General features: G+C 62.9%; 53 protein-coding genes, 1 other RNA gene and 3 pseudogenes (1 of these 57 cut by a window edge). 25 read left to right on the forward strand and 32 right to left on the reverse strand.

What is annotated here, in order from left to right:
- Together rsmH and mraZ are read right to left on the reverse strand one after the other, a co-directional pair.
- Positions 1–784: the 5' portion of a 16S rRNA (cytosine(1402)-N(4))-methyltransferase RsmH gene (gene rsmH / locus NKG95_RS04155; RefSeq protein ID WP_353040020.1), read on the reverse strand. The gene continues 248 nt to the left of window position 1, outside the view; only the first 784 of its 1,032 coding nucleotides appear in the window; the start codon lies at positions 782–784; its stop codon lies off the left edge, out of view.
- On the reverse strand, positions 781–1,239 hold the full coding sequence (mraZ, locus tag NKG95_RS04160; protein ID WP_353021050.1) for a division/cell wall cluster transcriptional repressor MraZ: 459 nt from the start codon (positions 1,237–1,239) through the stop codon (positions 781–783). The genes rsmH and mraZ overlap by 4 nt, the downstream gene beginning before the upstream one ends.
- A 406-nt stretch (positions 1,240–1,645) precedes the next feature.
- Between mraZ and NKG95_RS04165 the strand changes: the two genes are divergently transcribed.
- On the forward strand, positions 1,646–2,761 hold the full coding sequence (locus NKG95_RS04165) for a cystathionine gamma-lyase (RefSeq protein ID WP_353040021.1): 1,116 nt from the start codon (positions 1,646–1,648) through the stop codon (positions 2,759–2,761).
- Between the two features lie 9 nt (positions 2,762–2,770).
- Here the strand turns inward: NKG95_RS04165 and NKG95_RS04170 are convergent.
- The 7 genes and pseudogenes from NKG95_RS04170 to NKG95_RS04200 form a co-directional block, all read right to left on the reverse strand.
- Positions 2,771–3,063 (reverse strand): annotated as a pseudogene (locus tag NKG95_RS04170) (type II toxin-antitoxin system RelE/ParE family toxin).
- Positions 3,060–3,344, reverse strand: a complete 285-nt coding sequence (locus NKG95_RS04175; RefSeq protein WP_352481543.1) for a type II toxin-antitoxin system ParD family antitoxin — start codon at positions 3,342–3,344, stop codon at positions 3,060–3,062. The pseudogene NKG95_RS04170 and the gene NKG95_RS04175 overlap by 4 nt, the downstream one beginning before the upstream one ends.
- Before the next feature lie 151 nt (positions 3,345–3,495).
- Positions 3,496–3,894: RNase P RNA component class A (gene rnpB / locus NKG95_RS04180), an RNA gene on the reverse strand.
- A 59-nt stretch (positions 3,895–3,953) separates the two neighbouring features.
- On the reverse strand, positions 3,954–4,703 hold the full coding sequence (locus NKG95_RS04185; protein WP_353040022.1) for a lytic transglycosylase domain-containing protein: 750 nt from the start codon (positions 4,701–4,703) through the stop codon (positions 3,954–3,956).
- Positions 4,704–4,888: 185 nt separating this feature from the next.
- Positions 4,889–5,656, reverse strand: coding sequence for an N-acetylmuramoyl-L-alanine amidase (locus NKG95_RS04190; RefSeq protein ID WP_352844526.1), 768 nt, complete (start codon positions 5,654–5,656; stop codon positions 4,889–4,891).
- Complete coding sequence (locus NKG95_RS04195) at positions 5,653–6,372, reverse strand: J domain-containing protein (protein ID WP_023721214.1); 720 nt, start codon at positions 6,370–6,372, stop codon at positions 5,653–5,655. The genes NKG95_RS04190 and NKG95_RS04195 overlap by 4 nt, the downstream gene beginning before the upstream one ends.
- A 281-nt stretch (positions 6,373–6,653) precedes the next feature.
- Entirely contained in the window at positions 6,654–6,860 is a 207-nt protein-coding gene (locus NKG95_RS04200) for a hypothetical protein (protein WP_023721215.1), read from the reverse strand.
- 172 nt (positions 6,861–7,032) lie between these two features.
- Between NKG95_RS04200 and NKG95_RS04205 the strand changes: the two genes are divergently transcribed.
- Genes NKG95_RS04205 through NKG95_RS04215 form a run of 3 tightly spaced genes read left to right on the forward strand, consistent with a single transcriptional unit; the run spans position 7,033 to position 12,891 of the window.
- On the forward strand, positions 7,033–10,899 hold the full coding sequence (locus tag NKG95_RS04205; RefSeq protein WP_353040023.1) for a hydantoinase B/oxoprolinase family protein: 3,867 nt from the start codon (positions 7,033–7,035) through the stop codon (positions 10,897–10,899).
- A gap of 31 nt (positions 10,900–10,930) precedes the next feature.
- Positions 10,931–12,229 carry a BtaA family protein gene (locus NKG95_RS04210; RefSeq protein ID WP_353040024.1) on the forward strand — a complete coding sequence of 433 codons (1,299 nt, stop codon included), beginning with the start codon at positions 10,931–10,933 and terminating at the stop codon, positions 12,227–12,229.
- On the forward strand, positions 12,226–12,891 hold the full coding sequence (locus NKG95_RS04215; protein WP_353040025.1) for a class I SAM-dependent methyltransferase: 666 nt from the start codon (positions 12,226–12,228) through the stop codon (positions 12,889–12,891). The genes NKG95_RS04210 and NKG95_RS04215 overlap by 4 nt, the downstream gene beginning before the upstream one ends.
- Positions 12,892–13,098: 207 nt before the next feature.
- Here the strand turns inward: NKG95_RS04215 and NKG95_RS04220 are convergent, their stop codons facing one another.
- Complete coding sequence (locus NKG95_RS04220; protein ID WP_353040026.1) at positions 13,099–14,472, reverse strand: serine hydrolase domain-containing protein; 1,374 nt, start codon at positions 14,470–14,472, stop codon at positions 13,099–13,101.
- A 318-nt stretch (positions 14,473–14,790) separates the two neighbouring features.
- On the opposite strand from NKG95_RS04220, the gene NKG95_RS04225 reads away from it, so the two are divergent.
- A complete protein-coding gene (locus tag NKG95_RS04225) occupies positions 14,791–15,588 on the forward strand; it encodes a glycoside hydrolase family 25 protein (protein WP_352815712.1) in 798 nt (265 codons plus the stop codon).
- Between the two features lie 80 nt (positions 15,589–15,668).
- The gene (locus NKG95_RS04230; protein ID WP_353040027.1) at positions 15,669–16,841 is read left to right on the forward strand and encodes a lytic murein transglycosylase; all 1,173 of its coding nucleotides are present in this window, start codon (positions 15,669–15,671) and stop codon (positions 16,839–16,841) included.
- Between the two features lie 94 nt (positions 16,842–16,935).
- Here NKG95_RS04230 and NKG95_RS04235 read toward each other — a convergent pair whose 3' ends face one another.
- The gene (locus NKG95_RS04235) at positions 16,936–17,829 is read right to left on the reverse strand and encodes a LysR family transcriptional regulator (protein ID WP_352481552.1); all 894 of its coding nucleotides are present in this window, start codon (positions 17,827–17,829) and stop codon (positions 16,936–16,938) included.
- A 123-nt stretch (positions 17,830–17,952) separates the two neighbouring features.
- Here NKG95_RS04235 and NKG95_RS04240 point away from each other — a divergent pair, with 123 nt between their 5' ends.
- Positions 17,953–18,684 (forward strand): SDR family oxidoreductase, encoded by a 732-nt coding sequence (locus NKG95_RS04240; protein ID WP_353040028.1) that lies wholly within the window; start codon positions 17,953–17,955, stop codon positions 18,682–18,684.
- Positions 18,685–18,799: 115 nt separating this feature from the next.
- On the opposite strand, the gene NKG95_RS04245 is transcribed toward NKG95_RS04240, so the two are convergent.
- Positions 18,800–20,020 carry an alanine racemase gene (locus NKG95_RS04245; protein ID WP_023721223.1) on the reverse strand — a complete coding sequence of 407 codons (1,221 nt, stop codon included), beginning with the start codon at positions 20,018–20,020 and terminating at the stop codon, positions 18,800–18,802.
- A gap of 224 nt (positions 20,021–20,244) precedes the next feature.
- Here NKG95_RS04245 and NKG95_RS04250 point away from each other — a divergent pair.
- Positions 20,245–21,163: pseudogene (locus tag NKG95_RS04250) on the forward strand (DMT family transporter).
- Positions 21,164–21,171: 8 nt separating this feature from the next.
- Here NKG95_RS04250 and NKG95_RS04255 read toward each other — a convergent pair.
- The 4 genes from NKG95_RS04255 to NKG95_RS04270 form a co-directional block, all read right to left on the reverse strand.
- Positions 21,172–21,777 (reverse strand): RES family NAD+ phosphorylase, encoded by a 606-nt coding sequence (locus tag NKG95_RS04255; RefSeq protein WP_353040029.1) that lies wholly within the window; start codon positions 21,775–21,777, stop codon positions 21,172–21,174.
- A gap of 84 nt (positions 21,778–21,861) precedes the next feature.
- Positions 21,862–22,299 (reverse strand): MbcA/ParS/Xre antitoxin family protein, encoded by a 438-nt coding sequence (locus tag NKG95_RS04260; protein WP_023676794.1) that lies wholly within the window; start codon positions 22,297–22,299, stop codon positions 21,862–21,864.
- Between the two features lie 590 nt (positions 22,300–22,889).
- Entirely contained in the window at positions 22,890–23,807 is a 918-nt protein-coding gene (gene metF, locus NKG95_RS04265; RefSeq protein WP_023676795.1) for a methylenetetrahydrofolate reductase [NAD(P)H], read from the reverse strand.
- A complete protein-coding gene (locus NKG95_RS04270) occupies positions 23,807–24,829 on the reverse strand; it encodes an ArsR/SmtB family transcription factor (protein ID WP_352917621.1) in 1,023 nt (340 codons plus the stop codon). Before NKG95_RS04270 ends, metF begins: the two co-directional genes overlap by 1 nt.
- A gap of 140 nt (positions 24,830–24,969) precedes the next feature.
- On the opposite strand from NKG95_RS04270, the gene tsaA reads away from it, so the two are divergent.
- Together tsaA and NKG95_RS04280 are read left to right on the forward strand one after the other, a co-directional pair.
- The gene (gene tsaA / locus NKG95_RS04275) at positions 24,970–25,494 is read left to right on the forward strand and encodes a tRNA (N6-threonylcarbamoyladenosine(37)-N6)-methyltransferase TrmO (protein WP_352998764.1); all 525 of its coding nucleotides are present in this window, start codon (positions 24,970–24,972) and stop codon (positions 25,492–25,494) included.
- Positions 25,491–25,802: a DUF2293 domain-containing protein gene (locus tag NKG95_RS04280; protein WP_352481556.1), complete on the forward strand. Its 312-nt coding sequence runs from the start codon at positions 25,491–25,493 to the stop codon at positions 25,800–25,802. Before tsaA ends, NKG95_RS04280 begins: the two co-directional genes overlap by 4 nt.
- 108 nt (positions 25,803–25,910) lie before the next feature.
- Here the strand turns inward: NKG95_RS04280 and NKG95_RS04285 are convergent, their stop codons facing one another.
- The 7 genes from NKG95_RS04285 to NKG95_RS04315 form a co-directional block, all read right to left on the reverse strand.
- Entirely contained in the window at positions 25,911–26,456 is a 546-nt protein-coding gene (locus NKG95_RS04285) for a gluconokinase (protein ID WP_353040030.1), read from the reverse strand.
- 5 nt (positions 26,457–26,461) lie between these two features.
- Positions 26,462–27,448 (reverse strand): ABC transporter permease, encoded by a 987-nt coding sequence (locus NKG95_RS04290; protein WP_023721231.1) that lies wholly within the window; start codon positions 27,446–27,448, stop codon positions 26,462–26,464.
- Entirely contained in the window at positions 27,445–28,425 is a 981-nt protein-coding gene (locus tag NKG95_RS04295) for an ABC transporter permease (RefSeq protein ID WP_023721232.1), read from the reverse strand. Before NKG95_RS04295 ends, NKG95_RS04290 begins: the two co-directional genes overlap by 4 nt.
- Positions 28,422–29,963, reverse strand: coding sequence for a sugar ABC transporter ATP-binding protein (locus NKG95_RS04300; RefSeq protein ID WP_352481559.1), 1,542 nt, complete (start codon positions 29,961–29,963; stop codon positions 28,422–28,424). The genes NKG95_RS04295 and NKG95_RS04300 overlap by 4 nt, the downstream gene beginning before the upstream one ends.
- An 80-nt stretch (positions 29,964–30,043) precedes the next feature.
- Positions 30,044–31,168, reverse strand: a complete 1,125-nt coding sequence (locus NKG95_RS04305; protein ID WP_352481560.1) for a sugar ABC transporter substrate-binding protein — start codon at positions 31,166–31,168, stop codon at positions 30,044–30,046.
- Between the two features lie 301 nt (positions 31,169–31,469).
- Positions 31,470–32,498, reverse strand: coding sequence for an HTH-type transcriptional regulator GntR (gene gntR, locus NKG95_RS04310; protein WP_352481561.1), 1,029 nt, complete (start codon positions 32,496–32,498; stop codon positions 31,470–31,472).
- Between the two features lie 168 nt (positions 32,499–32,666).
- The gene (locus NKG95_RS04315; RefSeq protein WP_353021075.1) at positions 32,667–33,899 is read right to left on the reverse strand and encodes an MFS transporter; all 1,233 of its coding nucleotides are present in this window, start codon (positions 33,897–33,899) and stop codon (positions 32,667–32,669) included.
- Between the two features lie 176 nt (positions 33,900–34,075).
- Between NKG95_RS04315 and NKG95_RS04320 the strand changes: the two genes are divergently transcribed.
- The 4 genes from NKG95_RS04320 to mocR all read left to right on the forward strand — a co-directional run bounded on the left by NKG95_RS04320 (position 34,076) and on the right by mocR (position 37,271).
- The gene (locus NKG95_RS04320) at positions 34,076–34,363 is read left to right on the forward strand and encodes a DUF3175 domain-containing protein (protein WP_023721237.1); all 288 of its coding nucleotides are present in this window, start codon (positions 34,076–34,078) and stop codon (positions 34,361–34,363) included.
- Between the two features lie 118 nt (positions 34,364–34,481).
- Positions 34,482–35,393 carry a myo-inosose-2 dehydratase gene (iolE, locus tag NKG95_RS04325; RefSeq protein WP_353040031.1) on the forward strand — a complete coding sequence of 304 codons (912 nt, stop codon included), beginning with the start codon at positions 34,482–34,484 and terminating at the stop codon, positions 35,391–35,393.
- A gap of 200 nt (positions 35,394–35,593) precedes the next feature.
- Positions 35,594–35,800, forward strand: coding sequence for a LacI family DNA-binding transcriptional regulator (locus NKG95_RS04330; RefSeq protein WP_023721239.1), 207 nt, complete (start codon positions 35,594–35,596; stop codon positions 35,798–35,800).
- Between the two features lie 4 nt (positions 35,801–35,804).
- A complete protein-coding gene (gene mocR / locus NKG95_RS04335; RefSeq protein WP_245274662.1) occupies positions 35,805–37,271 on the forward strand; it encodes a rhizopine catabolism transcriptional regulator MocR in 1,467 nt (488 codons plus the stop codon).
- Between the two features lie 166 nt (positions 37,272–37,437).
- Here the strand turns inward: mocR and NKG95_RS04340 are convergent, their stop codons facing one another.
- Both NKG95_RS04340 and NKG95_RS04345 read right to left on the reverse strand, forming a co-directional pair.
- Positions 37,438–37,881, reverse strand: coding sequence for an SRPBCC family protein (locus NKG95_RS04340; RefSeq protein WP_352481566.1), 444 nt, complete (start codon positions 37,879–37,881; stop codon positions 37,438–37,440).
- Between the two features lie 170 nt (positions 37,882–38,051).
- Entirely contained in the window at positions 38,052–39,296 is a 1,245-nt protein-coding gene (locus tag NKG95_RS04345) for a DegT/DnrJ/EryC1/StrS family aminotransferase (RefSeq protein ID WP_023721241.1), read from the reverse strand.
- A gap of 364 nt (positions 39,297–39,660) precedes the next feature.
- Between NKG95_RS04345 and NKG95_RS04350 the strand changes: the two genes are divergently transcribed.
- From NKG95_RS04350 to NKG95_RS04370, 5 genes are all read left to right on the forward strand, one after another.
- Positions 39,661–40,635 carry a polysaccharide deacetylase family protein gene (locus tag NKG95_RS04350; protein WP_353040032.1) on the forward strand — a complete coding sequence of 325 codons (975 nt, stop codon included), beginning with the start codon at positions 39,661–39,663 and terminating at the stop codon, positions 40,633–40,635.
- A 67-nt stretch (positions 40,636–40,702) separates the two neighbouring features.
- Entirely contained in the window at positions 40,703–41,671 is a 969-nt protein-coding gene (locus NKG95_RS04355; RefSeq protein WP_023721243.1) for a rhizopine catabolism ABC transporter substrate-binding protein, read from the forward strand.
- Between the two features lie 148 nt (positions 41,672–41,819).
- Positions 41,820–42,935 carry an ABC transporter permease gene (locus tag NKG95_RS04360; protein WP_352547088.1) on the forward strand — a complete coding sequence of 372 codons (1,116 nt, stop codon included), beginning with the start codon at positions 41,820–41,822 and terminating at the stop codon, positions 42,933–42,935.
- Between the two features lie 14 nt (positions 42,936–42,949).
- Positions 42,950–43,762: an ATP-binding cassette domain-containing protein gene (locus NKG95_RS04365; protein WP_353021083.1), complete on the forward strand. Its 813-nt coding sequence runs from the start codon at positions 42,950–42,952 to the stop codon at positions 43,760–43,762.
- A gap of 32 nt (positions 43,763–43,794) precedes the next feature.
- Positions 43,795–44,901: a Gfo/Idh/MocA family protein gene (locus NKG95_RS04370; RefSeq protein WP_353040033.1), complete on the forward strand. Its 1,107-nt coding sequence runs from the start codon at positions 43,795–43,797 to the stop codon at positions 44,899–44,901.
- A 27-nt stretch (positions 44,902–44,928) separates the two neighbouring features.
- Here the strand turns inward: NKG95_RS04370 and NKG95_RS04375 are convergent, their stop codons facing one another.
- Both NKG95_RS04375 and NKG95_RS04380 read right to left on the reverse strand, forming a co-directional pair.
- Entirely contained in the window at positions 44,929–45,702 is a 774-nt protein-coding gene (locus NKG95_RS04375; protein WP_353040034.1) for a FadR/GntR family transcriptional regulator, read from the reverse strand.
- A 30-nt stretch (positions 45,703–45,732) separates the two neighbouring features.
- Positions 45,733–46,734: a LysR family transcriptional regulator gene (locus NKG95_RS04380; protein ID WP_352481571.1), complete on the reverse strand. Its 1,002-nt coding sequence runs from the start codon at positions 46,732–46,734 to the stop codon at positions 45,733–45,735.
- Positions 46,735–46,844: 110 nt separating this feature from the next.
- Here NKG95_RS04380 and NKG95_RS04385 point away from each other — a divergent pair, with 110 nt between their 5' ends.
- From NKG95_RS04385 to NKG95_RS04395, 3 genes are all read left to right on the forward strand, one after another.
- Positions 46,845–47,459, forward strand: a complete 615-nt coding sequence (locus NKG95_RS04385; protein WP_352788592.1) for a nitroreductase family protein — start codon at positions 46,845–46,847, stop codon at positions 47,457–47,459.
- The gene (locus NKG95_RS04390) at positions 47,456–48,313 is read left to right on the forward strand and encodes an EamA family transporter (RefSeq protein WP_353040035.1); all 858 of its coding nucleotides are present in this window, start codon (positions 47,456–47,458) and stop codon (positions 48,311–48,313) included. The genes NKG95_RS04385 and NKG95_RS04390 overlap by 4 nt, the downstream gene beginning before the upstream one ends.
- Positions 48,314–48,482: 169 nt before the next feature.
- Positions 48,483–48,971: a nucleoside deaminase gene (locus NKG95_RS04395; protein WP_353040036.1), complete on the forward strand. Its 489-nt coding sequence runs from the start codon at positions 48,483–48,485 to the stop codon at positions 48,969–48,971.
- Positions 48,972–49,045: 74 nt separating this feature from the next.
- Here NKG95_RS04395 and NKG95_RS04400 read toward each other — a convergent pair.
- Positions 49,046–49,150: pseudogene (locus tag NKG95_RS04400) on the reverse strand (IS5/IS1182 family transposase); the annotation flags it as partial.
- A gap of 133 nt (positions 49,151–49,283) precedes the next feature.
- Here NKG95_RS04400 and NKG95_RS04405 point away from each other — a divergent pair.
- Positions 49,284–49,580 (forward strand): hypothetical protein, encoded by a 297-nt coding sequence (locus NKG95_RS04405; RefSeq protein ID WP_353040037.1) that lies wholly within the window; start codon positions 49,284–49,286, stop codon positions 49,578–49,580.
- Positions 49,581–49,641: 61 nt separating this feature from the next.
- Here the strand turns inward: NKG95_RS04405 and NKG95_RS04410 are convergent, their stop codons facing one another.
- Positions 49,642–50,124: a MarR family winged helix-turn-helix transcriptional regulator gene (locus tag NKG95_RS04410; protein ID WP_352815686.1), complete on the reverse strand. Its 483-nt coding sequence runs from the start codon at positions 50,122–50,124 to the stop codon at positions 49,642–49,644.
- 108 nt (positions 50,125–50,232) lie between these two features.
- On the opposite strand from NKG95_RS04410, the gene NKG95_RS04415 reads away from it, so the two are divergent.
- The gene (locus NKG95_RS04415; RefSeq protein WP_352815684.1) at positions 50,233–50,637 is read left to right on the forward strand and encodes a VOC family protein; all 405 of its coding nucleotides are present in this window, start codon (positions 50,233–50,235) and stop codon (positions 50,635–50,637) included.
- A gap of 101 nt (positions 50,638–50,738) precedes the next feature.
- Here NKG95_RS04415 and NKG95_RS04420 read toward each other — a convergent pair whose 3' ends face one another.
- Positions 50,739–51,635: an NAD-dependent epimerase/dehydratase family protein gene (locus tag NKG95_RS04420; RefSeq protein ID WP_352815682.1), complete on the reverse strand. Its 897-nt coding sequence runs from the start codon at positions 51,633–51,635 to the stop codon at positions 50,739–50,741.
- Positions 51,636–51,781: 146 nt separating this feature from the next.
- Between NKG95_RS04420 and NKG95_RS04425 the strand changes: the two genes are divergently transcribed.
- Positions 51,782–52,720, forward strand: coding sequence for an NAD(P)-dependent oxidoreductase (locus NKG95_RS04425; RefSeq protein WP_353040038.1), 939 nt, complete (start codon positions 51,782–51,784; stop codon positions 52,718–52,720).
- A gap of 485 nt (positions 52,721–53,205) precedes the next feature.
- On the opposite strand, the gene NKG95_RS04430 is transcribed toward NKG95_RS04425, so the two are convergent.
- Positions 53,206–53,985, reverse strand: coding sequence for a FadR/GntR family transcriptional regulator (locus NKG95_RS04430; RefSeq protein WP_023721256.1), 780 nt, complete (start codon positions 53,983–53,985; stop codon positions 53,206–53,208).
- Between the two features lie 147 nt (positions 53,986–54,132).
- A complete protein-coding gene (locus tag NKG95_RS04435) occupies positions 54,133–55,122 on the reverse strand; it encodes a sugar-binding protein (protein WP_353040039.1) in 990 nt (329 codons plus the stop codon).
- Positions 55,123–55,452: the final 330 nt, after the last annotated feature.

A 55,452-nucleotide genomic window follows, 5' to 3' on the forward strand; every position in this document is an offset into this window, starting at 1 on the left:
CTCTGTCGGCGATGAAGCGCTTGACAATGCGGTCCTCCAGGGAATGGAAGGTCACCACGGCAAGCCGCCCGCCCGGTTTCAGCACGCGCTCGGCGGCAAACAGTGCCTTGGCCAGTTCTCCGAGTTCGTCATTGACGAAGATGCGCAGCGCCTGGAAAACGCGGGTGGCCGGATGGATCTTGTCTTTTGGCGCGCGACCGATATGCGTCTCGATGGCATCGGCAAGGTCGAGCGTGCGCTCGAAGGGGCGTTTTTCGCGACGGCTCTCGATCATGCGGGCGATGCGCCCGGCATGGCGTTCCTCGCCGAGAAAACCGAAGATGCGGGCAAGATCGCCCACCTTGAAGGTGTTGACGACGTCGGCGGCGCTCAGGCCCGCCTGCGCCATGCGCATGTCGAGCGGTCCATCGGCCCGGAACGAAAAGCCGCGCTCCGGCTGGTCGATCTGCATGGAGGAGATGCCGATGTCGAGCACGACGCCATCGGCACTTTCAACCTGCTCGTCGAGCGTCGAGAACGGTGCCTGGACAAGCCTGAGCTTGCCGCCGGACTGCTGTTCAAGGGCCCGCCCCGCCGCGATCGCATCCGGATCGCGGTCGATGGCGACGACCGAGGCTCCGCTTGTCAGAATGGCCTTGGTGTAGCCGCCGGCACCGAACGTGCCGTCGACGATCACCTCGCCTTTTGTCGGGGCCAGCGCCTCCAGAACTTCGGCAAGGAGGACCGGAATGTGGCGGGCTGGTCCGCCAGCGGCATGAACTTCATCGCCGTCGCCCGCCATCATTCCGGCCGCTCCCCGGCCTTCGTCCCCTGCCGAAGCTGCAAAAGCCGGGCGCGTGCCTCCGTCCCATAGGCACTGAGCCGTCCGGGCTCCCAGATCTGAAAGAAATTGCCGCGGCCAACGAAGGCCACTTCCGCTGAAATGCCGGTATGCTCGCGAATGAAATCGCTCATCGTGATACGGCCGTCCTGGTCGAGCTTCAGAAACGTTCCATCGCCATGGCAGAAGAACGACATGTCGTCCGCCGTCTGCAGGAACGGGTCTTCCTGGGCGATGCGCTGCTCGTAGCGATCGAGCAGGTCGAGCCCACCGACATCCATCGCCGGGCGATCCAGGCAGCGTAGCGCATAAAGTTCCGAATAGCCGCGTTTCTGCACAACGGCACGGAAATGCGCCGGCACGGACACCCGTCCCTTCGCATCGATCCTGTTCACCGCGCTCGACAGAAACCGGTCCATTACGCGTTACGACCGCTTGCGCCGCCGCACCCCTCTGCATCTTCCTGTCCGCGCCGCCCCAGCCCGGTCGGCGTCCAAAACCCACTTCGTTATGACGGGCGAACGCAGGCAAACGCGCAGCCGCCGCGGCTGCCCGATTGGCGTACGCTTCACCCTGACACGGAACGAAGGCTTGAGTATCGGAATGGGATATCATGGGGTGTTATGGGCGTCAACGGGAACAGTCTTCAAAACGCGCCTGCCACGACTGGGGAGAGCAGCTTTGACGGCACTCCCGTCTTTATCGTCTATTAAGCCTAACGAAGCGTTTAGAGCCGTGTGGCCCAACCGGAGCCGACTTGCTGCGGATCGCTGCCGCGCATAGCCTCGGCATCTCCTTTTCCGGTCAGTAACGAGGTTTGAAGCCATGTCTGAAACAGCCAAGTCGCGCGCCGCGGCACTTCCTCATCTGCGTCGCGCCGGGCTGGCCAAGGGCGACCCAATTCCCTTGCCCTTGACCATGGCCGCCATTTTCCACGCGCCGGGTGACGCCACCGGCTACGATCAATATGGCCGCTTCAGCAATCCGACCTGGGATGCAGTCGAGCACATGCTGGCGCATCTGGAAGACGCCCCATGCGTCGCCTTTCCCTCGGGAATGGCTGCCATCTCGGCGGTGTTTTTCGGCCTGCTCAAAGCCGGCGACCGTATCCTGCTGCCGTCCGACGGCTACCATACGACGAGAGCGCTGGCAGACCGTTTCCTGAAGTCCTTCGGCGTCGCGTACGATGTCCGGCCGACATCGAGCTTCCTCGACGGCGGCTTTGACGGATACCGGCTTGCCTTCGTCGAAACGCCCGCCAATCCAGGACTGGAAATATGCGACATCGCAGCCGTCGCCGAAGCCGTGCACAAAGCGGGTGCGATGCTTGTGGTCGACAACACGACGATGACGCCTTTCGGCCAGCGCCCGCTCGATCTCGGCGCCGATATCGTCATTGCTGCCGACACCAAGGCGCCGAACGGCCATTCCGATGTGCTGTTCGGCCATGTCGCCAGCCGCAACGCAGATATTATCTCGAGGGTGACCGACTGGCGCGAGACGTCGGGCGCCATCCCCGGGCCGTTCGAGGCATGGCTGGTACATCGCGGCCTCGAAACGCTGGACGTGCGCTTCGACCGCATGTGCGCTTCCGCCGAAATGATAGCGCGACGGCTGAAAGACCATCGCGCAATCAGCGGCTTGCGCTTTCCGGGACTGGAGAGCGACCCATCACACAATCTTGCCCGCGCCCAGATGGAGCGCTTCGGATTTCTCATCTCGTTCGTGCTCGCCTCGGAGGACAAGGCCGAGGATTTCATCAACAACTGCGCGTTGATGCAGGCAGCGACATCGTTCGGCGGCGTACACACTTCGGCCGAACGGCGATCAAAAAGGGGAGATGCCGTTCCGCCCGGCTTCGTTCGCTTGTCGATCGGCTGCGAGCCGGTGGAAGAGCTTTGGCAGGCGATCGAGGCGTCGCTAGACCGCATCGGCACCTGAGCAGCGCGACTACGAATTCAGATCGCCGGCGTCGATCTTGCGCCGGCCGTGGAGAACGCGAACGATTTCGATCGCCTCTTCGCGGACACGATACAAAGTGAGGTATTCGCCGACGATCAGGTGACGGATGCCGGGCGCAATGTCTTCGCGCGGTGCACCTGAGAAGGGATGCAGGGTCAGCAAATCCACCGCCTTTGCAAGAGATCCACGAGGCGAACCGCCGCATTTGGATTCTGTTCGGCAATGTAGTCGACGATGGCTTCGAGGTCGATCAATGCCTGAGGAAGCAGGCGATATTTCACTCCTCAAGGCCTTTGGCCTCGGCCATTTTCAGATATTTGGCGCGCAGCCGTTCCATGATTGGCGGCCCGTCCAGCGCCGGTCCGCTGTCGATCCCCTCCTGCGCCATCTTGCGCAATTCCTCGACCGTGTAGCCGAGCAGGTCGCGCCTGTCCTTCCATTGCCTCAGTGCGTCGCGGATCACCTCGCTCGCCGAGGCATATTCGCCGGCGGCGACCACGTCGTCGACTGCCGCGGCCAACTCCGGCGATAGCGTGATGCTGCGTTTATCGACCTGTCCCATGACGCGCTCCTGAATATCGTCATCAACTGGTACGATTTAATCGCACCATTTTCAAGGAATGTCGCGCTCGATTGCGGGTCGAAAAGTGAATCAACGGCTGCGCCCGAAGACGTAACCTGCTGATATCAGGAGATTTCCTTTTATCGGGGAAACTGCCAGCTGGCCTGTAAGCCGGGTTCTGTATGGCCCTCGCCCCTTACGGGGCGAGAACGTGGCGGCCATTCATCTTGGGCGCATGTTGCCATGCGCCTCACGCAACCTACCCGGACGGTGAGCCGGAAACAGCCCTCGAGGGTTTCCCCTCGCACCGCCCCTATTCGGTCTTGCTCCCGGTGGGGTTTACCGTGCCGCTCCTGTTGCCAGTCGCGCGGTGGGCTCTTACCCCACCCTTTCACCCTTGCCACGATTAGATCGTGGCGGTTTGCTTTCTGTGGCACTTTCCCTGGGGTCGCCCCCGCCGGCCATTAACCGGCACCGTGTCTCCATGGAGCCCGGACTTTCCTCACCCGCAGCCTTTCGGCTTCGCGGGTGCGGCCGCCCGGCCAGCTGGCAAGGCGTATAAAGGGGTTCAGGCCCGAAAACGCAAACGAAAAAGCAAGTTATCGCTTGTCAGGCGGGCGCTCCAAGTGCTGCCAGTTGCACCTTGACCTTGCCGCAATAGGCTGCGGACACCGAGTTCATCCGTGTGGCGCCGTGGCCGGCATTGTATTTCAGGATCGTGCCGCAGGTCGTGCCGCCGCCGAGATCCCGCGCCATGGCAAGGTACTTCATGCCGTATTTGATATTGGTATCGGGATCGTAGAGACCCTGAACCGAACCGCTATAGCCCATCATTCTTGCCGTCGCCGGCTTGATCTGCATCAGGCCGATCTCGCCGGCGCTGCCGACCTGGTTCGGCTGGTAGTTGCTCTCGATCTTGATGACGGCATTGGCGAGCGATACCGGCACGCCGTAGCTGGCGGCATATCGCGCAATGATCGCCGAATACTGTCCGCTGCCGCCGACAACCGCCGCCTGGGGCGCTGGCCTGCTCTTCGGAGCGACTGACGCCGTTGCCATGTGGTCGATGCGTTTGCGGTTACGCTTCACATGCTGTTTGGCGATTGTCTTTCTCGCAGCGGTTGGCCTTTTCGCGGAGACTGGCTTTTTCGTCCTTACCGCGGCCGCTTTTTCCACTTTTGCGGTGGTGGTCTTCTCTATTTTTGTACCACGGGTGGCTTTCGGCATGGCGGTTTTGCCGGCTGCGGCACTGAAGCCTTGATCGGCCCGTTGGCTCAGCGGTGCGCCGTTCGCCGCGCTGAAGGCAAAAGTCATTACGCCGGCAGCAATGGCTGCCGTTAAAACGGTCAATTTCTGCATGTGATCCTGTTCTGTTTGATCTGCACAAAGAACTTCGCGCAGATACCCTCAATCAACATCGGAACATCTGGGGGGATAGAGGTCCGACAATCTGTACGGATCGCCTTTGACGACGGAATTGGCGCCAAAGAAGGCGGCGCAAGTCACTTTAGGTAACAGATTGTAACTTTTAATCTGGGAAAAGATTATTTGAGAGAGGCTATCCTTGCGGAAGCGAGCAGCCTTTCCAGCGTGCGGATCGTCGATCCGTCAGCCATGCCATCGACCAGGCGCTGCCGGAAATGCCGCTGAAATGCCTCGACCACGATTTCGGTCTGCCGGTCGAAAGCGCCGGTGATCTCGACGCCATAACCATAGAGCGACAGCATCGACTGCAGCGCCTCGACCTCGGCGCCGGTATCATCTGGCTTCAGTACGGCGCCGCGCCGGATCGGTGCTGCCGGCACAACATGGCCGACACCGGCGGCAAACAAGGCTTTCCATGGAAATTTCTCGCCCGGATCGACCTTGCGCCCCGGTGCCACGTCGGAATGGGCGAGCACCCGCTGCGCCAGAATGGAATGGCGCTCGACAATGCCGACGCACAGGCCGATCACCGCGTCGATCTGCGGTTTTGGAAAATTGCGATAGCCGAGAGTATGCCCCGGATTGACGATCTCGATGCCGATCGAACAGGAGTTGATGTCGCTCTGTCCGAACCACGAGCTCTTGCCGGCATGCCAGGCGCGATCGCTTTCCCTTACCATCTGAACAATGCGGCCGTCCTCATGGACCAGATAGTGCGACGAGACCTCGCTTGCCGGATCGCACAACCATGCCTCGGCGCCGGCGCCGGTCGCCATGCCGGTGTAGTGCAGCACGATCATATCGGGTCTAAGCGTGCCGCGCCGCGGTCCGAAATTCGGCGATACCCTAACCTCGGCGCTCGGCTCGTCGGGCGGAAAGCCGCTCATGCGTGCCGCAGGCCTCGCTCGATCATCTCATAGGCCGCGTTGATCGCCGCCAGCCTGGTCGTCGCGATCTTGATGAATTCCTGCGGCAGGCCGCGTGCGATCAGCCGGTCCGGATGATTGTCGGAGACCAACTTGCGGTAGCGCCTGCGGACCTCCTCGAACGGCTTCCCACGCTCGATGCCGAGCACAACATAAGGATCGGCGGCGCCCAGATCGACATGCCGCGCCAGGATGCTCTGGTAGTGCGCCTCATCGATGCGGAAGATCTCGGCGATGCGATGCAGGAATTGGCGCTCGCGCTCATGCACCAGCCCGTCGGCCTTGGCGATGTGGAACAGCCCGTCGAGTATGTCCTCCAGCATCAGGCAATTCGAATGGCCCGAACCGCAAAGCTGCGCCATCCGCTCGGCATAGGTTTCGAAACCGGCAATGTCGCGTTTGGCCAAATCGTAGAGCCGCGCCACATTGCGCCTCTGTTCCTTCGGCACCTCGAATATTTCCTGGAAGGCGCGCACCTCGTCTTGGGTGACGATGCCGTCTGCCTTGGCCATCTTGGCCGACAGCGCGATCATCGCCACCGAGAAGGCGACGCGCCGGCGCAGATCGGCATCGCCGGAGAAAACCGTGCGCACGGCTTCGACCACTTCGGCGACGCCTGACGACGCTGAAGATGAAACGCGTGTGACGAAGTCGCCGAGGCGGTCCCAAATCGACATGAGGGTTTCATAGGGCCAACCGCCCATCGCTATCAAGCCAAGACAGTGCCGCAGGGGCTGGCCCAATCGATTTGGCGGAATGCCTGAGGCGGCTGGCGCTAGCGCTCACCCATGGAAAATCCGCAGACGGCAGCCTCGGCGCGCAAACGGCGAGCCTAGCGATTGGCGCCTTGGGTCGTCGTTTCGGCGCCAGCGTCGGCGCACTCGGCCGCAAGGCGCGGGTATCGTAAGCAGCAGAAAGGCCGGCGTGTGAGGCCGGCCTCTCTTGGTTGTCACATCAATTACTGCGCAGGGGCAGCCGGCGCAGGAGCGGGGGCCGGGGCCGGCTCGGCCGGTTTGTTAGCGTCAGGAGCAGCCGGCTTCATCGTCTGGTCGGATGCCGGCGGGTTAGTGCTCTGCGTCGTAGTGTTGTCGGTGCCGCTATCGCTGCAGGCCGCAACGCCAAGCAAGGCAAGCGCCGAGACCGACGCAAGAATGAGTTTCTTCATGATATCTCTCCTCTAATCACGCCACCGTTACCGGCGACGATCGAGAACACAATGCATCAGGTCATGATGAGTTTCGTAACGTTGCGTTTCCGCGTGTAACATCAAGCGCTTGGCCGTACAAAGCGTTGAGCACTAACAGGATGCGTAAAGTGAAAATGCCGGAGGCGCTGCCATGACCGCAAGATGGGATTTCTGGATCGACCGCGGCGGTACCTTCACCGACATCATCGGCCGGGACCCGGAAGGCGGGCTGCATCCCAGGAAACTCCTTTCGGAAAATCCCGAAGCCTATGCCGACGCTGCCATCCAGGGCATTCGCGAACTGCTCGGCGTCCAGCCCGGCACCCCAATCCCTTCCGCGCTGATCGGCGACGTCAAAATGGGCACCACGGTCGCCACCAATGCGCTTCTCGAGCGCAAGGGCGACCGCGTGCTGCTGCTCATCACCAAGGGCTTCCGCGATGCGCTGAGGATTGCCTACCAGGCCAGGCGCGATATCTTTGCCAAGCAGATCATCCTTCCCGAACAGCTCTACGAGCGCGTCGTCGAGATCGACGAACGCGTGCGCGCCGACGGTCGTGTCGAACGCCTGCTCGACATCGCCGACGTGCGTCCTGCCATCGAACAGGCCAAGGCTGACGGTATCGATGCGGTCGCGATCGTCTTCATGCATGCCTGGAAACATCCCGATCACGAAAAGGCGGTCGCCAAAGTCTGTCGAAAGCTCGGATTCTCGCAGGTCTCGGTCAGCCACGAGGTCTCGCCGCTGATCAAGCTGGTCGGCCGCGGCGACACCACGGTGGTCGACGCGTATCTGTCGCCGATCCTGGCAAGGTATGTGCAAAGGGTTGCGGCGGAACTGGGTGCCGCGCCAATCTCCCCCCTGGTGGGGGAGATGTCGGCGAAGCCGACAGAGGGGGGCGCTGTCCCGCCAACATCTCAGTCTGTCACGCCCCCCTCTGCCCTGCCGGGCATCTCCCCCACAACGGGGGAGATTGGCCAATCCCCCCGCCTTATGTTAATGATGTCGTCGGGCGGCCTCACCGCCGCCGACATGTTCCAGGGCAAGGATGCGCTGTTGTCCGGCCCGGCCGGCGGCGTCGTCGGCATGGTCGAGACGGCAAAACTCGCCGGTTTCGGCAAAGTCATCGGCTTCGACATGGGCGGCACCTCCACCGATGTCGCCCACTATGATGGCGACTACGAGCGCGCCTTCGACACCGAGGTCGCCGGCGTGCGCATCCGCGCGCCGATGATGCGCATCTACACCGTCGCCGCCGGCGGCGGCTCGATCCTGCACTATGAGGCCGGCCGCTTTCGCGCCGGGCCGGATTCGGCCGGCGCCAATCCCGGCCCGGCCGCCTACCGGCGCGGCGGTCCGCTTGCGGTCACCGACGCCAATGTCATGCTGGGAAAGCTGCAGCCCGACTTCTTTCCGGCCATTTTTGGGCCGGGCCAGGACGAACCGCTCGACGTGCGGACAGTTCGCGAGAAATTCACCGCACTTGCCGCCGAAATCGGCGACGGCCGCTCGCCGGAAGCCGTTGCCGAAGGGTTCGTCACCATCGCCGTCGAAAACATGGCCAATGCCATCAAGAAGATTTCGGTGCAGCGCGGCTACGACGTCACCGAATACCTGCTGAATTGTTTCGGCGGCGCCGGCGGCCAGCACGCTTGCCTCGTCGCCGATGCGCTCGGCATGGAGGCTGTGCTGATCCATCCCTTTTCCGGCCTGCTCTCGGCATACGGCATCGGCCTGTCCTCGGTGTTTGCGTCACGCCAGCAGGCGCTGCTGAAGCCGCTGGCGGACGATTCCGGGCCGGCGATCAACGAGCTCATCGCAACGCTGCGCAAAGCCGTCATCGACGAACTCGCCGCGCAAGGCATCACCGAAGACGCGGTCGCCTCGAAGCCGGTGCTGCAGATCCGCTATGACGGCACCGATACCGCGCTGCCTGTGAACTTTGGGCACGGCTCGATTGCTGAGGCCAAGGCGGACTTCGAACTGGCGCACAAGGCGCAGTTCGGCTTCGTCTATGACGACAAGCCGATGATCGTCGAATCGGTCGGCGTCGAAGGTACCGATACCGGCAGCACCGGCCGCGACGAAAGCGATTCATTTCTTGAACACAAGGCCGCAAGTCCTTCCGGGGCGCGGAAAATTTTCGTCGACGGCATCTGGCGCGACGCTGGCATCTTCCCTCGCGAAACGCTGAAGCCCGGTAACAAGATCGCCGGCCCCGCTTTGATCATCGAGCCGAACCAGACCATCGTCGTCGAGCCCGGCTGGCAGGCCGAGATCACCGCCAAGGACCATATACTGATGCGCCGCATCGAGAAGAAGCACCGGCAGGCCGCACTCGGCACCGAAGCCGATCCGGTGATGCTGGAGGTCTTCAACAATCTGTTCATGTCGATCGCCGAGCAGATGGGCGTAACGCTGCAGAACACCGCCTATTCGGTCAATATCAAGGAGCGGCTCGACTTCTCCTGTGCCGTTTTCGACCGGAATGGCGCGCTGGTCGCCAACGCGCCGCATATGCCGGTGCATCTCGGCTCGATGGACCGCTCGGTGGAGACCATCATCCGGCTCAATTCCGGCGATATTCACCCCGGCGACGTCTTTGCCCTGAACGCCCCTTACAATGGCGGCACGCATCTGCCTGATATCACCGTGGTGACACCGGTGTTTTCCCTCCCCCTCGAGGGGAGGGTGGCCGCGAAGCGGCCGGGTGGGGTCCTCTCAGAACGCACCACAAGTGCGTCGAGCACTGCCGCAACGACCCCCTCCGGCGGCTTCGCCGCCACCTCCCCCTCGAGGGGGGAGGAGATCCTCTTCTACGTCGCCTCGCGTGGCCACCATGCCGATATCGGCGGCACCGCGCCCGGCTCGATGACGCCGCTTGCCACAACCGTCGACGAGGAAGGCGTGCTGTTCGACAATTTCCGCATTGTCGATCGTGGCCGGTTCCGCGAAAAGGACGTGGAGACGCTGCTCACCGACCATCCCTACCCGGCACGCAATCCGCACCAGAACATCGCCGACCTCAAGGCGCAGATCGCCGCGAACGAGAAGGGCGTCGCCGAGCTGCGCAAGATGGTCGCGCATTTCGGCCTCGCTGTGGTCGAAGCCTATATGGGCCATGTCCAGGACAATGCCGCCGAAAGCGTGCGCCGTGTTCTGGAACGGCTGCCCGACAGTTCCGAATACGAATATCCGACCGACACCGGCCAAATGATCAAGGTGAAGATATCGATCGACCGGCAAAAGCGCGAAGCGACCGTCGACTTCACCGGCACGTCGCCGGTTATGAAGAACAATTTCAATGCGCCGGAGCCGGTCGCCCGTGCCGCGGTGCTTTATGCCTTCCGCGTCATGGTCGAAGACAACATCCCGATGAATGCCGGGTGCCTGCGGCCGATCAATATCATCATCCCCGACGGCTCGATGCTGAAACCCGCCTATCCCGCGGCAGTCGTCGCCGGTAATGTCGAGACCTCGCAGCACGTCACCAACGCGCTGTTCGGGGCGATGGGGGCGATGGCCAACGCGCAGGGCACGATGAACAATCTCACCTTCGGCAACAAGCAGTACCAGTATTACGAGACGATCTGCTCGGGCTCGCCGGCCGGCCGGATGAACGACGGCCGCGGTTTTGCCGGCACCTCCGGCGTCCACACCCATATGACCAATTCGCGCCTGACCGATCCGGAAGTGCTGGAACTGCGTTTCCCGGTATTGCTCGAAGATTTCCATATCCGCGAAGGTTCCGGCGGCAAAGGCAAATGGAATGCCGGCGACGGCACCAAGCGCACCATCCGCTTCCTCGAAAAAATGGAATGCGCGATCCTGTCCTCGCATCGCAACCGCCCGCCGCAAGGCCTGGACGGCGGCGGCGATGGCGAGGTTGGCTCGACCAAGATCCGCCGCAAGGATGGCCGCGTCGAGGTCCTGAAGGCCTGCGATCAGACCATCCTCGACGCCGGCGAGGCAGTCATCGTGACGACGCCGACGCCTGGTGGATTTGGCAAGGCCTGAACTCGCGTCAACAGGCTGTCACCGGCCTGTCATGCCCCTGCGCTACCCGCTTGCGGCAAAGCAAACGGGGAATCGCCTTGCCATGACGGACATTTCTGGAGAACTGGTTTTTCGCCGCGGCAAGGAAGTCGGCAAGGCCGTCTACCAGAACCGCCCGCTGTCGAAAGCCGGCATCTCCGAGCGCTTGTTCGCCTTCCTGTTCTCCGGCCTCGTCTATCCGCAGATCTGGGAAGATCCCGAAGTCGACATGGACGCGATGCAACTCGGCAAGGGCCACCGCATCGTCACCATCGCGTCGGGCGGCTGCAACATCCTCGCCTATCTCACCCGGTCGCCGGGAAGGATCGATGCCGTCGACCTCAACGCCGCCCACATCGCGCTGAACCGTATGAAGCTCGAAGCCGTCCGTCACCTGCCGTCGCAGGGCGACCTTTTCCGTTTCTTCGGCGCGGCTGAGACCGGGCACAATTCGCAGGCCTACGACCGCTTCATCGCACCGCATCTCGACCCGGTCAGCCGCCATTATTGGGAGCGCCGCAACTGGCGCGGCCGTCGCCGCATCGCTGTCTTCGACCGCAATTTCTACCAGACCGGCCTGCTTGGCTTGTTCATCGCCATGGGCCATCGCACCGCAAAATTCTTCGGCGTCGACCCGGCCGGCATCATGGACGCCAAGAGCATCGCCGATCAGCGCCGTTTCTTCGACGAGGAGCTGGCGCCCGTGTTCGAAAAACCGCTGCTGAAATGGGCGACATCGCGAAAGGCTTCGCTGTTCGGCCTCGGCATTCCGCCGGCCCAGTACGATTCGCTGATCACCTCGGGCGACGGCACCATGGCCAGCGTGCTCAAGGCGCGGCTGGAAAAGCTCGCCTGCGATTTTCCGCTGAAGACCAACTATTTCGCCTGGCAGGCTTTTGCCCGCCGCTATCCCAATCCCGGCGAGGCCGCCCTGCCCGCCTATCTCGAAAAGCGCAACTACAAGACGATCCGCAACAATGTCGATCGCGTGGCCATCCACCACGCCAATCTGATCGAGTTCCTTGCCGGCAAGGATGCGGGCTCGGTGGATCGCTTCGTGCTGCTCGATGCACAGGACTGGATGACCGACGACCAGCTCAACGGGTTGTGGGCCGAGATCACCCGAACCGCCTCCACCGGCGCCCGCGTCATCTTCCGCACCGCAGCGGAACCCAGCCTGCTGCCCGGCCGCGTCTCGAATTCGCTGCTCGACCAGTGGCGCTACGAGAACGACGCCTCGCGCGAGTTTTCGGCGCGCGACCGCTCGGCGATCTATGGCGGCTTTCATCTCTACGTGAAGCAGGGCGCATGAGCACGACCGAGTTGCCGGCCAGCCATGCCGAGCTGATGGACGGCGTTTACCGCTGGCAGCGTCATATCTACGACCTGACCCGCAAATATTATTTGCTCGGTCGCGACCGGCTTATCGCCGGCCTGGATGTGCCGGCCGGCGGCACCGTGCTCGAGCTCGGCTGCGGCACCGGCCGCAACATCATCCTCGCCGCCCGCCGCTATCCGGGCGCGCGCTTCTTCGGCCTCGATATTTCGGCCGAGATGCTGGAGACGGCCACCGCCGCCCTTGCCCGCGAAGGCCTCTCCGGGCGCGTCACGCTGGCGTGCGGCGACGCCACCGATTTCGACGCGACGGCGTTGTTCGGCGTCAAAAGTTTCGACCGCGTCTTTGTCTCGTATTCGCTGTCGATGATCCCCGGTTGGGAGAAGACGGTATCCGCGGCACTTGCTGCCCTGGCACCGGGCGGCTCGCTGCATGTCGTCGATTTTGGCCAGCAGGAAGCGCTGCCCGGCTGGTTGCGCACGCTGCTGCGCGGCTGGCTGAAAAAATTCCATGTCGAGCCACGTCAATCGCTGCGCGCGGTTCTGGATTCGGAATCTGCAAGAACCGGCGCAAGCTTCCGTTTCCAAACGCTTTATCGCGGCTATGCGTGGCTCGCCGTGATCGGACCAGGTCGATAGCCAGGATGTGTTGAGATTCAGGTCAGGCCGAGTCGAAAACGGTGGGTTCCGAGAACCGGAGCGGAGCGTACTTTTGGGTACGTGAGCACCGGCCTACCCCGGCCGTAGCCTTAACTGCCACGACCGCTCATGAGTGCTTTGGCCGGCGAAGGCCGGAAGCGCAGGAAACCGCCGTTTGCAGGCCGGCATCACCTGAATCGATACAGCCTAATGCAGCGCCTTGACCAGCGCCGCCGCCATCGCCTGCGGCTGGTAGCCGAGCCTGGCAGGCGTCAGGCCGAGCCGCACCACAACCAGTTGCTCCGAGGGAATGATGGCGACCGTTTGCCCGTCATGCCCCTCCATCCAATACGTGTCCTGGGGCAGGCCTGCGGCAATGCCGGCGCCAGGTCTTTCCTCGTCGCCAGGCCCCTCGATCCATAGTTGCCCCTTGCCATAGACTTTCGAGGCGGCTGCCGGTTCCCGCATCCAGTCGACGAAGCCGGCCGGCAGAATATCCTTGCCGTTCCAGACGCCGCCCTGCAGCAGGAACTGGCCGAAGCGGGCCCAGTCGCGTGCGGTGGCGTAGAGATAGGACGAGCCGACGAAGGTGCCGTGCTCGTCGGCCTCCATGACTGCGCTCCGCATGCCGAGCGGATCGAAGAGCGCGGTCCGCGGCCAGGCCAATGCCTTGTCGCCGATCGCGTCCTGCCACAGCCTGGACAGCATCACCGCCGTGCCGCTCGAATAGGAAAACACCTTGCCGACCTCGCCCGTCAGCGGCTTGGATTCGGCAAAGCCGGCCATGTCCGGTTCGAGATAGAGCATCCGCGTCACGTCGGCGACATCGCCATAATCCTCGTTGAATTCCAGTCCGCTCGACATCGCCATCATGTCGGCGAGGCTGATGGCGGCGCGGCCATCTGCCTTCCAGGGGCCGAACAGGCCCTGGTTGGTCATCGCCAGCTTGCCGTCCTTCAGCGCCGTGCCGACGATCGCCGCATTCACCGTCTTGGTCATCGACCAGCCCAGTAGCGGCGTCTTTTCGGAAAAGCCGTCGCCATAGCGTTCGCCGACGATGCGGCCGTTCTTGACCACCACCACCGCCCGCATGCCGGCGCCGGTCAACGCCGGATCGTCAAGGATTGTGGTGACCTCGGGGTCCTGCGAGGCATCGATCTTGTCGCCCTTCGGCCAGATCGCATCGGCCAGCGGCGCCGGCGTCGATGCAGTTCCCGCGATGGCCTTGGCGGCGGCAACATTGCCGTCGGGAACCGAAACGCAGCCGAGCCCGTCGCGGACGACCGCGACACTCTTGCCGAGCGCGCCGAACAGACCCGCCGAAACCGTTCCCTTCTCCTTGTCCACCGACACTCTCATCAGCTTCAGCAGCGGATGGCCCGGCGCCTGCACATCGACGGCGAGCACGTCGTCGGCGTCTCGCCCTGCGATGAAGACGTTCGAACAGACGATCTTGGCCGAATAGCCGGAACCGACGCGGATCAGTTCCGGCGGCGCGAAATACAGCCAGCCGGCGAGTGTCGCGGCGGCCAGCACAGCCAGGCCCAGCAGCCATTTGACGAACTTCAGAAGGATCTGCATTTTTTTCGAATTCCCCCTGAGCGCGATCTATGTCATCGATTTGCCGCCATTGTTTCGGCAAAATCGCGGCTCTTGTCGAGCGCCGTCAACCGAATATCAACCATGATCGGCGATCACGAGGGACTGGGCGATTCTGTGGGGTGATCGTCCGGCTGGGCTTGCATGCATGTGTCCCAAACTGCGCAACGGTTTGGGAATGCATGAAACGAAGATCCAGGCGCTTCGCGTAAGTCAGTTTCAAACGCGTCGCGCCCGGTCGAGGGGCCACCCGCGGAAAGACCCATCAGCGGCCGGCTGAAACCGGCTCGGGAAGTAGCGATGCGCCGTTTCGCGGTCCTCATCACGCTGATGCTGCTTGGTGCCTGCTCGACGGTCGATGATCTGACGCCATCGCTGTCGTCGCCCAGCGCCCCGACGGTTGCGGTACGCGCGCCCCGTTTTGCCGATTCCGACCCGCATGAATGGGATAGCGGCGCACCGTGGAGCTACGCCGTCCACGGCACCGACGTCTCCAAATACCAGACATCGATCGACTGGCCGGCGGCCAGGGCCAGCGGCATCTCCTTTGCCTTTATCAAGGCTACCGAAGGCGGAGACCGGTTCGATGAAGCTTTCAACGAGCATTGGAGCCGCACGAAGGCCTCGGGTATCCCCCGTGCCGCCTATCATTTCTTCTACTTTTGCACGCCGGCCGCTACCCAGGCGCGCTGGTTCATCCAGAACGTGCCCAAAGACAGTTCGGCGATGCCGCCCGTTCTCGACATGGAATGGAACCCGAAATCGCCGACCTGCAAGCTGCGGCCAGATTCCGCCACGGTACGCAGCGAGATGAGCACATTCCTCAAAATCGTCGAAAAACACTACGGCAAGAAGCCGATCATCTACACGTCGGTCGACTTCTTCGAAGATAATGGTCTATCGGGTTTCCGGGGCTACCCCTACTGGCTGCGCTCCGTCGCCGGGCACCCGCGCCAGAAATACGGCAGCCATCCATTCACCTTCTGGCAGTATACCGGAACGGGCGTCGTGCCGGGCATGGCCGGAAACGCCGACATCAACGTCTTCAACGGCTCCGAAGCCGCCTGGAAGAAGTGGTTGCGGCAGAACACCCGTTGACACCAGGCCTGCCGCCTGCTTTTCGACACAGCCAATGACGAATACCCGCAACCGCTGGTAATCTTCTCGGAAGGATGGCGATGCGATCGCGCTTTGGAATTCTCGCGGCGCTGCTCCTGACCGCCGTGCCGGCCGCGGCACAGCAATGCGGCGGCGATTTCGAGGCATGGAAGCAGGGCGTGGCGGCGGAGGCCAGGGCGGCCGGCGTCGGCGCTGCCGGCCTTGATGCGCTGGAAAACGCCACCCTCGATGAGAAGGCGCTGGCACGCGACCGCGCCCAGGGCGTCTTCACCCAGACCTTCATCGAATTCTCGAACCGCATGATCTCGTCGCACCGACTGAAGCAAGGCGCGGCCAATCTGCAAAAATATGCCGAGGTCTTTGCCCGCGCCGATCGCGAATACGGCGTCCAGGCGCCGGTCATCGCCGCCTTCTGGGCCCTGGAAACCGATTTTGGCGCCGTGCAAGGCGATTTTCATACGCTGAACGCGCTGGTGAGCCTCTCGCATGACTGCCGCCGCCCGCAGTTGTTCCGGCCGCAGATCGTGCCGCTGCTGATGCTGATCGATCGCGGCGTGGTGCCGGCCGACGTGACCGGTGCCTGGGCCGGCGAGATCGGCCAGACGCAGATGTTGCCTTCCGACTATCTCGGCCACGGCGTGGACGGCGACGGCAATGGCCTGGTCGACCTGCGCGGCAGCGCGCCTGATGTGATCATGAGCACGGCCAGCAAGATCCAGTCGCGCGGCTGGAAGCGCGACCAGCCCTGGATCGAGGAAGTCCGTGTGCCCGACGATTTGCCGTGGGAGCAGACGGGACGCACCAACAAGCTGCCGTTGATGCAATGGACCCAGTGGGGCGTTACCAGGCCCGACGGTACGCCGCTTCTCGACAACGGCCTGAAGGCCGGCCTGGCGCTGCCCATGGGTCGCAAGGGGCCAGCCTTCCTGACCTACGACAATTTCGACGTCTATCTCGAGTGGAACCAGTCCTTCACCTATGCCCTGACCGCGGCAAATCTTGCCGCCCGGCTGGGGGGCGCGCCGCGATTCGATCCGCGCAACCCGGAACCCGGCCTCAACGGCGACGAGATGAAGGCGCTGCAGACCAAGCTCGAGGCGAAAGGTTATGACGTCGGTACCGTCGACGGCATCCTAGGCACCAACACCCGCGAGGCGATCCGCAAGGAGCAGATGCGGCTGGGCCTGCCGGTCGACGGCTGGCCGACGCTCGAGCTGCTGGCGAGGCTGTGAGGGCGGTGAATGGTGAATGGTGAATGGTGAAAAGAATAGCACCGGAGCCGCACTGAACACCAGAGCTACTACTATTCACTATTCACTATTCACATCACCGCCTGGCAAGCAAGAAATCGATGAAGGCTCGCAGCGGCGCGGGAACCTGCCGGGAACTTGCGTGATATAGATAAAAACCCGGAAATCTCGGCGACCAGGCTTCGAGAAAGCGGATGAGCTTTCCCGCTTCGATCCACGGCCGGACCTGGTATTCCAGCATGTACGCCACGCCGACCCCATCCAGAACCGCCCCGATCATCAGGTCCGTATCGTTGACCGTCAGGCCACCGCTGACGGCCACTTCCAGGGCACGTTGGCCTCGGGCGAACTCCCACCGGTAGAGATTGCCGCCGCTCGGCCACTGGAAATTGATGCACTGGTGCTGATGCAGGTCCGCGGGGTGACGGGGTATCGGGTGATGCTGCAGATACCTCGGCGCCGCCACTGCAGCCATCTCGAGCTCCTCGCTGAGCTTCACAGCCACCATATCCTTGTGCAGCCGCTCACCCAGTCTGATTCCAGCATCGAAGCGGCCCTCGACGATGTCGGTGAGCATGTCGTCGACAATGATTGTGAGGGCGATATCGGGATAGGCGCGGCGGAAATCGCCGAGGATCGGCGCGATGAAACGCGTGGCGGCGATGCGCGGAACATTGATGCGCAGCGAGCCTGCTGGCCGGCCGCGTGATGCATGCGCGTCCGCGACGGCGCCTTCCAGTTCGCCGAATGCCGGTGCGATGCGGGCAAACAGCTTCTCGCCCTCAGCGGTCGGCGACATGCTGCGCGTGGTGCGGTTAAGCAGGCGGATACCGAGACGCTCTTCCAGCCCACGTATCGTCTGGCTGAGTGCTGGAGGCGAAATCCTGAGCTTGGCCGCGGCGCGGACAAAGCTTCCCTCTTCGATGATTGCTGCAAATGCCGTGAGTTCGGAAAACTCGCTTCCTCGCATTATGTACCTCAGGCTTAACAAGTCAGTTAGATAATAGGCTATTCTCTGAGCAATAGCATGCCCCTAGCTTTTCCCCGGAACGCCGCTCGATCGAGGCGGCCGTAGCCAGACGAAGGAACAGCCATGCATCGTCCACTCGAAGGCAAGACCGCACTTGTGACCGGCAGCTCGCGCGGCATCGGACGCGCCATCGCCGAGGGGCTCGCGGCCAAGGGTGCTGCCGTGGTCGTCAACTATGTCGGCAACGAGAAAGCAGCCAGGGAAGTCGTTGCCGCCATTGAAGGGATTGGCGGAAAAGCCGTCGCCATCCAGGCGGACGTCTCCAGCATCCCCGACATTCGCAAGTTGTTCGACGAAACCGAACGGCAGATGGGGCCGATTGACATCGTCGTAGCCAATGTCGGCGTCGCCGTCATAAAGCCGCTCGTCGAGGCCACCGAAACGGACTTCGATCATGTGTTCGGGGCCAATGCCAAGGGCACCTTCTTCATGCTTCAGGAAGCGGCGCGCCGCGTTCGCGACGGTGGCCGCATCATTGCCGTCTCCACCGGTGGAACGAAGATGTTCTTCACGCACACGGCGCTTTATCTCGGCAGTAAGGGAGCCGTCGAGCAGTTCGTCCGCGTCCTCTCGCGCGAACTCGGCCCGCGCGCCGTTACCGTGAATGCGCTTTCGCCAGGCTTCACCGACACCGACCTGCTTCCGGAGCGGGACCGGGCCGTGGCCGCCGGCATGTCGCCCTTCGGCCGGATCGGAGCGCCGCGCGACGTCGCCGATGTCGCGGTTTTCCTGGCTTCGGACGAAGCTCGCTGGCTGACCGGCGAGAACATCCAGGCCGGCGGCGGAGTAGCCTGACGCGGGTGAATGGTGAATGGTGAATGGTGAATGGTGACGATTCACCGGAGCGGACGGAACGCAAGAACTACTTCCATTCACTATTCACTATTCACTATTCACTATTCACTATTCACTAATCCGCCATCGTCTCCAGGCTGGCAAACCCCTGCGGCGCATCGCCTTCATCGAATGGCGTCGCCACCTCGACGAAAGTATCGGGATAGAAGCCGTTGAACCGTGTCCTGAGCGACAGCGAGTAGGCGCCGATATGGCCGATCTCGATCCAATCGCCGGTATCGACGGTTTCGGGCAGCCAGAACGGCCGCGACAATATGTCGACGGAATCGCAGGTCGCGCCACAGACCTTGAACGGCACGATGGTCTTGTCCTCGCCATTGCGCGAGCGGATCGCCGGATCGGGGATGAAGCGCGCCGGCAGCGTGATCTTGCCGGTCCATGAATCCGACAGCGACGCCCAGATGCCGTCATTGATGTAGAGCCTTTTGCCCTTGCGCAGCAGCACGCGCACGATCAGCGACAGGCAGCGCGCCACGATCACTCGGCCGGGCTCGGCCACCAGCGGCATCTGATCGAATTGGTACTCTTGGAGGTCGCCCGATAATCGCGACATGATCTGGCCGAGCGACGGCATCTCCGGCTTGCGGCTGTTCGGGTCGTGGCCATATTCGGCCGGAAAGCCGCCGCCGACATCCAGCCCGGCAATGTCGAAACCGACGCGGTTGCGCACCCAGTCGGCCGAAGCCAGCGCCCGCTCATAGGTGTCGGGATCCTCGATCTGGCTGCCGACGTGAAAGCACAGCCCGACCTTGTAGCCCGTCCGGTTCAGCCGTTCGGCGAGTTCCACCGCATTGGCCGGTCCGGCGCCGAACTTCTTCGACAGTTCGTAGGCCGCCGAGCCTTTCGTCTGGATGCGCACGAACACGGTGATGGCACCCGGATCGATGTCGAGCGCCCGCACCACCCTGGTCAGCTTGGTGATTTCGTCCTCATGGTCGAGCGAAATGACGCGGATGGCGTATTTCTCCAGCGCCAGCCTGATGTCCGACTGCGCCTTCACTGGGTGCATGTAGAGCATCTCGGCGTCGGGCGAGACGGCGCGCACGGCGGCGAATTCGCCGGGTGAGGCCACATCGAAGGCGCTGACGCCGGCCTCGACCAGTGCGTTGAGCACGATCTGCTCGCCATTGGTCTTGACCGCATAGGCGGTCTTGCCGGGAAACATGCCCATGAACTGTTTGGCGTCCGCCTTCAGCACCTGCGGGCGGAAGCAATAGATCGGATCGTCCGGGCGCAGCGCCAGCGCTGCCTCGCGGGCATTTTCGAATCGCTGCATGGACGAATCCCTTGACTGAGGCTGCGCACAATTAATCCAAGCTAGCGGCTAATGAAAACAATTCTATGTCTCGCCGCCCCGGCTTCGCGGCGCTACGCCTTTCTGTACGCCGGTTATGGGCGAGCTAGGCCATCGCTCAGGTTTCGGGTGGCCCTTGCGGCCGGATCGGGTATGGCGTGAACAGACGCCTGAAGAGCAAGGCATCTCGTCTGGGAGGACGACCAATGGCGATAGCTGCCACCACCACGATGCGCGGGCCGATGGTGCTCAAGGACTGGGCGCAGCTTCTGCTGCTCGGCGCCATCTGGGGCGGTTCGTTCTTCTTTGCCCGCATTGCGGTGGCGGAACTTCCTCCCGCTGGTGCTGGTGCTGTTCCGCGTCACCATCGCGGCGGCGGCACTTCAGCTCTATCTTGCGGTTCGCGGCCCATCCTTTCGCCTCGCTTTGCCGCATGCCGGCCTGTTCTTCCTGCTGGCGCTCGCCAACAATGTCATCCCTTTCTCGCTGATCTTTGCCGGCCAGACCGAGCTTGGCGCCGGCGTCGCCTCGGTGCTCAATTCGACGACGCCGTTCTGGACGCTGATCCTCGCCAACGCCCTGACCAGCGACGAAAAGCTGTCCTGGAACAAGCTTGCCGGCATCGCCCTCGGTATCGCGGGAACGGCGGTGATGATCGGTCCCGGCCTCGTCGCCGGGCTCGGCGGCCCGGTCTGGGCGAAATTCGCGCTCATCGGAGCGTCACTATCCTATGCGGTTGCGCTGATGATTGCCCGCCGCTTCAAGGGTGTGCCGTCACCGGTCATTGCCACCGGACAATTGACTTGCTCGACCATCATCATGATCCCGGTCGTTCTGTTCACCTACGGGACCGCCAATCTGTTCTCGGCTTCGCCGCCGGTCTGGGCGGCGGTGCTGGCGCTGGCGCTGCTGTCGACCGCCTTCGCCTATATCCTCTATTTCAACCTTGTCGCCTCGGCCGGCGCCACCAACGCCTCGCTGGTCACGCTCATCGTGCCAGCCAGTGCCATCCTGCTCGGCTTCCTGTTCCTGGGCGAGCGGCTCGAACTGTTCGAATTGGGCGGCATGGCGCTGATTGCGCTTGGCCTCGTCACCATCGACGGTCGCCTGTTCGGGCGGCGTTAGAGATGGCGCTATATGGGCGTGATCGCCGGAACAGATGAACCCTGCCATTCCAGACGCCAGAGACCGCCTTGCCGGAGATTCTGAACGAGATCGGGATGGAAGGCGGCGAGGCAGGTCCCGCCAACATGTCTCACGGAAGGATAGACAAAACCGGTCGCGGCGTCTTGCTTGCGGAGTTGCTTCGCCAGCGCCTGACCGGCAGGATAGGCTAAGGCTGTATCCGGATCGAGCACCGGGTCCTTGCTGAACTCAGCGCCGCGCAGATCGTGAAACGAGCCTATGAAGTCGGCAACGAGCTCCGCATAGTCGGTAACGTTTTCGAACCGTTCGATCGCAGCAAGCTCGCGCGTCAGATGAAACGAGACCTCGCCGAGCGCGGTTTCCGCATCGAACGCACAGTACCAGACGCCCCTGGCATCATCGTTGAAACGATTGCCGCCCGGACGGGTGTAAGCGAACGCCGCATTGATGAAGGTGTAGCCCGGCCTCCCGAAAACCAGTTCGCGCGGATCGAGGTCGGGCAATCCCCCTTGCTGCGCCTGAAGACGGCCGCTGGTGGCTCCTTCAAGCTCCGCAAGGTCCTCCATATCTCCATGAATCCTGGCCAACGGCATCAGGACCGGCTCCTTGAGCCTGCCTGTCGAAATCAGCCGGATCGTGTCGCGCTGGGAAATGTCGGCGCGCGGCGGGATCTGCATTCAAAGTCCGCCACGCAAAGCGTCGATGTGTTGGCGAACCTGCAGCAGCTTCGGAATGCCGCCCTCGATCATCACGTCCAGGGGGCGCCGGCCACCATACAGAGGTCCTTTGTTCGGCAACCGCACCCATTCATCGGCAAGCGCTTCGGAAAACAGAAGCCGCAGTCCCTTGAAGATGCCGATCAGGGCGCTGATGCGTGTCAGCGAATCCTGGGAGAGAACGCCCTCCCACTCGCCTTTCTTCATACGGAACCAGGTTCTCTCCGATACGTCGCCGATCAAGGTGCAGATCTCGGTGCTGGTCAGATGCCAGATGTCTGCGAGCCTGACGATGCCGGCAACAGCCGCTGGCGTGAGCCGCGCCCGTGCCGATGCATCCGCCAGATTTGCCGGCAAAGCCTGATTTGCAGGATCGCGAACCGCATAAGCGACACTCATTCCAACCTCCATCACTTGGCAGACAATATACTGCCAATTGGCAGGATATGCAAGTCCCGGCTATCCTCACAACGCGCTGCTGGTTGCCCCATCGCATTCGTATGGCGTGCAGCACCCGGTTGGACATGCAAAGGACGCTCTGACGCTCCGAACCTTCAGTCGGTCCGAAAATCGAATCCGATTTCTGGAGCGGTAGCGCTGCCATTCTCGTTACTGCCCCGGCTTTGCCACAAATTATTCACAGGTCCCGAGCCGGCTTTTGACAAAGAGTTTCAATGCCTAACGGCAAACGGCAGGTCGCAAATTCCACAATCTCGTCGCATTGCAGCAAAGTTTCTGCTTGCCTGTGGCACAAATGACCCTAGACTCTCGCCATAGCTCTTTAAGAGGAGGCTATGACATGGGACTGACGAGGCCGATCAACGCATTGATGATTTGTGCTGCGTTTGCATTCATCGGCGCCCTCATTATGGGCGTCCTTCCATAAGGCCGCTAAGCGGGGGAAGACCAGCACCGAATACTACAAACCATTGAAAGGGCCGGGCATTTTGCCCGGCCTTTTGCATTCCCCCGATCTTTGACATTTCGCTTTACGCCGCGGCCGATCCAGCTGCCTCGACTTCGTGCGACCTGATGCCGATCATGTGGCAGATGGCAAAGACCAGATCGGCCCGGTTCATCGTGTAGAAGTGGAAATCGCCGACGCCGCGCTCGACAAGGTCCAGCACCTGCTCGGCCGCAACCGCGGACGCCACCAGCGCATGCGTTTGCGGGTCGTTCTGCAGCCCATCGAAGCGCTCGGCCAGCCATGCCGGCACCAAGGCGCCGCAACGCGCCGAGAAGTTGGCGACCTGGGTGAAATTGTGCACCGGCAATATGCCCGGCACGATCGGTATGTAGATGCCGGCCCGCCGTGCCCGCTCGACATAGCGTTCATAAAGATCGTTGTCGAAGAAGAACTGGGTGATCGCCCGCGTCGCGCCATTGTCGGCCTTGCGCTTCAGCATGTCGAAGTCGGTGGCGAAATCCGGGCTTTCGGGATGCTTTTCCGGATAGGCCGAGACCGAGATGTCGAAATCGCCGGCGCCCTTCAGCGCATCAACCAGCTCGGCGCCATTGGCATAGCCTTCCGGATGCGGCCGGTAGGCCGCGCCGACGCCCTCGGCCGGATCGCCGCGCAGGGCGACGAAACGCTTGACACCCATATCGGCGAATTCCCGGATCACCGCATCGACCTCATGACGCGCCGCGTCGACGCAAGTCATATGCGCCGCCGGCGTCAGCGTCGTTTCGTTGAGGATGCGCTTGACGGTGCGGGCCGTGCGCTCGCGGGTCGAACCACCGGCGCCATAGGTGACGGAGACGAATTTCGGCTTGAGCGGCTCCAGCCGGGTGACCGTATCCCACAGCCTTGCTTCCATCTCATCGTTTTTCGGCGGAAAGAACTCGAACGAAACCCTGACCTTGTCGCCGATGTCGGGGCGGCGGGAGAAGCGGAACTGGTTCATCAGGCGGTTTCCCCTATCGGATACGCATTGGCCGGTTGTCTGTCGTTGGAAGGCTCGGCAATCAGCATGCGCCGATCGCGGCCGAGCCAGAGTTTGACGGTGAGCTTGGCCTCATTGCCGCCGCGCGGCTCGAATTCCTGGCTGTCCTCAAGGTCGAGGCCCGCCTCGGAAAACCAGTCGCCGATTTGCCGGTCGGAGAAGCCGAGACGCATATGCGCGTGCTCGTCGCGCAAGAACTCCAGCGTGTGCGGCGCGAAATCGACGATCACCAGCCGGCCGGCCGGGCGCAACAGCCGTGCCGCCTCGCGGATGGCGCGGGCAGGATCGTCGAGATAATGCAGCACCTGATGGATGGTAACGAGATCGAAGGCGTCGCGCTCGACCGGCGGCGCAAAAATATCGCCCTGCCGCACCTGCGCATTCGAAACGCCGGCCTTGTCGAGATTGGCGCGCGCCACCGTCAGCATCTCGCGCGACATGTCGATGCCGACACCGCGCCGATAAAGCGGCGAAAAGATCTCGAGCAGCCGCCCGGTGCCGGTGCCGAGATCGAGCATTGACTGGAACGGCCGCTTGCCGACGAGCTTGACGAGCGCTGCTTCGACCGCGCGGTCCGGCACGTGCAGCGAGCGGATATGGTCCCAGCTTGCGGCGTTTACCGAGAAATATTCGGCAGCCCGGTCCTGCCGCTTGCGCTTGACCGCGGCCAGCCGTTCGAGATCACGCTCGACCTGCGGATCGGCGCCGCGGATGCCGGAGACCAGCCTGAGCACGAAATCGCGCGAGGTGTCGGAATCCGAAAGCCGGAAGAAGGCCCACGAGCCCTCCTGGTAGCGGCCGATCAACCCGGCCTCCAGCAGCAGTTTCAAGTGGCGCGAGACGCGCGGCTGCGACTGGCCGAGGATTTCGGTGAGATCGGAAACGGTCAGGTCGCCGCGCGACAGCAGTGCCAATATGCGCAGCCGGCTGGATTCGGCCGCCGCCTTCAATGTATCTACCATCGTGTCGAGAGCGACATGCATGCGAGCATTCTCTTTGAAAAAGATATAAACATATGTTTATGTCGATTTTGATAGGCTTGCAAGCGCTATGTCGCTTCCGGACAAGAAAATGACGCATGCGTGGCGGATCGCGCAAAGCCGCAAGCATCGAGGCGAGAACCATGTTCGAAACGCGCAGCGGCGAAAAGCTTCTGGAAACCGACCCGGAAACGATGCCGCCGGATGGCCATGTCGTCTTCATCGGCCGCATCGCTTCGCCTTGGACGACACGGGAGACTTGCCCCAAAAACATGAGGGCCGCGCGGGAAACGGGACAGCCGGCGCACTTGGTCATCGACCCGCTCTACCGGGATGGCCTGCTTGGGCTGGAACGCGCCAGCCACGTGATCATCCTGTCCTGGCTGCACCATGCGCCGCGGCAACTGATTGTCCAGAAACCCCGCCATGCAGTTGAACCGAAGGGCGTCTTTTCGCTGCGCTCCCCTGCCCGGCCGAACCCAATTGGGCTGCATGTCGCCAGGCTGGTTGCCGTCGACATCGATATCGGCCGCATCGATCTCGACGCCATCGACGTGCTCGACGGCACGCCGGTCATCGACATCAAGCCTTATTTCGCTTCGACCGATGCCTTCGCCGAGGCGACCATGGCCGGGCGGGACGAGTCACCCAGACCGGATGAGCAGTGAGCGCCCCGACCGGCCGCCGCCGCGCTATCGCCAAGGCGCTGACAGCGCTCCTGCCGCTGGCGCCCTATGCCGACATGGAAAAGATCCGTGCCGATGCCGGCGCCGTGCATATGAAGACCTTGCCGCCGAGCATTGCCGTATGGCTGGCGACAATAGCCCACATCCGCCATATGCACACCGACTACGAAAAGCTGCTGGCCGAAGGCTATGACCGCGATTCCGCGCGCTTCTTCGTCATCGAACAGACCAACATCGTGCTCACCCGCTGGCGCGCCACCCGCTTGCTCGACGATGGCGATGAGGCATAGAGCGATGCAAGCACACGCGTCGAGTTCTACGCTCTTCACCATTGTGATTGGCGAAATCCAGGGATGACAGCCAATCTCCAAAGTTGCAGGACTGAACGAGGCGCTAAACTAGCGTGCCAGCAAGCTCAAGGCAGTCGCGACGATGTCGGCGACCGGACGCGTGCCATCCAAGGTTACTGCCGCCTCGTCCGTCGCTGGCGCCTCCAGCGTGGCGAACTGGCTGTCGACCAGGCTTGCCGGCATGAAGTGGCCCTTGCGATTGCCGACGCGCCGCATCGCCGTTGCCGGGTCGATCTCCAAATAGACGAAAACGATATCCGGGCAAAAGCCGCGCAGGCGATCGCGATAGCTGCGCTTCAGCGCCGAGCAGGCAGCGACCACACCTTGCCCGCTTGCGATCGACGCGGCCATGCGCTGGCCGATCGCGTCGAGCCAGCCCTCGCGCAGCGCGTCGGTAAGCGGTTGTCCGCTCGCCATGCGCGCGACGTTTTCGGGCGGATGCAGCCTGTCGCCTTCGATAAAGAGGGCGCCCAATGCTGCTGCAAGCGCGTCGCCGACGACCGACTTGCCGCATCCGGCAACGCCCATCACCACGATGGCGGGTATCGTTCGAACAGTGCTCGCCGGCTTATATGACACGTCGTTCCCGGTCATGCAGGTCAGCGGCTTGCCGGCGCGCGGCCATAGAGCAGCAGCATAGCGACGATGACGACGCCGTAGATGATCTGCCGCCCCGCCTCCGGCATCTGCATGACGGAGAGAATTGATTGCAGGAGCGTGATCAGGATGACGCCGGCGACGGTACCGAGATAGGAGCCCCGCCCGCCGAGGATCGAGGTGCCGCCGAGCACCACGGCGGCGATCGACGGCAGCAGATAGGCATCGCCCATCGACTGTGCCGCCTTGGAGGCATAGCCGGCCAACAGCACGCCGCCGAAGGCCGAGAGCCCACCCGAAACCGCAAAGGCGATCATCACCACGCGCCGTGTGTCGATGCCGGAAAGATAGGCGGCACGCTCGCGGTTGCCGATGCCGTAGACAGTGCGGCCGAAGCCGGTGCGGGTCAGCACGAACACCATTGCGGCGCCGATCAGCGCCCAGATGAGAACTGCGTTCGGCACGCCAGGAACGGCAAAGCCGGTCGCCAGATAGCGCATCGCACCGGTTGCCGAATCCTGCGGCGAGAAACCGCCCGTATAGACCACCATCAGCCCCTGCGCGACCGCGTTGGTGGCGAGCGTGATGATCATCGAGGGAATGCGCAGATAGGCGACGCCAATGCCGTTGACGATGCCGATCAGGACACCGCAGAAGATGCCGAACGGAATGGCAAGCGCCACGCCGACAGGGCCGTACGCGGCTGCGGCACAGGCCATCATGGCGCCGACCGCCACCGACCATGGCACCGACAGGTCGATCTGGCCGAGCAGGATGACCAGCATCATGCCGGTGGCGATGACGCCCAGAAACGAGGCCACCTTGAGCTGCTGCAGCAGGTATTCAGGCGACAGGAAGCTGCGCGAATAGAGGCTGCCGAGCAACAGCAGCAGCACGATACAAGCGAACGCCGTCAGCACCGCCGGGTCGGCGCGGCGGAGGAATTTCGGCATGCGGCCGGCGAGACCACTCACAGTCGTTTCGCTCACAGGAACCACTCCAGCCGGTTGCGGACCCGGAACAGGGCGAAGGCGCCGAGGCTGACCGCGATCAGCAGGATGACGCCCTGGAACAGAGGCTGCCAGAGCGGATCGAAATCGAAGACGAACAGCAGGTCGCCGATGGTGCGGAAGGCAAGCGCGCCGAAGATCGCGCCGATGGCGCTGCCCTTGCCGCCGAACAGCGACACGCCGCCAAGCACGACCGCGGCGATTGAAAACAGCGTATAGGCGTTGCCGCTCGCATAGGCCGCATCGCCGGTATAGGTGAAGAACGTCAGGAACAGCCCGCCGATCGCGGCAAGCAGCCCGGCAAGCGCATAGGCGGCGAACTTTCCACGCCGGATCGGCACGCCGGACATGTAGGCCGCCATCTCCGAGGAGCCGGCTGCATAAGCGGCGCGGCCGAGCACCGACCGGCTGAACGGCACCCAGACGACAAGCACGACCGCCACCAGCGCCACCAGGCTCGCCGGCACAATACCAAACAGGCGCCCGGTCAGCGCGTCGGCGAGCCCCTCATTGACCGAGCCGCCCGGAAACGGCCGCAGCAGCAGCGCGATGCCGAAATAGACCGCGCCGGTGGCGATGGTGGCGACGATCGGCTGCAGGCGCCCATAGATAACGATGGCGCCGTTGATTGCCCCGCACAGCAGCCCGGTGCCGAGCACGGCGATGACGCCGAAGGCGGTCTCGATGCCGGTGCCGACGACCAGCCACGACGCCAGGCAGTTGGTCAGCGTGAAGATCATGCCGACGGAGAGGTCGATGCCGGCGGTGATCACCACCAGCGTCTGCGCCATGGCGACGAAGGCGAGCAGCACGCCCTTGTTCGAAGCCGTCTGTACGACGTTGGCGGTGAAGCCCGCCGGATGGTTCGAGGTGTAGATGACGAACATGACGACGAAGATGCCGAACGCCAGCAGCGTTCCGCGCTGTTCGGCAAGCCAGTAGCGCCAATCCTTCACGCGTCCGCTCCTTGCTTTGGCATCTCTTCGTGAATGTTGAGCGCGCTGGCGATCAGCGCCCGCTCGGTGATTTCGGCGCCGACCAGTTCACGCTTCACCGCCCCGTCATAGAGCACCAGCACCCGGTCGCAGCAGCCGATCAGCTCGTCATAGTCGGTCGAATAGAACAGAATTGCCGCGCCCTGGTCGGCAAGCTTGCGCATCAACTGGTAAAGCTCCTGCTTGGTCCCGACATCGATGCCGCGTGTCGGGTCGTTGAGCAGGATGATCCGCGGCTGCCGCATCAGCCATTTGGCGATGACGACCTTCTGCTGGTTGCCGCCGGACAGCGCGCCGACCGGAATGTCGAGGCCGGCCGTCTTGATCGCCAGAAGACCGACCATGTCGTCGATCAGCCGCTGCTCGGCGGCGCGATCGATGATGCCGGCCCTGGACAGCCGGTCAAGGGCGGCGAAGGAGAGGTTTTCACGCACCGTCATCGGCAGCATCAAGCCTTCGGTCTTGCGGTCCTCCGGGATCAGCGCCATGCCGATCCGGTCATCGCGCGCGGCGGCCGGGCTGGCGATCGCCACCGGCCTGCCGTCGATCAGGATTTGGCCGGACAGGCCGCGCAGCACACCGAAGAAGGCGAGCAGCAATTCGCGCTGGCCCTGGCCGTCGAGGCCGCCAAGCCCTACCACCTCGCCCGCCCCGACCGACAGCGAGACATCGTGCAGCCGATCCGTCCATGACAGGCTGCGCGCCTCGAGAACCGGCGCGGCTGTAGCAGCCGCCCGCGCGGGCTTGGGCGGAAAGATGTGGCTGTATTCGCGCCCGATCATCAGTTCGACGACCTCATTGTCGCTCTTGGTGCCGGCCGCATAGCTGGCGACATTGCGGCCATTGCGGAACACCGTGCACTGGTCGGCCAGCTCGGCGATCTCGTTCATGCGGTGCGATATGTAGAGCAGCGCCAGCCCTTCCGAACGCAACCGCTTCAACACGGCAAAAACCCTGGCGACGTCAGCGGCGGTCAGAGCCGAGGTCGCCTCGTCGAGGATCAGGATGCGTGGCTTGCGCGCCAGTGCCTTGGCGATCTCGACCATCTGCCTTCTTGAAAGAGGAAGATCCTTGACCAGCGCCAGTGGATGGATATCGGAGGCGCCGGCGCGAGCCAGGGCTTCTTCCGCAACGCGGCGCTGTGCCTTGCGGTCGATCATGCCGAAACGCTTGGGCGGATCGGAAATGGCGATGTTGTCAGCCACGCTGAGTTCGGGGACGAGCGACAGTTCCTGGAAGATGCACACGATGCCGGCCTGGTTGGCGGCGGCCGGCGAAGCGAAGGTCACTTCGCTTCCGTCCAGCATCATGCGGCCTTCGTCGGGCGCGACGACCCCCGCCATGACCTTGATCAGCGTCGATTTGCCGGCGCCGTTCTCGCCGAGAATGGCGTGGATGCTGCCTGGAGTGACCGACAGCTCGGCCTTTTCCAGCGCCCGCACGCCGCCATAGCGCTTGGATATGCCTTCCATGCGGAAGAGCGGAACCGCACCGTCCATCGGCCCTCCCCAGGCGCTTGGCAATCAGGATGTCGAGCGCCGACGCCGCGGGATTTCCCGCGGCGTCGGGCTGTTGGAGCTTACTGGTTTTCCTTGCTCTGGCCCATGATTTCCTGCGCCGTGAAATTGATGCCGCAGGTCGGGAAGGAATTGCCGACGAAGAAATTGTCGGACTGGTCGGGGAAGTAATCCTGGCCTGCCTTGAAGTTCGGATCCTCGACGATCGCCAGCGGCAGCTTGACCGCTTGCGGCACAACCTGGCCTTCAAGTGCCGCAATCGCTGTCTTGATGGCAACCGCAACCTGGGCCGGGCCGGTACCGGCCGACGAGCATTTCAGGCCGTCAGCGGCGAACTTGGCGCAGAATTTGCGGAAGCCATTCTCCGTCTCGCCGCCGAACGGCACGAACGGATGCTTGGCATCGATCATCGCCTGCACGATGCCGGTATCGCCGCCCTGCCCGGTAACGCCGTCGAAGGGACCATTGGTGGCAATGGCGTCGGCCGAAGCCTTTTGCGCAACGCCGTCATCCCATTTGCCAACGACCTCGGTGACATCCCACTTCTTGCCGGACGCGTCGAGAACCTCGTGGATGCCGTTGTGACGGTCGGTGTCGACGGACGTGCCGGCGACGCCGCGCACTTCCAGCACCTTGCCGCCGTTCGGCACATGCTTGACCAGCCAGTTGCCCCACAATTCGCCAAGGCCTTTCTGGTCGACATTGACGTTGATGGCATCCTTGGTGTCGAGGATGTTGTCGAAAGCGACCAGCACGACGCCGGCTTCCTTGGCCCGCTTGATGACAGGGCCGAATGCGGTCGGGTTCTGGGCGTTGACGACAATCGCGTCATAGCCGGAATCGATGAAATTGTTGATTGCCGAAATCTGGGCCGGCACGTCTTCGCCGGTCGAGACCACCTTGAATTCCTTGAGCTTGGCCGCGACCTCCGGCTGCGCCGCATAGGCCTTCGCCGTCTGCACCATCTGGATGCGCCACGTGTTGGCGATGTAGCCGTTGGCCAGAGCGATGCGGTACGGGCCGTCTTTTTTGGGGAACTTGAAGAACTGCGTATCGGCAGACCAGGGCGCGAAGCACTCAGGCTCGGCCGATGGCCCCTTGACGATTTCAGGATCGGCGATCGCCGACGAGCTCAGCATGACAAAAGCAGTGGCGGCAACGATACCGCCAACGAGTGACTTGATCATCGATATTCCTCCCAGTTGCAGTTTTGTTTGTTGTTACGTCGATGAATTTGCGCGTTCCCGGCCCGGCACCTCCCGCCTTACCCGTTGCGCGTTCAGGTGGCCGAATGCCGACCCGATTTCCTCCTTTATTGCCCGGCTAATCCAGCAAAAAACTATCATATTATACATAATAAACAAGCATGAGCTGTCGCTTATGTATAATAAACAGACTCCGCTCTTCGAGGCGAAATTCCGACCGTGGAAAGTGGTAGCGCTACCATGACGTTATGTAAAGCGCCATTTACATTGCGTTGAGCTCGCTTCAGCGCGCCGTGCTTTCACGCCGCTTGAGTTCGAAGCCGAGGTCGACGACCCGCTGCTCCGGCCTGTTGCCCTCGATAGCCGCAAGCGCCATAGCGACAGCCCGCCGGCCGATCTCGTAGCGATAGGTCCGAACGCTGGTGACCGACGGGAAAGCAACCTCCATCATGTCGAGATCGTTGAAGCCGACGATGCCGATCGTCTTCGGCACGGCGATCGAAGCGCGATGGCATTCGAACAGCACGCCAAGCGCGATATCGTCATTGTTGCAGAATACCGCGTCGAGGCTCGGCACCTTGGCCAGCGCGTCGCGGAACAATTCGCGGCCGAGTGTCACGCTGGAGGGCACCGGCGTCGTGGTCGTGAGCCTCGGATCGAACAGGCCGGCCGCCTCCATCGCCGCGCGATAGCCGGCAAGCCGCCGCTGCGAACGCGGATCCATGCGCGCGCCGATGAAGCCGATCCGGCGATAGCCCGCCTCGATCAGATGTTCCGCCGCCGCCTTGCCGCCCTCGAAATGTGAGAAACCGACCATCATGTCGACCGGATCGGGCCCGGTCTCCATCACCTGCACCACCGGACAGCCTGCCGTTTCCAGCAGTTTTCGCGAGGCCGGCGTCTGGTCGATGCCGGCCACGATCAGCGCGGCCGGGCGTTGCGGGCCAAACACCTGCAGCAGCCGCTCTTCCTCGAGGCCGGAATAGTGGGTGTTGCCGAGCTGGATGCGGAAAGGGCCGTCCGACAGGCTGTCGTAGATGCCGCGCACCACTTCGGCAAAGACGTTGTTGGTAAGCGACGGTACCAGGACGCCAAACACCTCGGCGCGCGCCGAAGCCAGCGCCCGCGCGTTCGGGTCGGGCACATAGCCGAGCTCGTTCACCGCAGACTCGATCTGGCGGCGCAGATCTTCCGAGACACGCCCCGGCTCACGCAAGGCGCGCGATACGGTAATGGCGCCGACGCCGGCCTTGCGGGCGACGTCGGCGATGGTCGGGCGGCCGCCGCCGCGGCGCGAGCGCGGCTTGATCACTATACTCGTCCCGACGCCGGGCAACCGCCCAGACGCGACCGTGAGACGATGTTCAGGGTCTTTGCCACTGCTGCCTTGCCAACCCGTTGCCACACCTTGTCTGGCGTCGCGCAGCCTTCGGCTATTGTCAAGCGACGGCCGGAGAGACTGTGCCCGTATCGCCGTGCTTCAGGCCGTCACAGCAGCGCTGCGGCGGGCCTTCCACAGCAGCAGCGCCATGGCCAAAATGTTCAGCAGGTTCCAGGCAATGCCGTTGAGGAACGCGGCGGCATACGAACCGGTCAAATCGTAGATCCAGCCCGACATCCAGCCGCCGATTGCCATGCCGAAGATGGTCGCCATCATAACGATGCCGACGCGCTGGCCAGCCTCTTTGGCAGGCATATATTCGCGCACGATGATCGCATAACAGGGCACGATGCCGCCCTGCGACAGGCCGAAGACCAGCGAGACGACATAAAGCGAGGCCAGCCCGTCGAACGGGATATAGAACAACAGCGACAGGCATTGCAGCACCGAGCCGATCAGGAGGGTTTTCACGCCGCCGATGCGATCGGCAAGGAAACCCGAGCCAAGCCGGCTGACGACGCCGGCCGCCAGCATGATCGACAGCATATCGGCGCCATGCGCCACGCCGTAGCCGAGATCCATGCAATAGGCGACGATATGGACTTGCGGCATCGACATCGCCACGCAGCAGCCGAGCCCGGCGACGATGAGCAGCGCCTGCAAGGCCGCCGGCGACAGCGAGATCGGCTGGACCACGCGGCTGCCCGGCGATCCGGGAGCCGCCTGGGGCGGTGCGCCGCGCCGGAGCAGCAGGATCAGCGGCACCATGGTGACCAGGCAGACGACACCGATCGCGGCATAGGTGAAGCGCCAGCCTTCGGTCTGCATGACATAGGGCATCGCCGTCGGCCAGATCGCTCCGGCGAGATAGTTGCCGGACGCGGCAGCCGTCACCGCAACGCCGCGGCGCCGGTTGAACCAGTGCGAGATGTCGGCAATCAGCGGCCCGAAGATCGCCGACGAGCCGACGCCGATCAACAGGCCCTGGACGAGGGTGAACTGCAGGATCGAACTGGTCAGCGACGCCAGCAGGAAGCCGGCGCCAAGTGTAATCGCGGCAATCAGCGCCGGAACCCAATACCCCACGCGGTCGATGGCGCGGCCGAACAGCACATTGCCGGCGGCAAAGCCGACCATGGTCGCGGTATAGGGCATCGAGGCAGCGGCGCGATCGACGCCGAATTCTGCCTGCACGGCGGGCAGCACCACGACCACCGCCCACATGCCGACCCCGCCTATGGTTGCCAGCAGCATCGAGACGCCGAGCCGTATCCAGGCATAGGCACTGTCGATGCCGGAACTTGCTGCCTGGTTTGAGACGATGGGGGTCAAGAACGTTTCCTGTCCGCAGTTCTTAAATCGGCGGTTCTGACCACTATCAGCGCATTCGCATCGCGGAGCAGCGCCACGACGGGCCAATCCGTGGCTCCAGGGATTCGGGCCGAAGTGGAACAGTGGCGCACCATAGGGCGTTTTCTTTTCGAACGAGCTTGTGGAAGGAGTTTGCCATGACCGCGCAACGGAAATGGTCTGCCGACGTCACCGAGCATAGCGACGCGCTGGATCTCGAGGAGCACATCTTCGAATCCCACGATCCGAGGAAGATCGCCGCCTCGCTGAAGCGGTCGGCCGAGCACAGCGACCGGCGCAAGGCGGGGCCGTTTCAATCCGCCATGTCGATGCTGAATTTCTACATCAACCGCGCCGGCAAGAACCTGCCGGCGGCGCAGAAGAAAGTGCTGGAGGACGCAAAGGACGAACTGCGCGTCCTTTTTGGCCGCCCAAAGGAAGACTAGAATCGGTCACTATTGATTGGTTCTGCCAAATCAGGCTGAACTGGACCTAGTGACAGGGCCTCTTTGTCGCCAGTCTGCAGGCTGGCTTGCATTCGCAAGCCTGCAAAAGCCTGGCGTCATGACGGTCAAGATCGGCATCAATCCCATCACCTGGAGCAATGACGACGTCCCGGCGCTTGGCGGCGACACGCCGCTGCAGACCTGCCTGTCCGAAACCGCACAGGCCGGTTATCGCGGCACCGAGCTCGGCGGGAAATTTCCGCGCCAGGCTGAGGTGCTTGGGCCGCTCCTGTCCTCCTATGGCCTGGAACTCGTCTCCGGCTGGTATGATGGCCGCATCCTCGACCGTACGGTCGAAGAGGAATTCGCGGCGATTACCCCGCATCTGGCGTTGCTGCGCGACCTCGGCGCCAAGGTCGTCGTCTATGCCGACACCTCGCGCGGTCGCCATAACGGCATTTTCGCACCGATCTCCGAGCGTCCGCGCCTCGCCGACGGCGACTGGCGGGCCTATGGCGAGAAACTGACCGCCCTCGCCGACAGCATGGCCGCATTCGGGGTCGGCATGGCCTTCCACCACCACATGGGTACCTTCGTCGAGACGGACGATGAAGTCGACAGGCTGATGGCGGCGACGGGCCGAAGCGTCGGCCTTTTGTTCGATACCGGCCACTGCCTGTTTTCGGGCGGCGACCCGCAATCGCTGTTGCAGCGGCATCTCGACCGTATCGTGCATTTCCATTGCAAGGATGTTCGCACGGCGGTGCTGGAAAAGGCACGCCGCGAGGACATGAGCTTCATGGCGGCGGTAGTGGACGGCATTTTTACCGTGCCCGGCGATGGCTCGGTCGATTTCCTGTCATTGCTGAAACCCCTCGCCGCGCGCGGCTATGAGGGTTGGATCGTTGTCGAGGCTGAGCAGGATCCGGCCAAGGCGCATCCGCTGACCTATGCCAGCAAGGGCTATTTCTCGCTGCTCGCCACCGCCCGGCAGGCCGGCTTCGAAGTGGCGACGCGGCAGGCAAACTGACCGGCCCGCATTGCGAGCCGGAGGAACATAATGGGCGCGCGCCTCGATGGGGTTAGCGACGCGAATGCGCCCGGCGATCCGCGCCGCCTTGCTCCCTGCGCGGCGCGGATCGCAGAATCCCGGCTCTGGATTTCAAACCCCGACGTTCGAGCTTGAGGCCGGCCGGAAGCCGTGCCTTGATGCAACCGAGGAGGAGCGACATGGCTTTCGAAGCTGCGCTTGGCATGGAACGGCTTTGCACCATCCGGGAGATTGCCGAGAAGGCGGAACTTGGCGCCGCCACCGTTCATCGCGCGCTGAAGAACAGCCGCGAGGTCCACCCCGAAACCAGGCGACTGGTGCTTGATACCGTCTGTCGGCTCAACGAGGAAAAGATCGCCCGCGCCGCCCGGTTCGTCGGGGGATAGTGCCTTGGCCGACCACATGCGCCTTTCCCTCGACATCATGTCGGTCGACCGCGCTTCGGAAGAACCGATGCATCGTCAGATCTACGGCGCCTTGCGACGCTTCATCCTTGACGGCCAAATCCCGCAGAACACGCTGCTGCCGTCGACGCGCTCGCTGGCCGAAGACCTCAAGGTCGGGCGCAACACGGTCATCGCCGCCTATGACCAGCTCCTTGCCGAAGGTTTTATCGAGGCGCGCGCCGGATCGGGCACCTGGGTAGCGCCGATCCAGCAGAACCGTCCCTTGGCATCGCTGCGCGCCGGACTGGCAGCGCCGCAAAAACTGTCGCGGCGCGGCCAGACCATCGTCAACGGCCCGCAACCGCCGCGTAATGCCGGCGTCATCAATTTCCATCCCGGCGTGCCTGAAACGGCGTCGTTTCCGTTCACCATCTGGTCAAGCCTTCTGGTGCGTAATGCACGCAGCCGCGACGAGAGCCTGCTTGGCTATCTCTCCTTTGCCGGCCACCCCGGCCTGCGTCAGGCCATTGCCTCGACCATCGGCCTGTCGCGCGGCATCAGCTGCACCGCCGACCAGGTGATCATCGTCACCGGTGCACAAGCAGCACTCGATCTCGTCTCGCGCGTGCTGATGGACGAAGGCGACCATGTCTGGATGGAGGAGCCCGGCTATCTCGGCGCCAAGAGCGCCTTTCTCGCCAGCGGCGCCAGGCTGGCACCGTTGAAGGTCGACCGGCGTGGCTGGCATCTTGCCGATCCGGAGCTGCCGCCGCCGCGGCTGATCTATGTGACGCCATCCTGCCAATGGCCGTTCGGCACCATCATGCGCATCGAGGAGCGATTGCAGTTGCTCGACATCGCCGAACGCAACGGCGCCTGGATCGTCGAGGATGACTATGACGGCGAATACCGGTTCCGCGGCCGGCCGGTGCCGGCGCTGCGCGGGCTCGATCATGCCGACCGCGTCGTCTATATCGGCAGCTTCGGCAAGACGCTGATCCCGGCGCTGCGCATCGGCTATCTGATCGTGCCGCGCGAACTGTCGGTGCCGTTCGACCGGGCGGTGAGCATCACCGGCCAGTTCGCGCCGCTGATCCTGCAGGCAACGGTCAACGATTTCATCACGCAGGGCTATTTCGCCACGCACCTCAAACGCATGCGCCGGCTCTACGCGCGCCGGCAGGCGAACTTCGTCAAGCTGTGCCAGGAGCATCTGGCGGAATGGCTGACCGTCACGGAAAACGATTCCGGCATGCAGCTGCTGGCGAGCTTCGTCAGGCCCTACAAGGACAGCGACGTGGTCGCCGCCGCCGTCAAGGAGGGGCTCGACGTCCAGGGCATCTCGATCAACTACCATTCCACAGAACCCGAGCACGGCCTGCTGCTCGGCTATGCGGCAATGGACGAACGCCAGATCCTGCGCGCGGTGCTGGCGCTGCGCGCCGCGTTCCTAAGGTTGGACAGAAGCTAGAGCCAGGCTTCCCCAATCCGGGCTTTCCGGCGCCGGCGCATGTTGCCTGGCAAGATCGGGAATCCCTAGGATCCCGGCTAGCGACGCCGATGCAGCCAAGGCAGCGCCCGCTTCGCTCTCTTGGCGCGAAGAGATCGCCCCCACGGATCAGCCGCGCGCGCTTACCCTACTGCTTGATCTCGGGTTCGACGAGTTTCGCCAGATTTCGCAGCGACTCCTGCCAGCCGAGATAGCAGGCCTCAACCGGGATGGCATCTGGAATACCGGCCTGCGTGATATTCACTTCGGTGCCGACCGACACTTTCTTCAATGTCACGGTCACCTCGATCTCGCCGGGCAGGTTGGGGTCGTCGAACCGGTCGGTGTAGCGCAGCTGCTCATTGGGCACGAGCTCGACATATTCGCCCCCGAACGAGTGGCTGTCGCCGGTGGTGAAGTTGCGGAAGGACATTTTGAACGTACCGCCGACTTTCGCCTCGAAGTGATGAACCGTGCAGGTGAAGCCGTTCGGCGGCAGCCATTTCGCAAGTGCATCCGCTTCGAGGAACGCGCGGTAGACTTTCTCCGGGCTGGTTGTCAGAACGCGGTGCAGACGTACGGTGCCGGGCATATCGTTAATCCTCCGTGGTTGGTGATCGATGCCCCTAGGACGAGCGGGAGCCCGGCCTATCCGACACGGGCCTGCGGATTTTTTGACGACCGGTTAAGCCGGCCGGAATCCTCGCCCGGCCGCCGGACAAGGAACTCGGCCGCAGGGTAGCAAACCGCGTCGGAACTGGTCTAGTTCACACTGTCGAACTTCTGCAGATCAACCGGTGCCGCTTTGCGCAATTCGACATCATCCAGCGAAGCATTTTCCAGCGCCACCCGCGCCGCCGCGTCGATGTTGTGGATCATGTCCTGAATGTCGGTATCGTCATGCGCCGGGTTCATGGCGATCATCACCGTGCGATTGAGGATGTCGAGCGAGCGCTTGCCGAGGTCGTCGGCGTAATCCAGCCGCAGGCCCTGGTTCTCGGGCAATGCATAAGGATTGAGCGCCGGATGATGCGCCCCTTCATGCATCAGCACCTGGTCCCACTGGGTGAAATTGTGACGGCCGGTCTTGCCGGCAACGACGCTCGGAATGGTCTTCGAAAAAGTCTGCGCCGCCTGCTCGCTCGGCAGTAGGTACATCACCTGTGCGGCGCAATCGTCGTCCGGGCTGTTCATCGGCGACGGTGTCAGACCGAGATTGCCGAGATGGCGGGTGCCGGCCAGCACCATCTTCTTCTCGGCGCGCATCGCCTCGATGATGCCGTCCAGTCGATCGAGTTGGACGTTGAGCATCGCCCCCATCAGTTCGGAAGCACGCGCGCCGATGCCGGCGAAGGGTTTGATGCTGTCGCTTCTGCCCTGCCAGTAGAAATGGCAAGGGTCGATGGCGCAGCGCGCCCGCTCCGCCACTTTCGGGTCGCTGGTGGCAATGCCGCCGCCCTCGCCCGAGGTCATGTTCTTGAAGTAGTTGAAGGAATAGGCGCCGGCATGGCCGATCGAGCCGAGCTTGCGGCCCTCATAGCCGCCGCCGATGCCTTGGCAGACATCCTCGAGCACCAGCAAGCCGCGCTTGGCAGCAATGTCCATGATCGCATTCATGTTGCAGGCCGCGCCCCACATATGCACCGGGATGACCGCCCTGGTGCGCGGCCCGATGGCATCGCGCAAGGCGACGGGATCGATGGTCAGGCTCTCGTCGATGTCGACGATGACGGGAATGGCCCCGACCGACAGCACCGCGGTCGCTGTCGCCATATAGGTGTGCGCGGGCACCAGGACCTCGTCCCCCGGACCGATGCCGAGCCCGATCAGGCCGGCCGCGAGCCCATAGGTGCCGCTGGCGGCCAGTGCGAAATGCTCGACGCCAAGATGCTGCGCATAGCGGGCCTCGAAGCGGTCGCATTCGCTGTCCTTGCCGTAACGAAACAGCGCGCCCGAGCGGATCACCCTGGCAATGGCTTCGATTTCCTCTTCGCCGGCGGTGTACATGGCAGGCCTCCAAGTTACTTGGTAGTTTGGGTCACTTGGTAATGTGGGTCGCTTGATGGTGTGGACAGCTGTAGGCTTGTGGGCACAGTTTGGAAGAACCACTCCGCCGCTATTCGACCAAGCCATCTGCGCCCGGAAGACGGTTCCTATGAGTGGTTTTGAACCCTGATTGGAGAAATCGGCAGCTAAGTGTCTCAGCCGGCAGGCAAATCGTACCCATCCGAATTCGCCAAAGTGGCCCTGTCGGAAAGCCAGCTTTCGGCGTTCCATTCCGGCCAGTTGGGCAAACGGTTGGTTCCATGAAATACGGGACACACTTTGGAAGACCCTCGAGACCGGCGCGCCGGCGGAAAGGCCGACATTCGTGAACGCCGCCGGCTCCAGCAAACGGATCGTGCTCCACGAGGACGATGTCGGCATGTGCCACGGCGCCAACAGCGCCTTTCTCGAATTGAACGGGCTAGGTGTCTGCAGTTCCGGCGCGGTGATGGTGCCGTGCCCGTGGTTGCTCGAAATGGCCGAAAGCGCCGCAGCCAACCCTGGCCTTGACCTTGGCGTCCACCTGACGCTGAACAGCGAGAAACAGCACTACAAATGGCGGCCGCTGACCGCGCCGTCGCGGGCGGCCGGCCTGACCGACGAGTTCGGCTTCTTATGGCCCGACGTGGCGACCACGCGCCGCAAGGCGGTGCCGCAGGCGGTCGAGGCCGAGCTTCGCGCCCAGATCGACACCGCCTATCGCGCCGGCATCGACGTCACCCACCTCGACGCGCATATGGGCGCAGCATTGTCGCCCGAATTTTGCGACATCTACATCAAGCTCGGGCTCGAATATCAGCTGCCCGTGCTGCTGACCAAGACCCTGTCCGCTTATTCCCCCAACGACAATCTGGTCGGCGTCACCGAGGAGGCGTTCCAGCGCGGCGTGGCGCTGGCCCGCGCCGGCGGCTTTGCCATTTTCGACGCCGCCATCCAGACGACCTGGGGCCGGCCGCGCTCCAGGCCGATCGAGCCCGTTTACAAAGCGCTCATCGAGGGTGTGCGCGAGGGCCTGACTTTCTTTTGCCTGCATTGCAACGCGCCCGGTGAACTCGAGCTGATCGAGCCGCGCTCCGCCTATATCCGCACCGAAGAGTACGAGCTGTTCCGCGACCAGGGCTTTCGCGACTGGCTCGCCGCACAGCCGATCGATGTCATCGGCATGAAGCCGTTGCGCGAGGAGCTTCGCGCAGCACTCTCGGCCGGGCGATCGTCAACATCAGCCCGCGGCAACAACGCGGGCGAACAGCGATTGACGTCGGCAAAGGCCCGCAAAGCGGCCACCCGATCCGCGACGTGAGCCGATCGTCGCGGCCGGAAAACGGCGCCAGAGGGATTGGAACTGCAACGACAAATGGGAGAATAAGATGAAAACTCTTCTGAAAGCGGCATTGGGCGCCTTCGTCACGGCGGGCCTGATGACAGGCATTGCATATGCCGCGGGCCTCAAGGATCCGAAGGACGTCCACATCACGTTCGTCGTGCATGGGTCGGCGTCCGATCCCTATTGGTCGGTGGTCAAGCGCGGCGTCGATGACGCGGCCGCCCTCACCGGCGCCAAGGTCGAATATTACGCGCCGCAGGTCTTCGACGTGGTCGAGCAGGCCCGGCTTCTGGACGCCGCCATCGCCACCAAGCCGGACGGCATCGCGGTCTCCATCGCCGACGCCAATGCACTCGGCAAATCCGTCAAATCCGGGCTTGCCGCCAATATTCCGATGGTGGTTCTGGATTCCGGCGAGAAGGAAGGCGCCGAGCTCGGCACCACGCTCTATGTCGGCACCGTTTCCGAATATGATTCCGGCAAGAAGGCCGGCGAGCGGCTGGCCAAGGAAGGCACGCTCAAGGTCGTCTGCATCAACCACGAGGTCGGCAATGTCAGCCTCGACCAGCGCTGCCAGGGCCTCAATGACGGGCTGAAGCCATCCGGCGGCGGCACCGAGGTTCTGGCCGTGGCGCCCGATCCCGCCGACATCCAGCGCCGCACCGAAGCCTATCTGTCGGCGCATCCCGACACGCAAGCTGTCTTTGCGCTTGGTGCCACCGCCGCCAACCCGTTGATCCCGATGTTCCGCGACAAGGAACTGTTCGGCAAGCTCAAGCTCTACACTTTCGACATCAGCCCGGAGGTCCTCGACTCTGTCGTCGCCGGCGAAATGGGCTTCGGTATGGATGCCCAGCAATATCTGATGGGCTATCTGCCGGTGATCTATCTGGTCGAGCAGGCGACGCACGGCTTCTGGCCGCAGAACAACGCCTATACCGGGCCGCTGTTCATCGACTCGCCAGAAAAAGCCAAGGCGATCCTGGCCCTCGCCAAAGAGGGCATCCGCTAGGCCAGCACTCCGACGGAACGGGAGAATGCGCCAGGCGCTCTCCCGATCCGTTCGAAGATTGTGAATTGAGCGATTGGAGAGCCTAATGGCGGTCGTGGAAGACAAGGCGATACCTCCGGGCGAACTGAAGGCGACCGACCGCTTCGGCATGACGTCGAAGCGGGCCGCCGGCGCCGACGAGCGGCTGGCCAGCACCGGCAAGCTGACCCAGTGGCTGCGCCGGCCGGAAGCCGGTGCTGCCGGCGGGCTGCTTGCGACGATCATCATCTTTGCGCTGCTGCCGGGCGCGGCGAACCTCTATTCGCTGCAGGGGTCGATGACCTTCCTGACGCTGTCGGCGGAGCTCGGCATCGTCGCCACGGCAGCAGCACTTCTCATCATCGCCGGCGAGTTCGACCTTTCGGTTGGCTCCATGGTCGGCTTTGCCGGTGTCGTCATCGGGCTAACTGTGAAGTACTGGGGCCTGCCGCTATGGGGCGGCATCGCCTGTGCCTTCGCCGTTGCCATCCTCACCGGCTATCTCAACGGCCTGATCGTGGTGAAGACGCGCCTGCCCTCCTTCATCGTCACGCTCGCCACGCTCTATATCCTGCGCGGACTGTCGATCGGCATCACCCGCGCCGTCACCGGCCGCACCCAAATTCCCTACATCCTCGAAGGCGTACCGGACCCGGCGACGGCCGGCATTTTCAACGGCCATCTGCTCACCGGCCTGTTCCACTGGATGGGCGCGCAAGGCTGGATCGGCACCCGCAGCGACGGCATTCCCTTCGTCGCCGGCATTCCGATGTCGATCGTCTGGTGGCTTGGCCTGACGGCGCTGGCCGGCTACGTGCTCACCCAGACGAAATACGGCAACTGGATCTTCGCCACCGGTGGCGACCTGATCGCAGCTCGCAACGTCGGCGTGCCGGTCGATCGCGTCAAGATCAGCCTGTTCGTCTACACCGCTTGCGCGGCGACGCTGCTTGCCACCATCCAGGTGATGGAGGCGGGCTCCGCCGACACCACACGCGGCCTGCTCAAGGAGTTCGAGGCGATCATCGCCGCCGTCATCGGCGGCGTGCTGCTCACCGGCGGCTACGGCACAGTCTATGGTGTGCTGTTCGGCGCGCTGATCTTCGGGCTGGTGCAGATGGGCATCTTCTACACCGGCATCGACACCGACTGGTTCAAGGTCTTCCTCGGCATCGTCATCCTGATGGCCGTGCTGGTCAACAACTACATCAGGCTGAAGGCGCTCGGCCGCGGAGGTGGCAAATGACCGAGCGGGCCCAAATGAGCGAACCCGCAATGGAACTGCGCGGCGTCAGCGTCAATTTCGGCTCGGTGCGCGCGCTCCAGGACATCGACATCAAGGTCTATCCGGGCGAGGTCCACTGCCTGCTCGGCGACAACGGCGCCGGCAAGTCGACGCTGATCAAGGTTCTGTCCGGCGTCTACCGGCCGAGCAAAGGCGAAATCCTGGTCGACGGCAAGCCGGTCACCTTCCGCAGCCCGCGCGACGCGCAGGAGCTCGGCGTGGCAACGGTGTTCCAGGACCTCGGCATGATCTCGCTGATGTCGATCACCCGCAACTTCTTCCTCGGCCGCGAACCGACCAAAAGCAGCCTGCCCTTCTCGCGCATCGACAAGGAGCGCGCCAACACTATCGCCAGGCAGGCAATGGCCGATATCGGCATCGATGTGCGCGACCCGACGCAAGCCGTCGGCACGCTGTCGGGCGGCGAGCGCCAGTCGGTGGCGATCGCCCGCGCCGTACATTTTGGCGCGCGCGTGCTGATCCTCGACGAGCCGACTTCGGCACTCGGCGTCCACCAGGCGGCGATGGTGCTGAAGTTCATCATCGAAGCGCGCATGCGGGGCCTGGCCGTGATCTTCATCAGCCACAACATCCACCATGCCTATCCGGTCGGCGACACCTTCACGCTGCTCAACCGCGGCCGCAATCGCGGCACCTACGCCAAATCGGACATCTCGCGCGACGAGGTCATCTCGATCATGTCGGGCGGCGAGGATCTGAAGGCGGTCGAGGCGGAGATTGCCGGCCTGCTCGCCCAGATCGGCAACCGGCCGCCTGCGGCGGCTTGAGCTGACAATCGGACATTGCGGGGAATGATCGCATGAGCAGGTTACGCGTCGGGGTCGTCGGCGCCGGCATGATCTCGCAGGTCGAGCATATTCCCAATCTGCTGCGCCTCGGTGAGTTGTTCGAGCTGGTCGGCGTCGCCGATCCCTCCAGGATTTCGCGGCAGTTCGTCACCGACACCCATGGCATCGCCAATTTCGAAACGATCGACCAGCTCTTCGACCAGCGCCTCGACGCGGTAGTGATCGGCTCGCCGGACCCATTGCATCACGAACAGGTGCTGGCGGCGCTGGCGCGCGGCCTGCATGTCTTTTGCGAAAAGCCGCTCTGCTATTCCCTGGCGGAAATCGCCGAGATCGTCGCCGCGCGCGATGCCGCCAGGAAAATCATGCAAGTCGGCTACATGAAGCGCTTCGATCCGAGCTACCGGCTGGCGCTCGCTTCGCTGCCGGGGACACCGAGCACGCTGCGCTCGGTCTCGGTGGAAGTGAACGATCCCGACGCCTGGCCGTTCATCGCCCACCTGCCCTACAGGCGCGGCACCGATATCCCGAAGGACATGGTCGCCGCTGTCGCCGCCAAGCAGAAGCGCCAGGTCGAACAAGCCATTGGCGTGCCTTTCACTGATCTCGCTTTCCGTGGATTTACCGGCGCTTACAGCTCGGCCTTGATTCACGATGTCAATGCCGTTCACGGCCTGCTCGATGCGCTCGGCGTGCCGGACGGCGAGATCGTCGGCGCGCAGATCTTTGCCAATGGCGACGGCGGCCAGGGCGCCGTCAAGCTGCTGGACGGACAGGCGCTGTGGACCATGACCCATCTTACCGTACCTAAGCTCGCCGACTACAAGGAGCGGATCACGCTGTTCTTCGACGATGCCAGCCTGGAGCTCGAATTCCCCTCGCCCTGGCTCAACCATCATCCGACCCGGCTGACGGTGACGACCTCGCACGGTCACACGCTGTCGAAGAAAGATTTGCGCGCCGGCTACGCGGAAGCCTTCGTCGAGGAGATGCGTGGCTTCTGGGCGGCGATCGTCAATGGCGACCCCGTCGTCAACCCGCCCGAACACGCCGCCCGCGATCAGGCCTTGCTGCTCGGGCTGACCCGGCGGCATCTCGCGACCGGACCGTTCGACTGAGCACTCAAACCGGGAGCCGAACGGCGGCTACCTGGACTTGATGACGCCGTCGGTATTGGCCAGCAGCTTGCGCACTGCATTGCGTGCCGCGTCCGGCCGCTGCAGGCGGATGCTCTTCTCGATTGCCTCATGCAGCCTCTGCGTATGCTGCAAATCGTCGAGTTCCCGGGTCGTAAAAGCGAACAGATGATCGAACGCCGATTCGATCAGCACGCCGAGCGGCACCAGCAGATCGTTGCCCGAGGCGCGCAGGATGGCGAGGTGGAACCGCGTGTCGGCGCGCGTCCGCTCCTGCAGGTTGGTCGCCTCGCCCATCTCGCGGCAGGCCTGGCTGATCTCGGCCATCTGCTCGTCGGTGCGCCGCATGGCGGCAAAGGCGCTGGCCTCCGGCTCGATGATGTGGCGGAATTCCTGCACCGTCCTGAGGAACACCTCGCGGTCCGGCGAGGTCGCGTACCAGGCCAGCACATCGCGATCGAGCAGGTTCCAGCGCTCCTTCGGCTCGACCCAGCTGCCGATTTTGGGACGTGACGACAAAAGGCTCTTCGCCATCAGCATCTTGATGGCTTCGCGCACCGCCGAGCGGCTGACGTCGAAGGTCTCGGACCATTTGGCTTCGTTGGGCAGGATGGTTCCCGGCGGATAGTCGCCGCGCACGATCCTCAGCCCGATCTCGTTGGCGAGCGACGCGTGCACGCTCGAGCCCGGCATGCGCGCCGCATCGGCGCGGCGAATACCGCTCGTGCGTTCGGCGAACGCCTCGGCCGCTGTCTTTCCCTTATCCGGCTTCGCGTCCTGCATAGCTCCACAAAGTCCGGATTTGGAGGCGTGTCAAGGAGATGAAATCGACGGCAATATCTCGGTTTGATTTTCCGTATCCGTCGCCTCGCCGACACCGCGCTTTGCCGGGCGTTCACGCCGGGGAGGCACGAACGGCTTCTCTTTGTCCCGACTGAATTCCTCGATCAGGAAATCAAGGAAGACGCGGATTTTCGGGGCAAGATGCTGCCGTGCCGGATAGACCGCGTAGAGTGTGGTTTCGACCTTGTCCCAGTCATCCAGAGCCGATTGCAGCCGGCCTGCTTTCAGGTCGCTTTCGACATAGGGATAGGGGATCAGGCTGACGCCGAAGCCGGCGCGCAGCGCATCGCGCACGGCGAGGCTCGAGGAGACCGAATATCGTCCGTCGATGGCGATCCGCTCGCTGCGGCCGTCCTTGCGGAATTCCCATATGTCCGCATGCCCCGAGAGGCTGAACCGGATGCAGTTGGCCGCCTTCAAATCGGCAGGCGTTTGAGGCCGGCCGTGCTGCTCGAAGTAGGCAGGAGCTGCACAAAGCACGTGCGGCATGACCGCAAGCTTTCTGGCGACCAGGCTGGAATCCTCGAGATTGTCGCTGCCGCGAATGGCAAGGTCAAATCCCTCCCGCACGATATCGACGCGCCTGTCATCAAGATGCAGGTCGAGTTTCAAATCGGGATAGCGCGATAGAAACGCGGGAATGGCAGCCGAAAGCCGCGTCAACGTGACAGTCATCGGCGCGCTGACCCGCAACGTGCCGCTCGGCGCCGTCTTGATCGGGCCGAGGACCTGGTCGGCCCTGGCCAGCGCATCGAGCCCCTGCGTGACATGCTCCAGATAGATCCTGCCTTCTTCGGTCAGGGCCATCCGCCGCGTCGTCCGGTTGATGAGCCGCACCCCCAGATGCGCCTCCAGCTCGGCGATGTTCTTGCTGATCGCGGGAGGCGAGAGACCGAGCCGCCGTCCGGCTTCGGCAAAGCTGTTCAGTTCCGCCACATGACGGAAAACCTGCAACGCAGTCAGGCGATCCACTGCACCATTCTCTCCCAGTAAACAATGTCTTTCAATTGTCACATATTATCGTCTGTTGGTAAATTCCATATCTGCTTCCCGAACAACTTTCTCAATTTCGGAATGATATGATGACCAACCCCACAATCTCCCTTATCGAGCGACGCATGTCGGCCAATCGGTTCGATGCCTCGTACGCATTGACGGATGCCGAGGTCGAGGAACTGGCACGTCTCGCAACCCGCGCGCCAACCGCCTACAACCTTCAGAACTGGCGGTTCATCGCCGTGCGGACGCCGGAAGCAAAGGCGCGGTTGCGCAGCGTGGCCCATGGCCAGGCCAAGGTGCAGGAAGCAGCGGTCACCTTCATCGTCTGCGGCGTATTGCCCGACCACGCTGCCCTCACAGCAAGGCTGCATCCTTTCGTGCAAGCCGGCTTCATGCCGGCGGATATGGCTTCGGGCTGGCAGGAAGGCGCCCGCGCACAATATGCCGATCCTCGGGCAGCCCGCGACGAAGCGGTGCGCTCGGCAACGCTTGGCGCTGCAACGCTGATTTTTGCAGCCGAAGCGCTGGGGCTCGTCGCTGGTCCGATGGGAGGCTTCGATGCCGAAGGCGTGGCCCGCGAGTTTGGCCTTGGACTGAATGAAGTGCCGGTGATGCTCATCGCGGTCGGCCGCGCCGCGCCCGGCAACTGGCCGCAAAAGCCGCGCCGCCCTCTTGCCGAAGTACTGGAAATCTTATGAAAACGCGCCGTTTCGATCTGTTGCTGACAGCCATTGCACCCGCGATATGGGGCAGCACCTATATCGTCACCACCCAGTTCCTGCCCAACTTTTCGCCGATGACGGTCGCAATGCTGCGTGCCTTGCCCGCCGGATTGCTGCTGCTGGCGATCGTTCGGCAACTGCCAACGGGCATCTGGTGGCTGCGCAGTTTCGTCCTCGGAGCCCTCAACATCTCGATCTTCCTGAGCATGTTGTTTGTCGCCGCCTACCGGCTTCCGGGCGGGGTCGCCGCGACGGTGCTGTCGGTCCAGCCGTTGATCGTGATTTTCCTTGCCGCTGCCCTGCTTGCCAGCCCTGTCCGACCGTTAGCGATCGTCGCTGCCCTTGTCGGGATCGCCGGTGTTGCATTGCTGGTGCTGACCCCGAACGCGACGCTCGATGCGGTCGGCGTTGCCGCCGGCCTCGCCGGGGCGGCCTCCATGGCCTTCGGAAGCGTATTGGCCCGTAGGTGGCAACCGCCAGTATCGCTGCTTACCTTTACGGCATGGCAGCTGACTGCCGGTGGTCTGCTTCTCGTTCCGGTGACGCTGCTTTTCGAGCCTTCCATCCCGCTCCCGACCGGCACCAACCTGCTTGGACTGGCGTGGCTCGGCCTGATCGGCGCGGCGCTGACCTATGTCCTCTGGTTCCGGGGCATTGCGCGACTGGAATCCGCAGTGGTGTCATCGCTGCTTTTCCTCAGCCCGGTGACCGCCGTGCTGCTTGGATGGGTATTCCTGGATCAGACACTGACCTTGCCTCAAATCGCCGGCGTCGTTTTCGTCATCGGCAGCATCTGGCTGGCTCAACGGCCCACCGGCAACGAGTCCTGATGCATGTCGCTCAAAAGTGTGCAGCGGGTTTGCGATACGACATGCATCAAAACAAGAACCTGAAGCGCGTAGCATGAGGCCGGTCGAACGCGACGCGTTTTAGGCCGCCGACTTGTGTCGGCGGATTGTTCGGCACTATGGTCCAGCGGCATAGCCGGAGGATCCGCCGATGCCACAACGCCCCTATGATGAGCGCCTGCTCCGTCAGGCGTTCGAAGTCGCGCGCAAGGCCCGCGATGCCGGCGAACATCCCTTTGGTTCGCTCCTCGCTGACAAGGACGGCAATGTTTTGCGCGAGCAGCCCAACGCTTACAAAGCCGGCGGGGGCGACCGCACCGCTCATGCCGAAAGGCTGCTGGCCTCATGGGCGGGGATGAATTTCAGTCTCGAAAAGCTGGCCTCCTGCACACTCTACACTTCGGCCGAACCTTGCGCGATGTGCTCCGGCACAATCTATTGGGCGGGCATCGGACGGGTCGTCTTTGGCCAGAGCGAACATGACCTCAAGGCATCGACGGGTGCACATGTCGAGAATCCTACACTCAACCTGCCCTGCAGGATCGTCTTCGAAGCTGGGCAGCGTCCGACTGAAGTCGTCGGTCCGCTGCTTGCCGATGAAGCGGCGCAACTCCAGGCCGAATTCTGGAAAGACAAGTAGGGTTCAGGACTCGTTGATGCAGAGGCAGAGGCGACTGCTGACGTGGACTACGACCTAGGACGTAGACTCATGTCGTTTAGCACCCGCCGATCATCGACGCGCGGCACCCCTCGCGGCTTGTTGGGCAACAGCGGCTCGATCACGGGCCATCCGATGTCGGTCAGATCATATCGGCTCATGCTGAGCCTGAATCAGATTCCTCCGCAATATGAAAGTCCTGGTCGGAAAACGACCCCATTGCGGACCTACGCCCAACAAGGATATGTTGCCGCCGCGCGCGTAGGCATCCCGCTTCACCATCGCGCATGTTCCATGAAAGCAAAGAATAGATTCGACTCGCTCATGCACGCGGTCTGTGTTGGTCATGGCTATTGTGGAGGAAGGCACGGCGACAAGTTCATGCATGTCACCGATTTTATTCCTCAAGCCGGTGATGTTACAGCGGATCAATTCGTGGAATGGGTATTTCTAGCTGAATATGAGAATGAAAGTGAACGAATGTCTCCCAGGTGGGATCGGCATCGCCAGAGGATACGAGACTTTTTCGTTGAGCATATGGGATCAGACGTCGTCGATGCCAGCCAACTAAAATGGGGCGTGAAGGGCTAAGCCAACCCCTTTACTCTGCTTCCCACCCATCACGGTCATACCGCATTTATGAGTTTACGGCTTAGAGGCCGGTGAGCAATTTCTTAAGTAGAGCATTAAGAGTTTCCTGCTCCGCCGGCGTCAGCACGGAGATTAATTGCTCTTCCAGCGCCACCATTGGACCAATCAAATCGTCGATCGCGCGCTTGCCGCCAGTCGTCAGCGCAATTTGCTTGCCGCGCCGGTCGTCGGGATCGGGGCGTCGTTCAACCAGCCCGGCGCGCTCCAGCCGGTCCAGGCGGCTCGTCATGCCGCCCGAGGAGATCATTGCCGATTCGTAGAGCTGAGTGGGTGAGAGCATATAGGGTTCACCGGCGCGCCTGAGCGGCGTGAGCACATCAAACTCACCTACATTCAGCCCTGCGTCTTTGAGCAACGGGTTCATGTGATCGCGGATAACCCGCGCGGCGGCATCAAGCAGACGACCTACCGTTTCAACAGGCAGCAACGGAAGATCGGGGCGCTCGCGGGCCCACTCCTTAGCTGCGGCCTCGGCGCGATCCATGGCAAATGTTCCCTTGGCAAAATGTATCTTGCAATCAAGATACATTGCATCTACTTACATCGCAGCGAGATAATAACTCAGCGCGCGCCCCTGGAGAAGGAGAAATCGATGCCCAAAATGATTTTCGTGAACCTGCCTGTCCGTGACCTGTCGGCGTCGACGGCGTTCTACGTGGCGCTAGGCGGCACTGTGAACCCGCAGTTTTCTGGCGAAAAATCCACCTCGCTCATGTTCTCGGACACGATCGGGGTGATGCTGCTGACCCATGACCACTACCGCGAATTCACCACACGCCCAATCGGCGACGCACGGCGCGACAGCCAGGCAATGATCGTCCTCACTGTCGATAACCGCGACGCCGTCGATGCAACACTGACCAGCGCGGTTGCGGCGGGCGGTCGCGCCGATCCCAACCCGGCGCAGGATCTTGGCTTCATGTATAACCGCCACATTGAAGACCCAGATGGCTACGTCTGGGAAATAGTCTGGATGAACCAGACGGCGAACGCCTGAACGTAGGGTGTGGGCGCATCGATCGTAGCGGGTCCTGAGCCCAGCCTCATGACCAGCAATTGCGGGCTGGCCCAGTGCCGGCTCCGCGTCAGCTGCCTCCGTCAGCTCGTCTTGACATATTTCCGCCAGCTGTGTTCCGGCCGGAAGCCGAGCATGTCGCGTGCCTTGCGGTTGGAGAGCAGCGTCTCGTATTCGCCAAGTTCGCCCTCGACCGGCACATCGGGATAAAACCGCTTCAGCAGTTCGGCTGTCGGCAGGTCGGACGAGGTGTCGTCATTGGCGGCGTTGAACACCTGATAGCCGAGCCCATCCTTTTCGATGGCGCGCAGCGTGATCTGGCCGAGGTCGCGCGCGTCGATATAGCTCCAGGCGATGCGCTTGCGGAAACCCGGATCGGCGAACCATTTCGGAAACAGCGAATATTCATGCGGCTCGATGACGTTGCCGATGCGCAAGGCATAGATGTCGGTGCCATCGCGTTGTGCAAACGCCCGCGCGGTCTTCTCGTTGACGACCTTGGACAGCGCATAGCTGTCCATCGGATCGACGTCGTACTCCTCATCGAGCGGGAAATGCGTCGGATCGCGCGGTTCGTTGGCGAAGACCAGGCCGTAGGTCGTCTCGCTGGATGCGATCACCACCTTGCGGATACCGAGCTTCACTGCGGCCTCGATGACATTGTAGGTGCCGAGCGCGTTGATGCGGAACACCTCGTTGTCGGGCGTGATCATGATGCGCGGGATGGCCGCGAAATGCACCACGGCATCGACCGGCTGCGAACGCAGCGACGGATCGAATTCATGCAGGCCGATATAGCTCGACAGCGCGTTGAACACCTGCCCGCTGTCGGTGATGTCGGTGATCAGCGTGCGCACCTTGGGATTGTCGAGCGGCTTGGTGTCGATGTTGAGCACCTGGCAGCCCTGCTCGACCAGATATTGCACGACGTGGCGCCCGGCCTTGCCGCTGCCGCCGGTGAACATGATCCGCTTCGTCATTTTGCTCTCCCTGGAATTCACGTGTATTGTCAGACAATATCGAACTCTGCAATCGCCTGCCAATGGCATGCGGCAAAAACCCGCTTCAACAATTCGCCGGCAAGGTGCAGCGCCGTCATCCATCATTGCAAATAGGACGAAACGACATGAACACGACCGCCGCGAGCGAAAAGATCGGCTTCATCGGGCTTGGCCTGATGGGGCACGGCATAGCGAAGAACATCGTCGACAAAGGCTATCCGTTGACTTTTCTCGGCCGCAAGAACCGCACGCCTGCCGAAGACCTGCTCGGCCGCGGCGCCAAGGAAGTGGCGAGCTCGCGCGACGTGGCGGTGGCGTCCGATATCGTCTTCATCTGCGTCACCGGCTCGCGCGAGGTCGAAGCCATCATCCGCGGCCCAGGCGGCCTCAAGGAAGGCCTGAAGCAGGGATCGGTTGTCGTCGACTGCTCGACCTCGGATCCTGTCTCGACGGTGGCGCTGGCCGCCGAACTCAAGGCGCTCGGCGTCGATTATGTCGATGCCCCGCTCAGCCGCACGCCGAAGGAGGCCTGGGAAGGCACGCTCGATGCCATGGTCGGCGCGCCCGACGCGGTCTTTGCCCGGCTGAAGCCGGTGCTCGACACCTGGGCCGGGCGCATCGTCCATATCGGCGACACCGGTGACGGCCATCGCATGAAGCTGCTCAACAACTTCATTTCGCTCGGCTACGCTGCGATCTATTCCGAGGCGCTGGCGCTGGCGCAGAAGGTCGGCATCTCGCCGCCGCGCTTCGACAGCGTCATCCGCAACGGCCGCATGGATTGCGGCTTCTACCAGACCTTCATGCGCTGGACGCTGGAAGGCGACCGCGACGCGCACAAATTCAGCATCGCCAACGCCTTCAAGGATCTCACCTATCTCGAATCGATGGCGGGTGCTGCCGGCATCGCCAACCCACTCGGCAACGCCACCAAAAACGCCTTCGCCGGCGCCTTCACGGCCGGCCCCGCCGACCAATATGTGCCGATGCTGGCCACGCATATCGGCAAGGTCAACGGCGTCGACCTGATGCCGACCAGGGATGGCAAGAAGCAGACGATCTGAAGGCCTCGAATCTTGGTGTTTGATCAAGGCTGGTGCTGCCCGGCATCGCCCTACCGAGCACTTCAACAGGAATAAGCGCCGTCGGCGAAGCTGCCAATCTCCCCCCTTGCGGGGGAGATGCCCGGCAGGGCAGAGGGGGGTGCTGTCCCTCAGACCTCAGATCGGCAACACTGCAATTTCAAAGCCAGAAACAAAAAACCCGCCTCGGTGGGCGGGTCGTCGGCGCCAATCAGCACCATAGCCAAAATTAGTAGCATAGTTGCCGGCACAAAGCAAGAACAAAATACGCTGCGGCGGTAAAAAAGTCCGAATCCCTGGTCCATCCGAGGTCGCCGCCCTCATTGCCTAACGTTGATGATTAGCGAAAGCCGAAGTGGCATCCAATCTCCCCCCTCGTGGGGGAGATGTCCGGCAGGACAGAGAGGGGCGCGAAGGAATGCCGAGTTTTGCAATCGTTCGGAGCAATGCCAGCCCTGGTGCAACCATCACCGCCGCGACCGCCCGATAACATCGTCGGTGTTGGCGAGAAGCCTGTGCACCGCGGCACGGGCTGCGGCGGGCCGCTGCAGGCGGATGTTCTTCTCGATCGCCTCGTGCAGTGCCTGCGCCCGACGCTGGTCGCTGGTTTCGCGTGTGACGAAAACAAAGAGGTGATCGAGCGCCGATTCGATCAGCACGCCGAGCGGCACCAGCAGATCGTTGCCCGAGGCGCGCAGGATGGCGAGGTGGAACCGCGTGTCGGCGCGCGTTCGCTCCTGCAGGTTGGTCGCTTCGCCCATTTCGCGACAGGCCTGGCTGATCTCGGCCATCTGCTCGTCGGTGCGCCGCATCGCGGCAAAGGCGCTGGCCTCCGGCTCGATGATGTGGCGGAATTCCTGCACCGTCCTGAGAAACACCTCGCGGTCCGGCGAGGTCGCGTACCAGGCCAGCACATCGCGATCGAGCAGGTTCCAGCGCTCCTTAGGCTCGACCCAACTGCCGATCTTCGGGCGCGACGCAAGCAAGCTTTTCGCCATCAGCATTTTTATGGCTTCGCGCACCGCCGAGCGGCTGACGTCGAAGGTCTCCGACCATTTGGCCTCGTTGGGCAGGATGGTTCCCGGCGGATAATCGCCGCGCACGATCCTCAGCCCGATTTCGTTGGCCAGCGAGGCGTGCACACTCGAGCCGGGAAAGTGTGCGGCGTCGGCACGCCGAACGCCGGCCGGCCGTTCAGCCTCGGCCTTCAACTTGGCGGGTCGCTTTTTTGATGTCGCGTCCGGCATTCGTATTCCCCGGCAGCTGCTTGTCGAAAGCCTGAACTCAGGACACGACAAAGCAGCGGCCTACGCTCCAAAGCAGCGTCGCCTCGTGCGTTCGTATGGACGGTCTGTGACGGGGCGCCCGTCGAAGGGCGCCCCGAAACTGCGAACCTACTTCTGGATGCAGGTGTCGACAGTGTCCTTGGTGCATTCGTCGAGGCCGGTGAACACCGGATCGGCGACCGGCTTGCCTTCGACCAGGTCGATCATCACCGAGGGCGCCTTGTAGCCCATCTCGAACGGCCGCTGGCCAACCAGCGCGGTCACCAGCCCGTCACGGGCAATCGCCACCTCGTCGCCGATCGTGTCGGCGGCGCCGATGACGAAGGCGTTGCTGGCGATCTTGTCGGCCATCGGCTTGAAAAGGTCGCGGTAGGGCTGCGGAGCGCCGAACAGCGGCCAGCCGCCCATGATGCCGAAAGCGTCGAGATCGGGATTGGCAGCGAGGATGTCGGTCATCGCCTGCACGCCCTTGGCGCCGTCGTCATTGGTGAACACCGGGCAGCCGGCAACTTCCGTCCAGCCGCCTTCGCCCGCCAGCGCCGCGAGGCCTTCCTTGCCCGAAAGCGCGTCACGCATGCCCTGCGCGCGGCGCAGGATGTTGTCGGCAGCCGGATTGCCTTCGATGGTGCAGATCTTGCCACCATTCGGCTTGGCCTTCTTGATGTATTCGCCGATCTTGTGACCCATCAGGTAATTGTCGGTGCCGAGGTAGGTCTTGCGCAGCGCCGCATCTTCCTTGCTGAGGTCGGCGTCGAGGGTCATGATCGGGATCGACGGATTGGCGCTTTTGATCGTCTGCGCGATCAGCGGCGCGTTCGATGGCGAAATCGCCATCGCCACAGTGTCGGGCTTGCTCAGCATGTCCTGGACGATCTGGGCTTCACCGGCTTCGTCCGAGGTCGATGCCGGTCCGGTGTAGAAGCACTCATATTCCGAGCTGGCGTTTTCCTTGTTCCATTTCTCGCAACCCTGGTGGATGGCCTCGAAGAATGGATTGTCGAGACCCTTCACGACGATGACGAGCTGTTTCTTGGCCATAGCCGGCCCGGCACCCAACGCCATGATGGCGGCGGCAGCGAGCAATAGTGATTTCCTCATGTCAGTCCTCCCTTTTGAAACAAACGGACACCGCGTGCCCGCCACACACAGATCGACCCGGAGCAAGATGACAGAGGACGTCGCACTCGTGTCGCCAAGCCAGGTCGATAAGCATTTTCATATTCAGTCTCAGACCGGCACCGACAGATACTGCTGGTTACCAAATCCCTGACCGACAAACCTTCACCGATTCCTTCCGGCAACCCGGGGGATCGGCGCAAGCTCCTCCGACACTTAGCTAATATCGCCTTGTCACCGACGTCAATGCTATTTGTCCTACAAAACTGATTTTTCGAAAGAAGCCGTGGTTGACGCCAAGGTGGCTTATGC

The organism is Mesorhizobium sp. M1423 (genome assembly GCF_040317575.1).
Taxonomy (GTDB): domain Bacteria; phylum Pseudomonadota; class Alphaproteobacteria; order Rhizobiales; family Rhizobiaceae; genus Mesorhizobium.

What these genes read in the sequence shown, in the direction of transcription:
- NKG95_RS04360 (WP_352547088.1), top strand. Translation starts at nt 41,820, where the DNA reads ATGACGTCGAAGCGGGCCGCCGGCGCCGACGAGCGGCTGGCCAGCACC.
- NKG95_RS04220 (WP_353040026.1), bottom strand. Translation starts at nt 14,472, where the DNA reads ATGCAGATCCTTCTGAAGTTCGTCAAATGGCTGCTGGGCCTGGCTGTG.
- NKG95_RS04355 (WP_023721243.1), top strand. Translation starts at nt 40,703, where the DNA reads ATGAAAACTCTTCTGAAAGCGGCATTGGGCGCCTTCGTCACGGCGGGC.
- NKG95_RS04390 (WP_353040035.1), top strand. Translation starts at nt 47,456, where the DNA reads ATGAAAACGCGCCGTTTCGATCTGTTGCTGACAGCCATTGCACCCGCG.
- NKG95_RS04225 (WP_352815712.1), top strand. Translation starts at nt 14,791, where the DNA reads ATGCGCCGTTTCGCGGTCCTCATCACGCTGATGCTGCTTGGTGCCTGC.
- NKG95_RS04235 (WP_352481552.1), bottom strand. Translation starts at nt 17,829, where the DNA reads ATGCGAGGAAGCGAGTTTTCCGAACTCACGGCATTTGCAGCAATCATC.
- NKG95_RS04420 (WP_352815682.1), bottom strand. Translation starts at nt 51,635, where the DNA reads ATGACGAAGCGGATCATGTTCACCGGCGGCAGCGGCAAGGCCGGGCGC.
- NKG95_RS04365 (WP_353021083.1), top strand. Translation starts at nt 42,950, where the DNA reads ATGAGCGAACCCGCAATGGAACTGCGCGGCGTCAGCGTCAATTTCGGC.
- NKG95_RS04210 (WP_353040024.1), top strand. Translation starts at nt 10,931, where the DNA reads ATGCCCCTGCGCTACCCGCTTGCGGCAAAGCAAACGGGGAATCGCCTT.
- NKG95_RS04415 (WP_352815684.1), top strand. Translation starts at nt 50,233, where the DNA reads ATGCCCAAAATGATTTTCGTGAACCTGCCTGTCCGTGACCTGTCGGCG.
- NKG95_RS04385 (WP_352788592.1), top strand. Translation starts at nt 46,845, where the DNA reads ATGACCAACCCCACAATCTCCCTTATCGAGCGACGCATGTCGGCCAAT.
- NKG95_RS04270 (WP_352917621.1), bottom strand. Translation starts at nt 24,829, where the DNA reads ATGCATGTCGCTCTCGACACGATGGTAGATACATTGAAGGCGGCGGCC.
- NKG95_RS04255 (WP_353040029.1), bottom strand. Translation starts at nt 21,777, where the DNA reads ATGCCGTTGGCCAGGATTCATGGAGATATGGAGGACCTTGCGGAGCTT.
- NKG95_RS04375 (WP_353040034.1), bottom strand. Translation starts at nt 45,702, where the DNA reads ATGCAGGACGCGAAGCCGGATAAGGGAAAGACAGCGGCCGAGGCGTTC.
- NKG95_RS04395 (WP_353040036.1), top strand. Translation starts at nt 48,483, where the DNA reads ATGCCACAACGCCCCTATGATGAGCGCCTGCTCCGTCAGGCGTTCGAA.
- NKG95_RS04240 (WP_353040028.1), top strand. Translation starts at nt 17,953, where the DNA reads ATGCATCGTCCACTCGAAGGCAAGACCGCACTTGTGACCGGCAGCTCG.
- NKG95_RS04185 (WP_353040022.1), bottom strand. Translation starts at nt 4,703, where the DNA reads ATGCAGAAATTGACCGTTTTAACGGCAGCCATTGCTGCCGGCGTAATG.
- NKG95_RS04200 (WP_023721215.1), bottom strand. Translation starts at nt 6,860, where the DNA reads ATGAAGAAACTCATTCTTGCGTCGGTCTCGGCGCTTGCCTTGCTTGGC.
- iolE (WP_353040031.1), top strand. Translation starts at nt 34,482, where the DNA reads ATGACGGTCAAGATCGGCATCAATCCCATCACCTGGAGCAATGACGAC.
- NKG95_RS04205 (WP_353040023.1), top strand. Translation starts at nt 7,033, where the DNA reads ATGACCGCAAGATGGGATTTCTGGATCGACCGCGGCGGTACCTTCACC.
- NKG95_RS04165 (WP_353040021.1), top strand. Translation starts at nt 1,646, where the DNA reads ATGTCTGAAACAGCCAAGTCGCGCGCCGCGGCACTTCCTCATCTGCGT.
- NKG95_RS04195 (WP_023721214.1), bottom strand. Translation starts at nt 6,372, where the DNA reads ATGTCGATTTGGGACCGCCTCGGCGACTTCGTCACACGCGTTTCATCT.
- NKG95_RS04405 (WP_353040037.1), top strand. Translation starts at nt 49,284, where the DNA reads ATGAAAGCAAAGAATAGATTCGACTCGCTCATGCACGCGGTCTGTGTT.
- NKG95_RS04345 (WP_023721241.1), bottom strand. Translation starts at nt 39,296, where the DNA reads ATGTACACCGCCGGCGAAGAGGAAATCGAAGCCATTGCCAGGGTGATC.
- NKG95_RS04320 (WP_023721237.1), top strand. Translation starts at nt 34,076, where the DNA reads ATGACCGCGCAACGGAAATGGTCTGCCGACGTCACCGAGCATAGCGAC.
- tsaA (WP_352998764.1), top strand. Translation starts at nt 24,970, where the DNA reads ATGTTCGAAACGCGCAGCGGCGAAAAGCTTCTGGAAACCGACCCGGAA.
- metF (WP_023676795.1), bottom strand. Translation starts at nt 23,807, where the DNA reads ATGAACCAGTTCCGCTTCTCCCGCCGCCCCGACATCGGCGACAAGGTC.
- NKG95_RS04215 (WP_353040025.1), top strand. Translation starts at nt 12,226, where the DNA reads ATGAGCACGACCGAGTTGCCGGCCAGCCATGCCGAGCTGATGGACGGC.
- NKG95_RS04260 (WP_023676794.1), bottom strand. Translation starts at nt 22,299, where the DNA reads ATGAGTGTCGCTTATGCGGTTCGCGATCCTGCAAATCAGGCTTTGCCG.
- NKG95_RS04435 (WP_353040039.1), bottom strand. Translation starts at nt 55,122, where the DNA reads ATGAGGAAATCACTATTGCTCGCTGCCGCCGCCATCATGGCGTTGGGT.
- NKG95_RS04330 (WP_023721239.1), top strand. Translation starts at nt 35,594, where the DNA reads ATGGCTTTCGAAGCTGCGCTTGGCATGGAACGGCTTTGCACCATCCGG.
- NKG95_RS04340 (WP_352481566.1), bottom strand. Translation starts at nt 37,881, where the DNA reads ATGCCCGGCACCGTACGTCTGCACCGCGTTCTGACAACCAGCCCGGAG.
- NKG95_RS04370 (WP_353040033.1), top strand. Translation starts at nt 43,795, where the DNA reads ATGAGCAGGTTACGCGTCGGGGTCGTCGGCGCCGGCATGATCTCGCAG.
- NKG95_RS04300 (WP_352481559.1), bottom strand. Translation starts at nt 29,963, where the DNA reads ATGGACGGTGCGGTTCCGCTCTTCCGCATGGAAGGCATATCCAAGCGC.
- NKG95_RS04230 (WP_353040027.1), top strand. Translation starts at nt 15,669, where the DNA reads ATGCGATCGCGCTTTGGAATTCTCGCGGCGCTGCTCCTGACCGCCGTG.
- NKG95_RS04430 (WP_023721256.1), bottom strand. Translation starts at nt 53,985, where the DNA reads ATGCCGGACGCGACATCAAAAAAGCGACCCGCCAAGTTGAAGGCCGAG.
- NKG95_RS04190 (WP_352844526.1), bottom strand. Translation starts at nt 5,656, where the DNA reads ATGAGCGGCTTTCCGCCCGACGAGCCGAGCGCCGAGGTTAGGGTATCG.
- mraZ (WP_353021050.1), bottom strand. Translation starts at nt 1,239, where the DNA reads ATGGACCGGTTTCTGTCGAGCGCGGTGAACAGGATCGATGCGAAGGGA.
- NKG95_RS04410 (WP_352815686.1), bottom strand. Translation starts at nt 50,124, where the DNA reads ATGGATCGCGCCGAGGCCGCAGCTAAGGAGTGGGCCCGCGAGCGCCCC.
- NKG95_RS04425 (WP_353040038.1), top strand. Translation starts at nt 51,782, where the DNA reads ATGAACACGACCGCCGCGAGCGAAAAGATCGGCTTCATCGGGCTTGGC.
- NKG95_RS04245 (WP_023721223.1), bottom strand. Translation starts at nt 20,020, where the DNA reads ATGCAGCGATTCGAAAATGCCCGCGAGGCAGCGCTGGCGCTGCGCCCG.
- NKG95_RS04285 (WP_353040030.1), bottom strand. Translation starts at nt 26,456, where the DNA reads ATGACCGGGAACGACGTGTCATATAAGCCGGCGAGCACTGTTCGAACG.
- NKG95_RS04175 (WP_352481543.1), bottom strand. Translation starts at nt 3,344, where the DNA reads ATGGGACAGGTCGATAAACGCAGCATCACGCTATCGCCGGAGTTGGCC.
- NKG95_RS04305 (WP_352481560.1), bottom strand. Translation starts at nt 31,168, where the DNA reads ATGATCAAGTCACTCGTTGGCGGTATCGTTGCCGCCACTGCTTTTGTC.